40 protein-coding genes, 1 tRNA gene, 2 rRNA genes and 1 pseudogene (1 of these 44 only partly in view) are annotated in these 54533 nt (G+C 72.1%); 35 read left to right on the top strand and 9 right to left on the bottom strand.

Annotated elements, in window-relative coordinates; all coding sequences use genetic code 11:
- From NFU81_RS11020 to NFU81_RS11005, 4 genes are all read left to right on the top strand, one after another.
- Positions 1-80: ribosomal RNA gene (locus NFU81_RS11020) — 23S ribosomal RNA — on the top strand; the annotation flags it as partial.
- Positions 81-166: 86 nt separating this feature from the next.
- Positions 167-283: ribosomal RNA gene (gene rrf / locus NFU81_RS11015) — 5S ribosomal RNA — on the top strand.
- Between the two features lie 134 nt (positions 284-417).
- On the top strand, positions 418-1146 hold the full coding sequence (locus tag NFU81_RS11010) for a DegT/DnrJ/EryC1/StrS family aminotransferase (protein ID WP_251488148.1): 729 nt from the start codon (positions 418-420) through the stop codon (positions 1144-1146).
- 94 nt (positions 1147-1240) lie between these two features.
- Positions 1241-1313, top strand: a tRNA-Thr gene (locus NFU81_RS11005).
- Positions 1314-1381: 68 nt separating this feature from the next.
- On the opposite strand, the gene NFU81_RS11000 is transcribed toward NFU81_RS11005, so the two are convergent.
- Entirely contained in the window at positions 1382-4021 is a 2640-nt protein-coding gene (locus tag NFU81_RS11000) for a SpoIIE family protein phosphatase (RefSeq protein ID WP_251488174.1), read from the bottom strand.
- A 309-nt stretch (positions 4022-4330) separates the two neighbouring features.
- Between NFU81_RS11000 and NFU81_RS10995 the strand changes: the two genes are divergently transcribed.
- The 10 genes from NFU81_RS10995 to NFU81_RS10950 all read left to right on the top strand — a co-directional run bounded on the left by NFU81_RS10995 (position 4331) and on the right by NFU81_RS10950 (position 19061).
- Entirely contained in the window at positions 4331-9715 is a 5385-nt protein-coding gene (locus NFU81_RS10995; protein ID WP_251488145.1) for a HAMP domain-containing protein, read from the top strand.
- A gap of 234 nt (positions 9716-9949) precedes the next feature.
- Positions 9950-10636, top strand: coding sequence for a response regulator (locus tag NFU81_RS10990; RefSeq protein WP_251488142.1), 687 nt, complete (start codon positions 9950-9952; stop codon positions 10634-10636).
- A 156-nt stretch (positions 10637-10792) separates the two neighbouring features.
- Positions 10793-13498, top strand: a complete 2706-nt coding sequence (locus NFU81_RS10985) for a DNA translocase FtsK (protein ID WP_251488139.1) — start codon at positions 10793-10795, stop codon at positions 13496-13498.
- Between the two features lie 214 nt (positions 13499-13712).
- The gene (locus NFU81_RS10980; protein ID WP_251488135.1) at positions 13713-14522 is read left to right on the top strand and encodes a helix-turn-helix domain-containing protein; all 810 of its coding nucleotides are present in this window, start codon (positions 13713-13715) and stop codon (positions 14520-14522) included.
- A 92-nt stretch (positions 14523-14614) separates the two neighbouring features.
- Positions 14615-16210, top strand: coding sequence for a 30S ribosomal protein S12 methylthiotransferase RimO (gene rimO / locus NFU81_RS10975; RefSeq protein WP_251488132.1), 1596 nt, complete (start codon positions 14615-14617; stop codon positions 16208-16210).
- On the top strand, positions 16207-17025 hold the full coding sequence (pgsA, locus tag NFU81_RS10970; RefSeq protein ID WP_251488130.1) for a CDP-diacylglycerol--glycerol-3-phosphate 3-phosphatidyltransferase: 819 nt from the start codon (positions 16207-16209) through the stop codon (positions 17023-17025). The genes rimO and pgsA overlap by 4 nt, the downstream gene beginning before the upstream one ends.
- Positions 17022-17507, top strand: a complete 486-nt coding sequence (locus NFU81_RS10965; RefSeq protein ID WP_251488128.1) for a CinA family protein — start codon at positions 17022-17024, stop codon at positions 17505-17507. The genes pgsA and NFU81_RS10965 overlap by 4 nt, the downstream gene beginning before the upstream one ends.
- A 164-nt stretch (positions 17508-17671) precedes the next feature.
- A complete protein-coding gene (locus tag NFU81_RS10960) occupies positions 17672-18064 on the top strand; it encodes a helix-turn-helix domain-containing protein (protein ID WP_251488126.1) in 393 nt (130 codons plus the stop codon).
- Between the two features lie 152 nt (positions 18065-18216).
- Entirely contained in the window at positions 18217-18687 is a 471-nt protein-coding gene (locus NFU81_RS10955) for a Dps family protein (RefSeq protein ID WP_251488124.1), read from the top strand.
- Between the two features lie 101 nt (positions 18688-18788).
- A complete protein-coding gene (locus NFU81_RS10950) occupies positions 18789-19061 on the top strand; it encodes a hypothetical protein (RefSeq protein ID WP_251488122.1) in 273 nt (90 codons plus the stop codon).
- 3 nt (positions 19062-19064) lie between these two features.
- Here NFU81_RS10950 and NFU81_RS10945 read toward each other — a convergent pair whose 3' ends face one another.
- Together NFU81_RS10945 and NFU81_RS10940 are read right to left on the bottom strand one after the other, a co-directional pair.
- Positions 19065-19865 carry a DNA-formamidopyrimidine glycosylase family protein gene (locus tag NFU81_RS10945; RefSeq protein ID WP_251488121.1) on the bottom strand — a complete coding sequence of 267 codons (801 nt, stop codon included), beginning with the start codon at positions 19863-19865 and terminating at the stop codon, positions 19065-19067.
- A 102-nt stretch (positions 19866-19967) separates the two neighbouring features.
- Entirely contained in the window at positions 19968-24623 is a 4656-nt protein-coding gene (locus tag NFU81_RS10940) for an ATP-dependent helicase (protein WP_251488118.1), read from the bottom strand.
- Positions 24624-24714: 91 nt separating this feature from the next.
- Here NFU81_RS10940 and NFU81_RS10935 point away from each other — a divergent pair, with 91 nt between their 5' ends.
- From NFU81_RS10935 to recX, 7 genes and pseudogenes are all read left to right on the top strand, one after another.
- Positions 24715-25563: an AraC family transcriptional regulator gene (locus NFU81_RS10935; protein WP_251488115.1), complete on the top strand. Its 849-nt coding sequence runs from the start codon at positions 24715-24717 to the stop codon at positions 25561-25563.
- 9 nt (positions 25564-25572) lie between these two features.
- Positions 25573-26337 (top strand): AzlC family ABC transporter permease, encoded by a 765-nt coding sequence (locus NFU81_RS10930; RefSeq protein ID WP_251488112.1) that lies wholly within the window; start codon positions 25573-25575, stop codon positions 26335-26337.
- Positions 26334-26660 carry an AzlD domain-containing protein gene (locus NFU81_RS10925; protein WP_251488109.1) on the top strand — a complete coding sequence of 109 codons (327 nt, stop codon included), beginning with the start codon at positions 26334-26336 and terminating at the stop codon, positions 26658-26660. The genes NFU81_RS10930 and NFU81_RS10925 overlap by 4 nt, the downstream gene beginning before the upstream one ends.
- Before the next feature lie 47 nt (positions 26661-26707).
- Positions 26708-26902: a DUF3046 domain-containing protein gene (locus NFU81_RS10920; RefSeq protein ID WP_251488106.1), complete on the top strand. Its 195-nt coding sequence runs from the start codon at positions 26708-26710 to the stop codon at positions 26900-26902.
- 126 nt (positions 26903-27028) lie between these two features.
- The gene (locus NFU81_RS10915; RefSeq protein ID WP_251488103.1) at positions 27029-28168 is read left to right on the top strand and encodes an AI-2E family transporter; all 1140 of its coding nucleotides are present in this window, start codon (positions 27029-27031) and stop codon (positions 28166-28168) included.
- Positions 28169-28386: 218 nt separating this feature from the next.
- Entirely contained in the window at positions 28387-29499 is a 1113-nt protein-coding gene (recA, locus tag NFU81_RS10910; protein WP_251488101.1) for a recombinase RecA, read from the top strand.
- Positions 29402-30094: pseudogene (gene recX / locus NFU81_RS10905) on the top strand (recombination regulator RecX); the annotation flags it as partial. The gene recA and the pseudogene recX, both read left to right, overlap by 98 nt.
- A gap of 48 nt (positions 30095-30142) precedes the next feature.
- Here recX and NFU81_RS10900 read toward each other — a convergent pair.
- Complete coding sequence (locus tag NFU81_RS10900) at positions 30143-31855, bottom strand: FAD-dependent monooxygenase (protein ID WP_251488098.1); 1713 nt, start codon at positions 31853-31855, stop codon at positions 30143-30145.
- Positions 31856-32147: 292 nt separating this feature from the next.
- Here NFU81_RS10900 and NFU81_RS10895 point away from each other — a divergent pair, with 292 nt between their 5' ends.
- Positions 32148-32903: a response regulator transcription factor gene (locus tag NFU81_RS10895; protein ID WP_251488094.1), complete on the top strand. Its 756-nt coding sequence runs from the start codon at positions 32148-32150 to the stop codon at positions 32901-32903.
- Positions 32904-32927: 24 nt separating this feature from the next.
- Positions 32928-34358 (top strand): sensor histidine kinase, encoded by a 1431-nt coding sequence (locus NFU81_RS10890; protein ID WP_251488087.1) that lies wholly within the window; start codon positions 32928-32930, stop codon positions 34356-34358.
- A 30-nt stretch (positions 34359-34388) separates the two neighbouring features.
- On the opposite strand, the gene NFU81_RS10885 is transcribed toward NFU81_RS10890, so the two are convergent.
- Positions 34389-35405, bottom strand: coding sequence for a TAXI family TRAP transporter solute-binding subunit (locus NFU81_RS10885; protein WP_251488084.1), 1017 nt, complete (start codon positions 35403-35405; stop codon positions 34389-34391).
- 128 nt (positions 35406-35533) lie between these two features.
- On the opposite strand from NFU81_RS10885, the gene miaB reads away from it, so the two are divergent.
- Together miaB and NFU81_RS10875 are read left to right on the top strand one after the other, a co-directional pair.
- Positions 35534-37033, top strand: coding sequence for a tRNA (N6-isopentenyl adenosine(37)-C2)-methylthiotransferase MiaB (gene miaB / locus NFU81_RS10880; RefSeq protein WP_251488083.1), 1500 nt, complete (start codon positions 35534-35536; stop codon positions 37031-37033).
- Positions 37034-37090: 57 nt separating this feature from the next.
- Entirely contained in the window at positions 37091-37819 is a 729-nt protein-coding gene (locus NFU81_RS10875) for a class III extradiol dioxygenase subunit B-like domain-containing protein (protein ID WP_251488082.1), read from the top strand.
- A 129-nt stretch (positions 37820-37948) separates the two neighbouring features.
- On the opposite strand, the gene NFU81_RS10870 is transcribed toward NFU81_RS10875, so the two are convergent.
- Positions 37949-38185, bottom strand: a complete 237-nt coding sequence (locus NFU81_RS10870) for an antitoxin (protein ID WP_251488080.1) — start codon at positions 38183-38185, stop codon at positions 37949-37951.
- A gap of 205 nt (positions 38186-38390) precedes the next feature.
- On the opposite strand from NFU81_RS10870, the gene miaA reads away from it, so the two are divergent.
- The 5 genes from miaA to hflX all read left to right on the top strand — a co-directional run bounded on the left by miaA (position 38391) and on the right by hflX (position 45114).
- Positions 38391-39314 (top strand): tRNA (adenosine(37)-N6)-dimethylallyltransferase MiaA, encoded by a 924-nt coding sequence (gene miaA / locus NFU81_RS10865; protein WP_251488079.1) that lies wholly within the window; start codon positions 38391-38393, stop codon positions 39312-39314.
- A gap of 105 nt (positions 39315-39419) precedes the next feature.
- A complete protein-coding gene (locus NFU81_RS10860; RefSeq protein WP_251488078.1) occupies positions 39420-39962 on the top strand; it encodes a hypothetical protein in 543 nt (180 codons plus the stop codon).
- 68 nt (positions 39963-40030) lie between these two features.
- Positions 40031-40939, top strand: coding sequence for a diaminopimelate epimerase (gene dapF / locus NFU81_RS10855; protein WP_251488077.1), 909 nt, complete (start codon positions 40031-40033; stop codon positions 40937-40939).
- 195 nt (positions 40940-41134) lie between these two features.
- Positions 41135-43342, top strand: coding sequence for a RelA/SpoT family protein (locus NFU81_RS10850; RefSeq protein ID WP_251488075.1), 2208 nt, complete (start codon positions 41135-41137; stop codon positions 43340-43342).
- A 275-nt stretch (positions 43343-43617) separates the two neighbouring features.
- Complete coding sequence (gene hflX, locus NFU81_RS10845) at positions 43618-45114, top strand: GTPase HflX (RefSeq protein WP_251488074.1); 1497 nt, start codon at positions 43618-43620, stop codon at positions 45112-45114.
- A gap of 124 nt (positions 45115-45238) precedes the next feature.
- Here the strand turns inward: hflX and NFU81_RS10840 are convergent, their stop codons facing one another.
- A complete protein-coding gene (locus tag NFU81_RS10840; protein WP_251488073.1) occupies positions 45239-46405 on the bottom strand; it encodes a trypsin-like serine peptidase in 1167 nt (388 codons plus the stop codon).
- Between the two features lie 284 nt (positions 46406-46689).
- Here NFU81_RS10840 and NFU81_RS10835 point away from each other — a divergent pair, with 284 nt between their 5' ends.
- From NFU81_RS10835 to NFU81_RS10815, 5 genes are all read left to right on the top strand, one after another.
- Positions 46690-48042, top strand: a complete 1353-nt coding sequence (locus tag NFU81_RS10835; protein WP_251488170.1) for a diaminobutyrate--2-oxoglutarate transaminase family protein — start codon at positions 46690-46692, stop codon at positions 48040-48042.
- Positions 48043-48097: 55 nt separating this feature from the next.
- On the top strand, positions 48098-49939 hold the full coding sequence (locus NFU81_RS10830; protein ID WP_251488071.1) for an IucA/IucC family protein: 1842 nt from the start codon (positions 48098-48100) through the stop codon (positions 49937-49939).
- A 33-nt stretch (positions 49940-49972) separates the two neighbouring features.
- Positions 49973-50683 carry a GNAT family N-acetyltransferase gene (locus tag NFU81_RS10825; RefSeq protein WP_251488069.1) on the top strand — a complete coding sequence of 237 codons (711 nt, stop codon included), beginning with the start codon at positions 49973-49975 and terminating at the stop codon, positions 50681-50683.
- A 130-nt stretch (positions 50684-50813) separates the two neighbouring features.
- Positions 50814-52508 carry an IucA/IucC family protein gene (locus NFU81_RS10820; protein ID WP_251488167.1) on the top strand — a complete coding sequence of 565 codons (1695 nt, stop codon included), beginning with the start codon at positions 50814-50816 and terminating at the stop codon, positions 52506-52508.
- A gap of 74 nt (positions 52509-52582) precedes the next feature.
- A complete protein-coding gene (locus tag NFU81_RS10815; RefSeq protein WP_251488068.1) occupies positions 52583-53224 on the top strand; it encodes an FHA domain-containing protein in 642 nt (213 codons plus the stop codon).
- Here the strand turns inward: NFU81_RS10815 and NFU81_RS10810 are convergent.
- On the bottom strand, positions 53208-54401 hold the full coding sequence (locus NFU81_RS10810; protein ID WP_251488067.1) for a serine/threonine-protein kinase: 1194 nt from the start codon (positions 54399-54401) through the stop codon (positions 53208-53210). The genes NFU81_RS10815 and NFU81_RS10810 overlap by 17 nt on opposite strands.
- An 11-nt stretch (positions 54402-54412) precedes the next feature.
- Positions 54413-54533, bottom strand: partial view of an FHA domain-containing protein gene (locus NFU81_RS10805; RefSeq protein ID WP_251488066.1) — the final stretch only. Its footprint extends 1043 nt past the window's final position; the window shows 121 of its 1164 coding nt (coding positions 1044-1164); its start codon lies beyond the right edge, outside the window; it ends in the stop codon at positions 54413-54415.

Raw genomic sequence — 54533 nt, 5'->3', positions numbered from 1 at the left:
CGACTGGGTTGATAGGCCGGATGTGGAAGCCCTGTAAGGGGTGGAGCTGACCGGTACTAATAGGCCGAGGGCTTGTCCTCAGTTGCTCGCGTCCACTGTGTGGTTCTGAAACAACCAGCCACCACAACCCCCCCATGTGTGGGGTGTGGTGTGTGTTTCATGGTGTTTCGGTGGTCATAGCGTTAGGGAAACGCCCGGTTACATTCCGAACCCGGAAGCTAAGCCTTTCAGCGCCGATGGTACTGCAGGGGGGACCCTGTGGGAGAGTAGGACGCCGCCGAACAATTATTAGAAGAAGCCCCGGCCCCCGAGCTTTGTCTCGGGGGCCGGGGCTTTTTTGCTGCCCGTTACCCGGTGTTCACGTCGTGCAGAGACTCTGGGCGCCCCGACAGGCGGAGGCGTGGAGACGTGCAGCAGATGACGATTGCCGGACGGCGGCACAGGATCGCTTCGGACACGACGGCCACCGCTCTGCGCGAGGCGCTGGTGAAGCTGGGGATAGGGGCAGGCGACGAGGTCATCGTGCCCTCGTTCGGGCCGGGTGCGCCCGCCGACGCCGTACGACTGGCCGGTGCCGTACCGGTCTTCGCTGACATAGACCCGCGGACGTTCTGCCTCGACCCGGAGGCGGTCGCGGCCGGCATCACTTCACGGACGGCGGCCATACTCCCGGTTCACGTGTTCGGGCACCCTGCACCCATGTCGCAGCTCAACGAGCTGGCCGATCGCCGTGCGCTGGCCGTGGTCGAGGAGGGTACGGAAGGCGGCTGCGCCGAGGACGAGGGGGCCGTCGCCAGGCGCCGTGCCCACGCACGCTTCCTGGACTCGGCGTTGAAGGGCGTCGTGGTGCCGTACACCGAGCCGGGGGCACATCACCTCTACCACCGCTACACCGTGCGGATACCGGGCAACGGGCGGCCCGACAGGGACGCCTTCGCGGCCGCCCTGGCCGCCCGTGGGGTGCGGGCGACGGTGAGCGTGCCCGTACCGGTGCACAGGATGCCCGCGCACCGTTCCGGGGCGGTCCTGCCGCAGACCGAGCTGGTGGCCGCGGACACGCTGTCGCTGCCGGTCCACCCGGGCATCACGCAGCGGGAGTTGACGCACATGGCGGACACCTGCAACGCGCTGGGCGGGCTGATCTGACGCCGGCCGACGGCGGTCGGCGGGTCCCGCTGACCAGCTGTTCGGCCGAGTTTCCCGCACGGCCGTTCATGGGCTACGATCTTCCCGTCGACGCGCCCCAATAGCTCAGTCGGTAGAGCGTCTCCATGGTAAGGAGAAGGTCTACGGTTCGATTCCGTATTGGGGCTCTGACAAGGAAAGGCCTCCCGCCACCGGCGGGAGGCCTTTCTGTATATGCGGGGTGGCCGGCGGGCAGTCAGCTCGCCGGGAGGGCCGGCACCCGCATGGCGAGGATGGCCATGTCGTCGGAGGGCGCGTCCGAGGCGAAGCGCTCGACGGCCCGCTGGATACGCGCCGCGACCGCGCCGGCCGTCAGGCCCGTACACGTGGCCAGGACGTCCGCCAGGCCGTCGTCGCCGAGCATCCTGCTGCCCTCACGGCGCTCGGTCACGCCGTCGGTGACGCAGAGCAGGACGTCGCCCGGGTCGAGGGTCACGGACTGCTCGACGAGTTCCAGGTCGTCCATGACGCCCAGCAGCGGCTGCGGGTCTGCCGCGGGTTCCACCGTGCCGTCGGGGCGCAGCCGCAGCGGCAGTGGATGGCCCGCGCAGACCATCCGCAGTACCGCGCTGCCGTCGTGCTGCGGCCACAACTCGCCGTAGAGCAGGGTCAGGAAGCGGCTGCGGGCGCCCTCGTCGAGGATGGCCGCGTTGAGGCGTTCCAGGACCGCGGGGCCGCCGAAGCCCTCGCGGGCCAGCAGGCGCAGGGCGTGCCGGGCCAGGCCGGTCACGGCGGCGGCCTCGGGACCCGTGCCGCAGACGTCGCCGATCGCGAAGCCCCAGCAGCCGTCGCGGATCGGGAAGAGGTCGTAGAAGTCGCCGCCGACCTCGTTGCCCTCGCCTGCGGCGCGGTAGACGACCTCGACCTCGACGCCGGGGACGTGCGGCAGCTCCGGCGGGAGCAGGCTGCGCTGGAGAGCCTGGCTGATGGCGGTGCGCTCGCTGTAGAGGCGGGCGTTGTCCAGGGCGAGGGCGGCACGTCGGGAGAGGTCCTCGGCCAGTTCCAGGATCTCCTGGCGGAAGCGCTCGTCCGACGGCTTGCCGAGGGTCAGCATCCCGATGACGCGGTTCCGGGCGACCAGCGGCAGGACGACCGTCTCGCCGCCCACCGCGGCGGCCGTGGCGAGGGCCACGCCGGGGGTGCTGGGCGCGCGGCCGGCGATCGTCCCCGAGCCGCTGGGGCCGACGCCCAGGCTGCGCAGGGAGGCGCGCAGCGCGCTGGAATGTGCCGCGTCGGAGGGTGCCGTCCAGGCGCGGGCGCCGGGGGTCGGGTCCGGCTCGGGGGCGCGGACCTGGGACAGCAGCGCCTTGATGCCGTCGATGCGGTCCTCGTCCTCGTGCAGGACGAAGGCGAGCTCCGGCTCCGACTGCTCGGCGATCGTGTAGACCGCGCACCAACTGGCCAGGGTGGGCACGGTCATCTGGGCCATCAGCGCCAGCGTCTGGTCGCGTTCCAGGGTGCCGGCCAGCAGGTCGGAGGCCTCGACGAGGAAGGACAGTGAGCCGCGGCGGAGCCTTTCCAGCTCGGTGAGCCTGGCGCTCTCCACGGCCAGCGCGATCCGGTCGGCCGCGAACTGGAGCCGCAGGGCCTCCTGGTTGGAGTAGCGGCCCGGTGCCTCGGCGGCGACCCCGAGGGAACCGGTGAGCCGGCCCTCGACCTTGAGCGGCACCGTGACGACCGAGCGCATCCCGGTGCCGGACAGCAGCGGCACCGCACCCGGCACCGCTGTCAGGTCCTCGTGCACGGCGGGCATGCGGGCGCTGCCGTACCGCCCGGTGCCGGCCTCGACGGGTACCCGGGCGAAGCGCTGGCGGGCGGACGGCAGTCCTGTGGAGGCGCGTACTTCGAGTTCGGTCTCGTCGTCGGTGGCCAGCAGCAGGTAGGCGGCGTCCCCGTCGAGCATGTCGCGGGCGCGTTCGACGGTGCGCTGGAGCAGGCTGTCGAGGTCGTCGGGTGCGGGCGAGCCGATGAAGACCTCGAAGGCGTCCGCGTTCTTGCCGCGCTGCACCAGGCCGGTGTCCGAGGGCGCGTTGCCGCGGGCCGGGGTCTGCAGGACGGCGCGCTCCTCGACGCGTACCAGCAGGCAGACGGTGGAGGGCTCGCCCGAGGTGTCGCGGACCCGGAGGTGGGAGCCGTAGACCGGCAGGACCCTCCCGTCGCCGTTGCGCAGCCCGTACGTGCCCTCCCAGCGGGACAGTTGGAGGGCCTCGGCCAGGCCGATGCCGGTGCCGGGGGTCTGCGGCCAGGCGGTGAGGTCGGCGAGCGACTTGCCGACGACGTCCTGCGCGGGGTGGCCGAACAGGTCGGCCGCGTCGTCGTTCCAGCGGGTGATGGCGCCGCGGCTGTCGACCTGGACGACGGCGACCCTGACCCGCTCGTCGGCGACCGGCAGGTCCGCGGCGGGGAGCAGCGGGCCGGCGGAGCGGGTGCCGGCGGGGCGCTCGGGCAGGTCGAGCTGGAACCAGACGTGCTTGCCGGCCGCGGTGTACTCGACGCCCCAGCGGCTGGCGAGCGCAGCGCACAGCAGCAGTCCGCGGCCGCCTTCGTGGTCGGGGTCGCGGTGCGCCCGGCCGCGGCCCTGCAGCGGCACCTCGCGCTCGGGGTAGTGGTCGGCGACCTCGACGCGTACGGCCGTCTCGTAGCGCATGCAGCGCACGTCGGCGGCGGTGCCCGCGTGCACCACGGCATTGGTGACCAGTTCGCTGGTCAGCACCACGGCGTCGTCCACGACATCGGCGAAGCCCCAGCCGTGCAGGGTGTCCCGCACGAAAGCTCTGGCCACGGCGACCGACCGCCCCACCGGTTCGAAGCTGGCCGATGCCCGAGCCGTGATCACGGATCTCCTCTTGACGGATTCGGTGGTGTCCCGCAGCAGGCGGCGGGTCGCGCCACGGTCGGTCTCCCGCCCGTGCACCGTGCGTCGTACTGCCATCAGGCAAGGCTAGTGCGTAGCGCCCCGGGCGTCAGTTGCGGCTGTCAAACCGGAACGTGCTGTGCCGTATGCGGTGTGTGCGCGCGTCTAGCGCCAACGACCTCGCTACGTACGGGTTACGCGGGATGTTGTCGGCCCGGTAGGTGGAGGTGGAACACTGGAGGCGCCTAACTCGGGTACATGCAGGTCGATCGACCCTCCAGGAGGGACACGGTGGAGTCTGGCGCATCGGCGCGGGGCGCAGTCACGCGTACGAAGAACGGGCGTTCCCGGGCCGGCGGGACCGTAGAGGTCGATTCTGCCGCGCTCACCAAGCTGCTTGCCGCGCTTGCCGCGATGCGGGACGGCAATTTCCGCCGCCGCCTGACGGTGACCGGCGACGGGGTGATGGCGGAGGTCGCGGCCGTCTTCAACGAGGTCGCCGACCGCAACCAGCACCTCACGGGGGAGCTGGCGCGGGTGCGCCGGGTCGTCGGCCGGGAGGGCAAGCTCACCGAGCGGCTGGAGACGGGAGCGTGCGAGGGCGCCTGGGCGGCCGCCATCGAGGCCTCGAACGCGCTGGTGGACGACCTGGTACGGCCGGTGTCCGAGGTGGGCCGGGTGCTGTCGGCGGTGGCCGAGGGCGACCTGGAGCAGCGCATGGACCTGCGCGCGCAGAACCCGGACGGGTCCGCGCACCCGCTGCGCGGCGAGTTCCTCAAGGTCGGCCGTACGGTCAACGGCCTGGTCGACCAGCTGTCCGCGTTCACCGACGAGGTGACCCGGGTGGCCAGCGAGGTCGGCACCGAGGGCAAGCTCGGCGGGCAGGCGAAGGTCCGGGGCATGGCGGGGTCCTGGAAGGACCTGACGGACTCCGTCAACACCATGGCGTACCGGCTGACCGCGCAGGTCCGCGACATCGCGATGGTGACGAACGCGGTACTCAAGGGCGACCTGTCACGCAAGGTCACCGTGCATGTCGCGGGCGAGATGCAGGAGCTGAAGAACACCGTCAACACGATGGTGGACCAGCTCTCCTCGTTCTCCTCCGAGGTGACCCGGGTCGCCCGGGAGGTCGGCACCGAGGGCGAGCTGGGCGGCCAGGCGCAGGTGCCGGGTGTGGCCGGGGTCTGGAAGGACCTCACCGACTCGGTGAACCTGATGGCCGGCAACCTGACGGCCCAGGTGCGGGACATCGCGCAGGTCACCACGGCGGTCGCGAACGGCGACCTGACGCAGAAGATCACCATCGGCGCGCGCGGCGAGGTCGCGCAGCTCGCCGAGACGATCAACGCGATGACCGAGACGCTGCGGACCTTCGCCGACGAGGTGACCAGGGTCGCCGGTGAGATCGGCGCCGAGGGCCAGCTCGGCGGGCAGGCGCAGGTGCCGGGTGCTGCGGGGACGTGGAAGGACCTCACCGACTCGGTGAACACCGCCTTCCGCAACCTGACGGCCCAGGTGCGGGACATCGCCCAGGTCACGACCGCGGTCGCGGGCGGCGACCTGTCGCAGAAGGTCACGGTGGACGTCTCCGGCGAGATGCTGGAGCTGAAGAACACCGTCAACACGATGGTCGACCAGCTGTCGGCCTTCGGCGCCGAGGTGACCCGGGTGGCCCGCGAGGTCGGCGTCGAGGGCATCCTCGGCGGGCAGGCGCAGGTCCCGGGTGCTGCGGGGACGTGGAAGGACCTCACCGACTCGGTGAACACCGCCTTCCGCAACCTGACCGGGCAGGTCCGCAACATCGCCCAGGTCACCACGGCGGTCGCCAACGGCGACCTGTCGCAGAAGGTCACGGTGGACGTCTCCGGCGAGATGCTGGAGCTGAAGAACACCGTCAACCGGATGGTCGACCAGCTCGGATCCTTCGCCGCCCAGGTGACCCGGATGGCCACCGACGTGGGCACGGAGGGCCGGCTCGGCGGTCAGGCCCGGGTGGACGGGGTCAGCGGCACCTGGAAGGACCTCACCGACTCCGTCAACTTCATGGCGGGCAACCTGACTTCGCAGGTGCGGCAGATCGCCCAGGTGACCACGGCGGTGGCCCGCGGCGACCTGTCGCAGAAGATCGACGTGGACGCGCGCGGCGAGATCCTGGAGCTGAAGAACACCATCAACACGATGGTGGACCAGCTGTCCTCGTTCGCGGAGCAGGTGACCCGGGTGGCCCGCGAGGTGGGCACCGACGGGCGGCTCGGCGGGCAGGCGCAGGTGCCGGGTGTCGCCGGTGTGTGGCGGGACCTGACCGACTCGGTGAACTTCATGGCCGGCAACTTGACCGGCCAGGTCCGCAACATCGCGCAGGTCGCCACGGCGGTCGCGCGCGGCGACCTGTCGCAGAAGATCGACGTCGATGCGCGCGGCGAGATCCTGGAGCTGAAGAACACCCTCAACACGATGGTGGACCAGCTGTCCTCGTTCGCCGAGCAGGTGACCCGGGTCGCGCGCGAGGTGGGCACCGAGGGCATCCTCGGCGGCCAGGCCGAGGTCAAGGGCGTCAGCGGCACCTGGAAGGACCTGACGCAGTCCGTCAACTTCATGGCCAACAACCTGACCAGCCAGGTCCGCAACATCGCTGACGTCACCAGCGCGGTCGCCCAGGGCGACCTGTCGCGGAAGATCACCGTCGACGCCAAGGGCGAGATCCTGGCGCTGGTCACCACCGTGAACACGATGGTCGACACGCTGTCGGCCTTCGGTGACGAGGTGACCCGGGTGGCCCGCGAGGTGGGCACCGAGGGCCAACTCGGCGGCCAGGCGCGGGTCCGTGACGCGTCGGGCATCTGGAAGGACCTCACCGACAACGTCAACCTGATGGCGAGCAACCTGACCAGCCAGGTGCGGTCGATCTCCTCGGTGGCCACCGCCGTCGCCAACGGCGACCTGACCAAGAAGATCAACGTGGACGCGCGCGGCGAGGTCGCGCAGCTCGCCGAGACCATCAACACGATGGTGGACACGCTGTCGGCCTTCGGTGACGAGGTGACCCGGGTGGCCCGCGAGGTGGGCACCGAGGGCATCCTCGGCGGCCAGGCGCGGGTGCCGGGCGTCAGCGGCACCTGGAAGGACCTCACGGAGTCCGTCAACGGCATGGCGTCCAACCTGACGGGCCAGGTGCGGCAGATCGCGCAGGTGACCACCGCGGTGGCCCGCGGAGACCTGTCCAAGAAGATCGACGTGGACGCGCGCGGCGAGATCCTGGAGCTGAAGACCACCATCAACACCATGGTGGGGCAGCTGTCCGCGTTCGGTGACGAGGTCACCAGGGTGGCGCGCGAGGTGGGTACGGAGGGCAGGCTCGGCGGCCAGGCCCGGGTGCCCGACGTCTCGGGCATCTGGAAGGACCTGACCGAGTCCGTCAACCTTATGGCCAACAACCTGACCAGCCAGGTGCGCAACATCGCGCAGGTCGCCACCGCGGTGACCCGTGGCGACCTCAACCTGCGGATCGACGTGGACGCCGCCGGCGAGATCCTGGAGCTGCAGGACTACATCAACACGATGATCGTCCGGCTCCGCGAGACCACGCTCGCCAACAAGGAGCAGGACTGGCTCAAGGGCAACCTGGCGCGTATCTCCGGCCTCATGCAGGGCCGCAGGGACCTCGGCGACGTGGCCGCGCTGATCATGAGCGAGCTGACCCCGGTGGTCTCCGCGCAGCACGGCGCCTTCTTCCTGGCCGAGGACACCACGGAGGTCGGCGAGGAGTACGAGCTGCGGCTGCGCGGCAGTTACGGCTTCTCCCGCAAGACCATGTCGACGGTCTTCCTGCCGGGCGAGGGGCTGATCGGGCAGGCCGCGGTGGAGAAGCGGTCGATCCTCATCGAGCATGTCCCGCCGGGTTATCTGAAGATCACCTCGGGGCTCGGCGACGCTCCGCCGTCGCACGTGATCGTGCTGCCGGTGCTGTTCGAGGGCCGGGTGCTGGGTGTCATCGAGCTGGCCGCCTTCCAGCCGTTCACCCAGATCCAGAAGGACTTCCTCAACCAGATCACCGACATCATCGCGATCAGTGTCAACACCATCAGCGTCAACACCAAGACCGAGGGCCTGCTCAAGCAGTCCCAGGAGCTGACCGAGCAGTTGCAGGAACGGTCGGCGGAGCTGGAGAACCGGCAGCGCGCCCTGCAGCTGTCGAACGCCGAGCTGGAGGAGAAGGCCGAGCTGCTGGCCCGGCAGAACCGCGACATCGAGGTCAAGAACACCGAGATCGAGGAGGCCAGGCAGGTCCTGGAGGAGCGCGCCGAGCAGCTCGCCGTCTCGATGCGCTACAAGTCGGAGTTCCTCGCCAACATGTCGCACGAGCTGCGCACCCCGCTCAACTCGCTGCTGATCCTTGCGAAGCTGTTGGCCGACAACGCCGACGGCAACCTCTCTCCCAAGCAGGTCGAGTTCGCCGAGACCATCCACGGCGCCGGTTCCGACCTGCTGCAGCTGATCAACGACATCCTGGACCTGTCCAAGGTCGAGGCGGGCAAGATGGACGTCTCGCCGACCCGTATCGCCCTGGTGCAGCTGGTCGACTACGTGGAGGCCACCTTCCGGCCGCTGACGGCGGAGAAGGGCCTGGACTTCTCCGTGCGGGTGTCGCCGGAACTCCCGGTCACCCTGCACACCGACGAGCAGCGGCTGCTGCAGGTGCTGCGCAATCTGCTGTCCAACGCGGTGAAGTTCACCGACAGCGGTTCGGTGGAGCTGGTGATCAGGCCGGCCGGCAACGAGGTGCCGCAGTCGATCCGCGAGCAGCTGCTGGAGGCCGGCACCCTGCGCGAGCCGGACCAGCCGCTGATCGCTTTCTCGGTGACGGACACGGGCATCGGCATCGCGGCCGGCAAGATGCGGGTGATCTTCGAGGCGTTCAAGCAGGCCGACGGCACCACCAGCCGCAAGTACGGCGGTACGGGCCTGGGCCTGTCGATCAGCCGGGAGATCGCGCGGCTGCTCGGCGGCGAGATCCACGCCGACAGCCAGCCGGGCCGCGGCTCGACGTTCACGCTGTACCTGCCGCTGAACCTCGGCGAGATCCCGCAGGTGATGCCGCAGCTGCCGGCCGGTACCAGCGACCGGGACACCGCGGCCGCGGGCCGTACCCGCAACCCAGGCAGCAGCCTGGCCAGGCTCCGCCGCCGCTCGGCCCAGCCGGCCCCGCTGCCCGCCGCGCACGGGCAGAACGGCGCCGCGCACGAGTCGTGGGCCGTGGAGAGCCAGCCGGCCGCCTACTCGGGCTTCTCCGGCGGTTTCAGCGGCGAGAAGGTGCTGATCGTGGACGACGACATCCGCAACGTCTTCGCCCTCACCAGCGTCCTGGAGCAGCACGGCCTGACCGTGTTGTACGCCGAGAACGGCCGTGAGGGCATCGAGGTGCTGGAGCAGTACGACGACATCGCGATCGTGCTGATGGACATCATGATGCCGGAGATGGACGGGTACGCGACGACGACGGCGATCCGCAAGATGCCGCAGTTCGCCGGGCTGCCGATCATCGCGCTGACCGCGAAGGCGATGAAGGGCGACCGGGAGAAGAGCATCGAGTCCGGCGCATCGGACTATGTCGCCAAACCGGTGGACACCGACCATCTGCTGACGCTGATGGAGGAGTGGATGCACGCCCGCTGAAGAAAAAAGTTGAAGTTTTGCCAACTCGCTCGTCTGACGGGGTGTGAGGGCGAGAGGATCAGGGAACCTTCTCGTCTCCGCCGGCGTTTTCGGTGTGTGGTGAGTGACGTGGCGGTGACAGGGTGTGGCGAACGGCGGGGTGCGGCTACCATGACCGGCACAAGGACGGGCGGCGCGACAGAGTCGTCCCCGGGGGCGGCGACCGGCGTGGTGCCGGGGCGAGGAGGGCGGGCCATGGTGCAGAAGGCCAAGATCCTCCTGGTCGATGACCGGCCGGAGAATCTGCTTGCGCTGGAGGCCATTCTCTCGGCGCTCGATCAGACTCTGGTCAGGGCATCGTCCGGGGAGGAAGCGCTCAAAGCGCTGCTCACCGACGATTTCGCGGTGATCCTGCTCGATGTCCAGATGCCGGGCATGGACGGGTTCGAGACCGCGGCGCACATCAAGCGGCGGGAGCGGACACGGGACATCCCGATCATCTTCCTGACCGCGATCAACCACGGCCCGCACCACACCTTCCGGGGTTACGCGGCGGGCGCGGTCGACTACATCTCCAAGCCGTTCGACCCGTGGGTGCTGCGGGCCAAGGTCTCGGTCTTCGTCGACCTGTACATGAAGAACTGTCAGCTGCGTGAGCAGGCGGGACTGCTGCGGCTGCAGCTGGAGCAGGGTCTGCCCTCCGGGGCGGAGTCCAACGGCTCCAAGGAGCCCGCGGGACTGCTGGCCGAGCTGTCCGCCCGGCTGGCGGCCGTAGAGGAGCAGGCCGAGGCGCTGAGCAAGCAGCTCGGCGAGTCCGCCGACGCGGCGGCCGTGGCGACCGCCGCCCACCTGGAGCGCAAGCTCACCGGCCTGCGCCGGGCGCTGGACGCGCTGGAACCGGGCAGCAGTGGGGGTATCGTGCGGCAGGCCACCGGGGACTGACCCCGCGGGGTGCGGTGAGTACGGGTCCGGTCCGCTGGGGGGCCGGACAACGCCGGTTGACGCCACGTCAACGCCGTGGCGGCGGCGGCCCGACACGAACGGGCGTATCCGCGAGCACGCGTGTTCCCCGATCACAAGGGCGGTAACCTCGGCACCATGGCCCCACGTACGTCCGGCACCGCCAAGAAAGCCCCGGCGAAGCCTGCGGCCAAGAAGCCCGCCGCGAAGAAGGCCGCGGCCAAACCGCCCGCCAAGAAGGCGGCAGCGGCGCCAAAACCCGCGCCCAAACCAGCCCCTTCGCCGACCAGCGGCATCTACCGGATGTTCCGTGCGCTGTGGCTCGGCCTGGCGCACACCGTGGGTGCCGTCTTCCGCGGCATAGGGCGCGGCGCCCGCGGCCTGGACCCCGCACACCGCAAGGACGGCCTCGGCCTGCTGCTGCTCGGCCTGACCCTGGTGGTCGCGGCCGGCACCTGGTCCAACCTTCGCGGCCCGGTCGGCGACCTGGTCGAGATGCTGGTCACCGGCGCCTTCGGCCGGCTCGACCTGCTGGTGCCGCTGCTGCTCGGCGCGGTCGCCGTGCGCCTGATGCGGCACCCGGAACAGCCCGAGGCAAACGGCCGGATCGTGATCGGCCTGTCCGCCCTGGCCATCGGCGCGCTCGGGCTGATCCACCTGGCCTGCGGCGCACCGACCCGCAGCGACGGTGCCACGGCCCTGCGGGACGCGGGCGGCCTGATCGGCTGGGCCGCCGCCTCACCGCTGGTCTACACCGTCGGCACGTTCCTGGCCGCACCGCTGCTGCTGCTCATCACCGCCTTCGGGCTGCTGGTGGTCACCGCCACCCCGGTCGCCGCCGTACCGCAGCGGCTGCGGGCGGCCGGCGCGCGGCTCGGCCTGTACGCCCCGCCGCCGGACCCCGACGCCGTACCGCTGGAGGAGTTCTTCGACGCGGACGAGCCGGACGCCCTGTCCGGCGCCTGGGACGACGAGGACGAGTCGCCGGTCCGCCGGCTGCCCACCAGGTTCGGCAAGGTGAAGGACGAGCCGTACGACGTCGACAGCGACCTCGGCGCCGACGGTCTCCCCGCCGGCGACGAGCCCAAGCCGCGTCGCAGGCCCCGCCGCCGCCCCGAGGCGCTGCCCGGAACGGCCCAGGCCTCCGACGCGGTGGACGTGGCGGCGGCCGCCGCGGCGGCACTGGACGGCGCGGTGCTGCACGGGCTGCAGCCCTCCCCGCTGGTCGCCGACCTGACCACCGGAATCAGGAAGCCGGTGCCCGCCGCCCGCGCGGAGGAGGACACCGGCTCCGGCGTCCCCGACCTCACCAAGCCGTCCGCCGACCCCGGCGAGCCGCTGCCGCCGCGCGCCGAGCAGCTGCAGCTGTCCGGCGACATCACCTACGCGCTGCCCTCGCTCGACCTGCTGGAGCGCGGCGGCCCGGGGCGCACCCGCAGCGCCGCCAACGACGCGGTGGTCGCCTCGCTGACCCAGGTCTTCAAGGAGTTCAAGGTCGACGCGGTCGTCACCGGCTTCACCCGCGGCCCGACCGTCACCCGCTACGAGGTGGAGCTGGGCGCCGCCGTCAAGGTCGAGCGGATCACAGCACTGGCCAAGAACATCGCCTACTCCGTCGCCAGCCCGGACGTCAGGATCATCAGCCCCATCCCCGGCAAGTCCGCAGTCGGCATCGAGATCCCCAACAGCGACCGCGAGATGGTCAACCTCGGCGACGTGCTGCGCTCCGCGGAGGCCGCGGGCGAGGACCACCCGATGACGGTGGCGCTCGGGAAGGACGTCGAGGGCGGCTACGTGATGGCCAACCTCGCCAAGATGCCGCACGTCCTGGTCGCGGGCGCCACCGGCTCCGGCAAGTCGTCCTGCATCAACTGCCTGATCACCTCCGTGATGGCCCGCGCCACCCCGGACGAGGTCCGCATGGTGCTGGTCGACCCCAAGCGCGTCGAGCTGACCGCGTACGAGGGCATCCCGCATCTGATCACGCCGATCATCACCAACCCCAAGCGGGCCGCGGAGGCCCTCCAGTGGGTGGTGCGCGAGATGGACCTGCGCTACGACGACCTGGCCGCGTACGGCTTCCGGCACATCGACGACTTCAACGCAGCGGTGCGCTCGGGCAAGGCCAGGACACCGGAGGGCAGCGAGCGTGAGCTGACGCCGTATCCGTACCTGCTGGTCATCGTCGACGAGCTGGCCGACCTGATGATGGTCGCGCCGCGCGACGTCGAGGACTCGATCGTCCGGATCACGCAGCTGGCCAGGGCTGCCGGCATCCACCTGGTGCTCGCCACCCAGCGGCCCAGCGTCGACGTGGTCACCGGCCTGATCAAGGCCAACGTGCCCTCCCGGCTGGCCTTCGCGACCTCCTCGCTCGCCGACAGCCGGGTCATCCTCGACCAGCCGGGTGCCGAGAAGCTCATCGGCAAGGGCGACGGCCTGTTCCTGCCGATGGGCGCGAACAAGCCGACCCGGATGCAGGGCGCCTTCGTCACCGAGGACGAGATCGCCAAGGTCGTCGACCACTGCAGGGCGCAGCTCACCCCGTCGTACCGCAGCGACGTCACCGTCGGCAGCGGTCCGAAGAAGGAGATCGACGAGGAGATCGGCGACGACCTGGACCTGTTGTGCCAGGCCGCGGAGCTGGTGGTCTCCACGCAGTTCGGCTCGACATCGATGCTCCAGCGCAAACTGCGTGTGGGATTCGCCAAGGCGGGCAGGCTGATGGACCTGATGGAGTCGCGCGGCATCGTCGGTCCCAGCGAGGGGTCCAAGGCGCGCGACGTGATGGTGAAGGCGGACGAGCTGGACGGCGTGCTGACCGAGATCCGCGGCGGGGCCTGACCGCGGCCGCGGCGGGTGCCGCAGCGACACGCGGTGGCGGCCGAAAAGCGGTCGTATTTTCCAGGCAACCGTTTGATCTGTTCGTACGTCAACTTCGGCAGGGAGGACGACATCCTGATGGCGGACAAAATCCGGCCGTCCGCTTGCCCCTCGTTTTCCTGCCCCCCCTAGACTGAACCTCCAGCAGGCGGCTGCACGCTCGAAAGGCGCCCTCGTGTCCCTCGGCAACACGCCCACCGAAGACCGGCCTTCGGTCGGCCACGCCCTCGCCCAGGCCCGCATCGCCGCCGGGCTCTCCATCGACGAGGTCAGCACCAGTACCCGGGTGCGCGTCCCCATCGTGCAGTCGATCGAGCAGGACGACTTCTCCCGCTGCGGCGGTGACGTCTACGCCCGCGGCCACATCCGTACGCTCGCCCGCGCCGTCGGCCTCGACCCCGAGCCGCTGATCGCACAATATGCGGCCGAGCACGGTACGGAGGTCGTGCCGGCACCCGTCGCGCCGATGTACTCGGCCGAGAAGATCCGCTCCGAGCCGCGCCGGCCCAACTGGACCGCGGCCATGGTCGCGGCGATCGTCGCGGTCATCGGCTTCGTCGGCTACACCGCCTTCACCGGCGACAGCGACGGGAACGGCGCGAAGGCCGACCCCGCACCGCCCACCCCGAGCAGCTCCGCCACCAAGCCGACCACGCAGACGACGAAGGGCACGCTGCCGCCCACCCCCGACCCGACGGGCAGCGCCATCGCGGCCGCCCCGCCCGGCAAGGTCACGGTCAAGATCAGCGCCGAGGGCGGCGTGAGCTGGGTCCAGGCCACCGACCACAACGGAAAGCGGCTCTTCCAGGGCTCGCTCAAGAAGGGCGACTCGGAGACCTTCACCGACGACAAGAAGATCAAACTGGTCGTCGGCAACGCGGGCGCGGTGCAGCTCTTCGTCAACGGCAAGGACCTGGGCGCGGCCGGCACCGACGGCCAGGTGGTCCGCCTGACGTACACCCCGGGCGACCCGGCCCAGGGCTAGTGCCCGAGGCTTCCCGCGGTCTTCCTGAGGTGTTCCGGCCATCGGCGGCCGAGGCGCGAAGGGTGCGAGAAGGCAGCGGGTAGTCTGAGTGCATGCCCGAAACCCGTACCGTCGCCCTTGTCACGCTCGGATGCGCCCGTAACGAAGTGGACTCGGAAGAGCTTGCCGGCCGGCTGGCGGCGGACGGCTGGCGGCTGGTCGAGGACGCGGCGGACGCCGACGTGGCGGTCGTCAACACCTGCGGCTTCGTGGAGGCGGCCAAGAAGGACTCGGTGGACGCCCTCCTCGAGGCCAACGACCTCAAGGACCACGGCCGCACCCAAGCCGTCGTCGCCGTCGGCTGCATGGCGGAGCGGTACGGCAAGGAACTGGCCGACGCTCTGCCGGAGGCCGACGGTGTGCTCGGCTTCGACGACTACGCCGACATCTCCGAGCGACTGCAGACGATCCTGGCCGGCGGCGTCCACGCCCCGCACACCCCGCGTGACCGGCGCAAGCTGCTGCCGATCAGCCCGGCGGAGCGCCAGGCGTCAACGGTCGCGCTGCCGGGTCACTCGCAGGGGGGTCACTCGAACGGGGCCTTGTCCGGGACGGATGCTTCCGCCACGGCGGATGGCGGACCGGCCGTGGACCTCGCCGACCTGCCCGAGGGCGTCGCACCCGCATCCGGCCCGCGCGCACCGCTGCGACGGCGGCTGGGATCGGGGCCTGTCGCCTCGGTGAAGCTCGCCTCCGGCTGCGACCGGCGCTGCACCTTCTGCGCGATCCCCTCCTTCCGCGGCTCCTTCATCTCGCGCCGCCCCTCCGACGTCCTCGGCGAGGCCCGCTGGCTGGCCACCCAGGGCGTCAGCGAAGTGATGCTGGTCAGCGAGAACAACACCTCCTACGGCAAGGACCTCGGCGACATCCGGCTGCTGGAGACGCTGCTGCCCGAGCTGGCGGCGGTGGAGGGCATCGAGCGGGTCAGGGTCAGCTATCTGCAGCCCGCCGAGATGCGCCCCGGGCTCATCGACGTGCTGACCTCCACGCCCGGTGTGGTGCCCTACTTCGACCTGTCCTTCCAGCACTCCGCCCCCGGCGTGCTGCGGGCCATGCGGCGCTTCGGCGACACCGACCGCTTCCTCGACCTACTCGGCGCGATCCGGGCGAAGGCGCCGGAGGCGGGCGTCCGCTCCAACTTCATCGTGGGCTTCCCCGGCGAGACCGAGGACGACCTGGCCGAGCTGGAGCGCTTCCTGAGCGCCGCCCGGCTCGACGCGATCGGGGTGTTCGGCTACTCCGACGAGGACGGCACCGAGGCGGCCGGCTTCGAGGGCAAGCTGGACGACGACGTGATCGCCGCCCGGCTGGCCCGGGTCTCCCGGCTCGCCGAGGAGCTGACGGCGCAGCGCGCCGAGGAACGCCTCGGGGACACCGTCCGGGTGCTGGTCGAGGCGGTGGACGAGGAGACCGGCGAGGTGACGGGCCGCGCCGACCACCAGGCGCCGGAGACGGACGGCCAGGTCGTGCTGGTGTCCGCCGGAGAGGCCTGGCAGCCGCAGCCGGGGACCTTCGTGACTGCGAAGGTGACCGGGGCGCAGGGCGTGGACCTGGTGGCCGAGCCGCTCGGCGGTGCTGCCTCGGTCGGTGCGCCCGCCGGGCCGGCCGCCGACGCGGCCACGGCAGGGCCGGCGGTGGTGGGCAGATGAGCGGAGCCCCCGCGCCGGCCGCGTCCCCTTCCCCCTCCTCGTCGTCCTCTTCTTCGTCCGCGGCTTCCACGCCGCCGGGCGCGTCGGCGGGCGGCGCTGGGTCGGGTGCCACGGTGGCGCCCGCCTCGCTGACCGACCCGGTGGCGGGCACCGATCACGCGGGTGACCCGGTGGCGGCCAAGGCCGGCCTGTGGAACATCGCCAACCTCCTGACGATGACCCGGCTGGTGCTGGTCCCCGGGTTCGTGCTGCTGCTCGTCCACGACGACGGGCACGACCCGAAGTGGCGCTCCTTCGCGTGGGCGGCCTTCGCCATCGCGATGATCACCGACCTCTTCGACGGCGAGCTGGCCAGGCGTTACGGGCTGGTCACCGACTTCGGCAAGATCGCCGACCCGATCGCGGACAAAGCGATCATGGGCGCTGCCCTGGTCGGGCTGTCCGCGCTGGGCGACCTGCCGTGGTGGGTCACGGCCGTGATCCTCTTTCGCGAGCTGGGCATCACGCTGCTGCGGTTCTGGGTGATCAGACACGGGGTGATCCCGGCCAGCCGGGGCGGCAAGCTCAAGACGCTCACGCAGGGCGTCGCGGTCGGCATGTACATCCTGGTGCTGACCGGGCCGCTGGCCAGCGCCCGCGCCTGGCTGATGGGCCTCGCGGTGCTGCTCACGGTGGTGACCGGGCTCGACTACGTACGGCAGGCCGTCGTGCTGCGGCGGGCCGGTCTGGCCGCCGAGCGGACGGCGGCGCGGGAGGCCGCCGCGTCTGCGGGCGCCGGGGCTGCCGAGGGCGACGAGCCGGAGCAGGGCGCATGACGGTCGGTGCCGCGGCCGAGGCGCTGAGGCTGCTGGAGCTGCGGGGCGGCACGCTGGCCGTCGCGGAGTCGCTGACCGGCGGACTGCTGGCCGCGGAGCTGACCGGGGTGCCCGGCGCGTCCCGCAGCTTCCGCGGGTCGGTCACGGCGTATGCCACCGCGCTCAAGCAGGAGCTGCTGGGCGTGGACGGGCTACTGCTGGCCGAGCGGGGCGCGGTGGATGCGCAGGTGGCGCGCGAGATGGCCGGGGGCGTACGCCGTCGGCTCGGCGCGGACTGGGGCGCCGCCACCACCGGGGTCGCGGGTCCTGACCCGCAGGACGGCCAGTCCGTGGGCACCGTCTTCGTGGCGGTGGCCGGTCCCGGCGGGGTCGACGAGGTCGCTGCGCTGCAGCTGAGCGGGGACCGTACGGCGATCCGCAGGGCATCGGTCGCGGCCGTGCTCGATCTGCTCGTCGAACAACTTCTGAAGGTCTCCGAATAACCGGCCCGGTGTGCGTTCAGCGGCGGAGTACAGGGAAGAACACCGAGGGGCGGGATGTTTGCAGCCCTGAGTGAACACGTCTTTGCTCCCCGCACGGCCGGTGCCCGAGGCGGTACGGTGGGGCGAGAAGGATGCGGTACCGCGATCCGAGGAGGGAGCCACCGATGATTCTGCTCCGTCGCCTGCTGGGTGACGTGCTGCGTCGGCAGCGCCAGCGACAGGGCCGCACCCTGCGCGAGGTCTCCTCGTCCGCCCGGGTTTCGCTCGGCTATCTCTCGGAGGTCGAGAGGGGGCAGAAGGAGGCGTCCTCCGAACTGCTCTCGGCGATCTGCGACGCCCTGGACGTACCGATGTCCGAGGTGATGCGTGAGGTCAGCGACGATCTGTCGCTCGCCGAGCTGGCACAGTCCGCGGCGTCCGAGGCCACTGCCGCACCGATGCGGCCGCTGCTCGGCACAGTCACATCGGTCACGTCCGTCACGTCCACCCCGGACGAACGGATCACCATCAAGGCACCGAAGAAGTCCGCGGAAGCCGTGGACGTCGTCGCCGCCTGATTTTCCGGCTGTTTCCCCGCGTGGACGGCGTGCGGCGGCGGTTCTGCCTTTGCCGTGTTCGGAACGGCGAGGCAGGGTAGGCGGAGAAGGTCCGATTGCGGTCGTAAGCGGCCAAATCGGATCCGAACGCGTCGATCCGCTGGGAGAACCGCATGAGTGTCGTGAAGAGCCCTCTGTCCGAGCAGGACCGCAAGGCCGTGGGAGACGCCCTCCAGGGCGCTCTCGTGGACCTTCTCGACCTGTCGTTGCTGGCCAAGCAGGTGCACTGGAATGTCGTGGGACCGCGCTTCCGGTCCATCCACCTCCAGCTCGACGAGGTCGTCGACAGCGCGCGGACCCACGCGGACACCGTCGCCGAGCGCGCCTCGGCCATCGGCGTCTCGCCGGACGGCCGCGCCGGGACGGTCGCCAAGACGAGCGGCATCGACACGGTGACCGACGGCTGGGTCAAGGACACCGAAGTCGTCGAGATCATGGTCGCCGCGCTGGGCGCCGTCATCACCCGTTTGCGCGACCGCATCGAGCTGACGGACAAGCCGGACCCGGTCAGCCAGGACATCCTGATCGGCGTCTCGCGCGACCTGGAAAAGGCGCACTGGATGTTCCAGGCGGAGAACGTCTGACCGCCCCGTCCCGTCGCTCGCCTCGGTACGGGAGGCCAAGGGCAGTACGGGGGCCGCCGCGTGCGGCCCCCGCCGCGAACTCGGGGTCTGAGGAGGCGGCCATGCATGCGCTCCAGGAACTCCCGACAGTCCCTTCCCGGCCCGCTGCAGCGGCGTCGCACCTGTCGTGGCGGCGGATGCTGCGCTGCGTCATCGGTGCGATCGGCGGGGTGCTGTGGTGGGGCGCGCTGCTGCGGCTCGCGATACGCCCCGAGGCGGGCGGCCCCTGGCAGAGCGCGCTGGCCGCGGGCGGCTGGAGCCTCGGCCTGATACCCCTGCACGCGGTGCCCGCACGTATCCGGCGCCCACACAGGGGCGACGCCACGGCCACCTGAGGCCTACCGTCCGGGTACGGGACCGCGCTGGCAGCGCGGGCACCAGTAAGCCACCCGCTCCCGCCCCGCCGGGCCGTGCTCGCCCGCCATGACGGAGGTGCCGCAGCGCAGGCACGGCCGGTGTGCCCGGTCGTACACCCAGTGCGTACGCCCGCGTCGCAAGTCCCCGGTCGTCACATGGCCCGGGCGGGCCTTGTTCGCCTCCAGCAGCCGCTTGGCCAGCAGCACCAGCTTCTCCGGCGCCGCGACCTCGCCGAACGGCGTCCACGGGGTCACTCCGCGCAGGAAGCACAGCTCGGCGACGTAGACGTTGCCGATCCCCGCGAGATTGCGCTGGTCGAGCAGCGCCTCACCCACCGGCCGCTCCGGGCCTGCGGCCAGCCTGGCCAGCGCCGCCGCCGGGTCCCAATCCGGCCCGAGCAGATCGGGGCCGAGGTGGCCGACCACCTGCGACTCGTCCGCTGTGGGCAGCAGTTCGAGCACCGGCAGCCGGTAGCCGACGGCGGTCCTCGCCTCGTTCCCCAGCACTGCCCGCACCTGGTGCTCGGCCCCGCCCCGCCAGCGCTCCCCGGGCGCGTAGAGGTGCCAGGCACCGTCCATCCGCAGATGCGAGTGCAGCGTCCAGCCGTCGTCCAGCCGCGTGAGCAGGTGCTTGCCCCGAGGGGCGACCTCCAGCACCCGTCGTCCCTCCAGCCGCACCGTGGGCATCTGCGGCACCCGCAGCTCAGCCCGCACCAGCGGACGCCCCGCCAGCGCCGCGTCCAGCCGCTGAGCGGTCAGCCACACCGTGTCTCCTTCAGGCACCCCTCCATCATGCCCCTCGCATCCGCGAGCCTTCCTCCCGCACCCGCGGCTGGGCGCCGCGGGGGCGGGCACTTGGGTCCTGCGGAGGCACCCCGCCGAGGATCAGTGGGAGTCGCGGAGGCGCAGGCCACGGGGGGTGGCGTGGAAGCCTGCTGCTTCCAGCGCGCGGCCGAGCGGTGAGGTCAACGCGGACTCGCCGTTCGTCCGCTCGACCGTCAGCTTGCCCAGGGCGCCTTCCCGGACGGCCAGGGCCAGCGCATCCGCCGCGGCCTGCATCCGTATCTCGTCGGTGGGCCAGGCCAGGAGCGTCTTGCCGCCGCGCTCCACGTAGAGGGCGACCTCGCCGTCGGTGAGCACGACGAGCGCGCCCGCCTTGCGGCCGGGGCGGTGCCCGACGCCTGCCGGCTGCTCCGGCCACGGCAAGGCGGCGCCGTAAGGGTTGGCCGGGTCCGCCGCGGCAAGCACCACCGTCCTGGCGCGGCCCGGCTGTTCCTCCTCCCGCTCCCGGGCCGTACTCAGCGCACGCAGCCGGTCCACCGCCCCGTCCATGGCGAACTGCGCCGCGCCCAGGCCTTCGATCACATAACCGCGCCGCGCCTGGCCGGTCTCCTCCAACGCCGCCAGCACCCGGTAGGCCGCGGAGAAGCCGCCCTCGACCCCCTCCGCCGCCACCGCGCCCCTGGTGACGACCCCGTGCCGGTCGAGCAGGGCGTGGGTGAGGGCATGGGCGCGCAGCGTTGGGTCCTGCTCGGCCACCGGTACCAGCGACCAGCGCCCGGCGGTGGTCGGCGGACCGTTGCGGGAGGCCGTGGCGCGAGGTACGGCCCGGGCGGCGAGCGAGCTGTACCGGCCGCGCGGTACCGACCGGGGTGCCCGATGCGCGGTCGCCCCCGCGGTGCGGCCGGAACCGAGCAGCGCCCGCAGTGGTGCGAGCGTGTCGTTGGTCAGCCGGCCCGACCACGCCAGATCCCAGAGGGCGTCGGCAAGTTGCGGCTCCGTGACCTCCAGGCCGCCCGCCCGCACCTGGTCGGCGATCTGCCGGAAGAACAGCCCGTACCCGCCGGACAGCGCGGACAGCACCGCCTGGTGAAGCGGGGTCGTCTCCAGCGGTTGCGGCGCGGGGAGCAGCAGCGGCGCGGTGTCGGCGAGGTAGAGGGAGATCCAGCCGTCCTTGCCGGGCAGCGCACCGGCTCCCGCCCAGAGGATCTCGCCGGACGCGGTCAGCTCGTCCAGCATCGCCGGGTTGTAGCCGGTGACCCGGGACGGCAGGACCAGCTTCTCCAGGGCCGACGCGGGCACCGACGCTCCCTGCAACTGCTCCACCGCCCGCGCCAGACCGTCCATTCCGCGCAGGCTGTGGGTGCCGATGTGCTGCCACTGCGGCAGGAAAACGCCCAGTGTCGCCGGCGGCACCGGCTCCAGCTCCTGCCGGAGCGCCGCCAGGGACCGTCGCCGCAGCCGGCGGAGCACTGCCGCGTCGCACCACTCCTGACCCGCACCGCCGGGCCTGAACTCGCCCTGAACCACCCGCCCGGCGGCCCCGAGCCGGTGCAGCACGCCGTCCGCAACCGCCGCCCCGAGCCCGAATCGGGCCGCCGCCTCCCCAGTCGTGAACGGACCGTGCGTACGCGCGTAGCGGGCCAGCAGATCCCCCAGCGGGTCCTTCACCGGTTCGGTGAAGGCCACCGGCACCCCCACCGGGAGCGCGGTGCCCAACGCGTCCCGCAGCCGTCCCGCGTCCTCGACCGCCGCCCAGCGCTCGGCGCCGGCGATGCGCACCCGGATCGCCCGCCGGGCGGACTCCAGCTCAGCGGCCCAGGCCGGCTCGGCACCCCTGGCGGACAGCTCCGCGTCGGTCAGCGGTCCGAGCAGCCGCAGCAGGTCCGCGACGCCCTCCGCGCTCCTGGCCCTGCGGTCCTCGGTCAGCCACTGCAGTTCGCGGTCCAGCTCCGCCAGCACGTCGGCGTCGAGCAGTTCGCGCAGCTCCGCCTGCCCCAGCAGTTCGGCCAGCAACCGCGAGTCCAGGGACAGCGCGGCCGCCCGCCGCTCCGCCAGCGGCGAATCCCCTTCGTAGAGGAACTGGGCGACATAGCCGAACAGCAATGACCTTGCGAAGGGCGACGGCTCGGCCGTGGTCACCTCGACCAGCCGCACCTTGCGGGCCTCGATGTCGCCCATCAGCTCCACCAGCCCCGGCACGTCGAAGACGTCCTGGAGGCACTCGCGCACCGCCTCCAGCACGATCGGGAACGAGCCGTACTCGGAGGCGACCTCCAGCAGTTGTGAGGCGCGCTGGCGCTGCTGCCACAGCGGGGTGCGCTTGCCGGGGCTGCGGCGCGGCAGCAGCAGCGCGCGGGCCGCACACTCGCGGAACCGGGAGGCGAACAGTGCGGAGCCGCCCACCTGGTCGGTGACCAGCTGCTCGACCTCGCCCTTGTCGAAGGCGACGTCCGCGGCTCCGACCGGCGACTGCTCGGGATCGAACTCCGCCCCCCGCGCTGTCGGGGTGACATCCAGCAGGTCGAGCCCCATCAGGTCGGCGTCCGGCAGCCGCAGCACGATGCCGTCGTCGGCATGCATCGCCTGCACGTCCAGGCCGTACTTCTCCTGGAGCCGCGCGCCGAGTGCCAGCGCCCAGGGCGCGTGCACCTGCGCGCCGAACGGCGAGTGGATGACGACCCGCCAGTCGCCCAGCTCGTCACGGAAGCGCTCGACCACGATCGTCCGATCGTCCGGGATGTGGCCGCAGGCCTGCCGCTGCTCGGCGAGGTAGGCCAGCACGTTGTCGGCGGCCCAGGTGTCGAGCCCCGCGGCCGACAGCCGCTCCCTGGCCGGCCCCTCGGCCAGCGCACCCACCTCGCGCAGCCACGCCCCCAGCGCCCGGCCCAGCTCCAGCGGCCGGCCGAGCTGGTCGCCCTTCCAGAAGGGCAGCCGCCCCGGCACACCCGGCGCGGGTGAGACCAGCACCCGGTCCCTGGTGATGTCCTCGATCCGCCAGGACGTCGTGCCCAGAGTGAAGACGTCGCCGACCCGGGACTCGTAGACCATCTCCTCGTCCAGCTCGCCGACCCGCCCACCGCCCTTCTTCGGGTCGGCTCCGGCCAGGAACACCCCGAACAGGCCCCGATCCGGAATGGTGCCGCCGGAGGTGACGGCGAGCCGCTGGGCTCCCGGCCGCCCGGTCAGGGTGTTCGCCACCCGGTCCCACACCAGCCGCGGCCGCAGTTCCGCGAAGGCGTCGGAGGGATAGCGTCCGGCGAGCATGTCGAGCACCGCCGTGTAGGCCGAGTGCGGCAGGGACGCGAAGGGCGCCGCACGGCGCACCACCGCCAGGAGCTCGTCGACGTCCCAGCTGTCCAGCGCGGTCATGGCGACGATCTGCTGGGCCAGCACGTCGAGCGGGTTGGCGGGGACCCGCAGCGACTCGATCGACCCTGCCCGCATCCGCTCGGTGACCACCGCGGACTGCACCAGGTCACCGCGGTACTTGGGGAAGACCACGCCGGTGGAGACCGCGCCGACCTGGTGCCCCGCGCGGCCGACGCGCTGCAGCCCCGAGGCGACCGAGGGCGGTGACTCCACCTGGACGACCAGGTCGACGGCACCCATGTCGATCCCCAGCTCCAGGCTGGAGGTGGCGACGACGGCGGGCAGCCGCCCGGCCTTGAGGTCCTCCTCGACCAGTGCCCGCTGCTCCTTGGACACCGAGCCGTGGTGGGCGCGGGCGAGCACCGAAGGGGCACCGCGGGCCGCTCCGGACTGGGCCATGAGCTGGGCGGGGGAGTGGGCCTCCGGCAGCGGCTCGCCCTCCGCCCGCTCATGGCCGATCTCGTTGAGCCGGTTGCACAGCCGCTCGGCCAGCCGCCGCGAATTGGCGAAGACGATCGTCGAGCGGTGCGCCTGCACGAGGTCGGCGATCCGCTCCTCCACATGCGGCCAGATCGAGGGCCGCTCGGCCGGACCCGCGGCGGGGCCGCTGTGCTCGGCCTGGTCGGCAACCGGCGAGCCGCCCAGCTCGGCCAGATCCTCCACCGGCACCACCACCGACAGCCGGAACTCCTTCTGCGACGGTGGCTGGACGACGGTCACCCTGCGCTGCGGGGACAGATAGCGGGCGATCTCGTCCACGGGACGTACGGTGGCCGACAGCCCGATCCGGCGGGCGGGCCGGTCCAGCAGGTGGTCGAGGCGTTCCAGCGACAGGGCCAGGTGGGCGCCCCGCTTGGTGCCCGCCACCGCGTGCACCTCGTCCAGGATCACCGTCTCCACCCCGCTCAGCGCCTCACGGGCGGCGGAGGTGAGCATGAGGAAGAGCGATTCGGGGGTCGTGATGAGGATGTCGGGCGGCCGGGTGACCAGCGCGCGCCGCTCCGCCGGCGGGGTGTCGCCCGAGCGGATTCCGACGCGTACCTCGGGCTCGGGCAGCCCGAGGCGTACCGATTCCTGGCGCAGGCCCGCGAGGGGGCTGCGCAGATTGCGCTCCACGTCGACCGCCAGGGCTTTCAACGGTGAGACGTACAGCACCCGGCACCGCTTGCGGGCCTCGGCCGGCGGCGGGGTGGCGGCCAGCCGGTCGAGGGCGGCCAGGAAGGCGGCGAGTGTCTTGCCGGAGCCGGTGGGTGCGACGACCAGCACGTCGGAGTCCTCGGCGATGGCCGTCCACGCCCCGGCCTGGGCGGGTGTGGGCTCGCTGAACGCCCCCGTGAACCACGCGCGGGTGGCGGGGGAGAAAGCGTCGAGGCTGCTGCGACTGGACATGCCACCATCCTGCCTCGCCGCACCGACAGCGCGCTGAGCCGGATTCGCCGCCTGTGGATAACTCCTGGCGCGGTCACGCCACAATGGCCTCATGGCGGCCCGCGAGCAGGCAAGACACTGGGAGCACCCCGCGCTGCCGGGGGTGGACCTGCTGCGGGCGCGCTACGTCCGCCACACCTTCCCCCGGCATGCTCATGATGGCTACGTGATCGCCGCGGTCACCGGGGGAGTGGAGGGCATCGGCCTGCCGGACGGGGCCGAGCGGGCCGGCCCAGGCGGTGTCGTGCTGATCAACCCCGAGACCCCGCACTCGGCGTACGCGGGCACCGAGGAGGGCTGGGCCTACCACGTCCTCTATCCCGCACGGCAGGTCGTCGCCGCGGTGGCCGCCGAGCTCTCCGCGCCGCGCGGCACCCCCGCCTTCGACACCACCGTCGTGGTCGACCCGGTCACCGCCCGGATGATCGCCGACGTCCACGCCGCCGCGGAGAGCGACAACGCGCTGGCGGCCGACACCTGCCTGCGGCTCCTGCTGGCCCGCGTGCTCGCCCGGCACGGCACCGGACCCGTCGCCGCACGCGGCCTCTCCGGCGGGCAGGCCGTTGCCGCCCGCGCACGAGATCTGCTGACGGCCCGGCTCGCGGAGCCACCGAGCCTGGAACAGCTCGCCGCCGAGTTCGGCACCAGCCCTTTCGCCCTTCTGCGGGCGTTCAAGTCCGCCTACGGGTTGCCCCCGCACGCCTGGCTGACCGGCGAGCGCGTCAAGGAGGCCCGCAGGCTGCTGGACGCCGGGGTCGCGCCCGCGAGCGCGGCGACAGCCGTCGGCTTCACCGACCAGTCGCACCTCAACCGCCACTTCACCCGGATCGTCGGCGTCCCACCCGGGGCGTACCAGCGCGAACGCAAGAACGTACAAGACGTGCTGCTGAGGCCTTCCTAGCCTGGGCGAATGACCGCACCGCCGATATCCGGCAGGGCCGCAGACCGGCCGCCGCCCCCGTACCCGTCCCGCTCACGCGTGGTCCGCGACGCCCTCGGCGTCGGTGTGGCCGTGGGCCTGTCCGGTTTCGCCTTCGGCGTGACCTCAGCCGGAGCCGGGCTCACGGTGCTGCAGAGCTGCCTGCTGTCCCTGCTGGTCTTCACCGGGGCTTCGCAGTTCGCCCTGGTCAGCGCGCTCGGTACGGGAGGCAATCCCTTCGCGGCCGCGGCCGGCGCCTTCTTCCTGGGCGCCCGCAACGCCTTCTACGGGCTGCGGCTGTCCCAACTGCTGCGGCTGCCGGCGGCGCTGCGGCCGCTGGCCGCGCAATGGGTCATCGACGAGACGTCCGCGGTGGCGCTCGCCCAGCCGGACCGGGCCAGTGCCAGGCTCGGCTTCACGGTGACCGGCGCGAGCCTGTATGCGCTCTGGAATCTCACGACCCTGGTCGGAGCGCTGGGCGCCTCCGCACTCGGCGATCCCGCGGCCTGGGGCCTGGACGCGGCCGGCCCTGCCGTCTTCCTCGCCCTGCTGGCCCCCATGCTCAAGGGCCGTACCGAGCGGGCCGTGGCCGGGCTCGCCGTGCTGCTCGCGCTGGGCGGGCTGTCGCTGCTGCCGGCCGGAGTGCCGGTACTGGCCGCCGCTCTGGCCGCGCCACTGGTGCTGGCCGCCGGCCGTCGGAACCGCGGCGACGGCGCCGCGCCGGCCGGCCCGGCAGCACAGGAGGCGCGGCAATGAGCGCGGCCGTCAACACGTGGACGGCGATCGCCGTCACCGCGGCAGGCTGCTACGCGGTGAAACTGCTCGGCCTGTCGGTACCGGCGGGGCTGCTGGAGAAGCCGCTGGTCAAGCGGCTCGCGGCGCTGGTGCCGATCGCGCTGCTCGCCGCGCTCACCGCACTGCAGACCTTCGGGACCGACCAGCTGCGGCTCACCGTCGACGCGCGCGCCGCCGGGCTCGCCGCCGCCTGGATCGCGGTGCTGCTGCGGGCGCCCTTCCTGGTGGTCATCGCCGCGGCGGTGCTCGTCACCGCGGCGGTACGCGCGCTGTCCGGCATGTGACGGCGGCCTGGCCGGACCCGCGCCGCGGGCGCGCGATACTGGCAGCCATGCGGTTGACGATTTTCTGGGAACGAATGCGCGCCCACTTCGGTGACGCCTACGCCGACTCCTTCGCACGTGACCATGTGATGGCCGAACTGGGCGGGCGTACGGTCCACCAGGCGCTGGACGACGGCTGGGAGACCAAGGCCGTCTGGCGTGCGGTGTGCGTCGCGATGGACGTACCCGCAGCCCTTCGCTGACCCGACGCCGGGCGGACACCACGCGGTTTCCGCCCGGCGGCACCACCCCGTCGATGCCCGGCGTGCCCGCTGCGCCGAATGAGTCGAAATCAGGACTTTCCCCACCCCCGAGGTGACACTGGGCGCGTGGCAGGAAGCGACGACACCCCCGATCCGGCCACGCCTCCTGCCCCGCCGCCCGGCGGACCCGGCCCGCACGACACGCCCGGTACACCGCGCGCCCGCATGCCGCGCTGGCTGCCGCGCGCTCTGGTGCTCGCCCTCGCGCTCTTCGCTTGCTACCAGCTCGCGCACTGGGCCTTCGACCGGCTGCTCGGGCTGCTCGTCAACGTCGTGATCTCCTTCTTCTGTGCCGTCGCGATCGAGCCCGCGGTGGACTGGATGGCCGCCCGCGGGGTCCGCCGCGGGTTGGCCACCGGCCTCGTCATCCTCGTGGTGCTGGCCGCCGCGGCGGGTTTCCTGCTGGCGCTCGGCTCGCTGCTGGTCGGCCAGATCGGCACCATCGTGCGCAACCTGCCGCGGTACGTGGACGACGTCGTCATGTGGATCAACAGGACCTTCCACTCCCATCTCGACACCGGCAAGCTCCGGGACAACGTCCTGCACTCCGACTGGGTGCGCACCTATCTCGCGAACGGCGCGAGCAGCGTGTGGGGGCTGTCCGCGACCGTCATCGGCACGGTGTTCCAGCTCCTCACCGTGCTGCTCTTCACCTACTACTTCGCCGCCGACGGACCCCGGCTGCGGCGTGCGCTGTGCTCCGTCCTGCCGCCCGCCCGCCAGGCCGAGGTGCTGCGGGCCTGGGAGATCGCGGTCGCCAAGACCGGCGGGTACCTCTACTCCCGAGCGCTGATGGCCCTGATCTCCGGGGTCGCGCACTACGTCCTGCTCCAGGTGCTCGGGGTGCCCTATGCTCCCGCGCTCGCCGTCTGGGTCGGCCTGGTCTCGCAGTTCATCCCGACCGTCGGCACGTATCTGGCGGGCGCCCTGCCGGTCCTGATCGCGTTCACCGAGGATCCGTGGGACGCGCTGTGGGTGCTGTGTTTCGTCGTGGTCTACCAGCAGTTCGAGAACTACCTGCTCCAGCCGCGGATCACCGCGCGGACGGTGGACATCCACCCGGCGGTCGCCTTCGGCTCGGTCATCGCGGGCACGGCCCTGCTCGGTGCGGTCGGCGCCCTCATCGCGATCCCCGTGACCGCCACCCTGCAGGGCTTCTTCGCGGCCTACGTGCGGCGCTACGAGGTGACCGATCCCCGGGCGTGACGGCCGCGGCGGGTCGCTTGACACCAAATTCGAACATCCATTCTTATGGAATGCGCCGGGCGGATTCTCCGGGTCGGCGGCATGGATTTCGGCCGGAACCGCCGGCCGGAACCGCCCGAGTTATCCACAGGCCGGAGCGACGTCCGGGCGCATTGTCAGTGGCAGGCGCTAGCGTCGTGGACGTGAAGCGATCGAACCAGACATCCCGGGTGGAACCCATGGCAGGAAACGACCGCGACAAGGCGCTCGACGCCGCGCTCGCGCAGATTGAACGGCAGTTCGGCAAAGGCGCGGTCATGCGCCTCGGCGACCGGCCGAATGAACCCATCGAGGTCATCTCCACCGGGTCGACCGCCCTGGACGTGGCTCTCGGCGTCGGCGGACTGCCGCGCGGCCGGGTGGTGGAGGTCTACGGACCGGAGTCCTCGGGCAAGACCACGCTGACCCTGCACGCGGTGGCCAACGCGCAGAAGGCCGGCGGCACGGTGGCGTTCGTGGACGCCGAGCACGCCCTCGACCCCGACTACGCCAAGGCCCTCGGCGTCGACACCGACAACCTCCTGCTGTCCCAGCCGGACACTGGTGAGCAGGCGCTGGAAATCGTGGACATGCTGGTCCGCTCCGGAGCCATCGACCTCATCGTGATCGACTCCGTGGCAGCCCTCGTGCCGCGGGCCGAGATCGAGGGCGAGATGGGCGACTCGCACGTGGGCCTCCAGGCCCGGCTGATGAGCCAGGCCCTCCGCAAGATCACCAGTGCGCTCAACCAGTCGAAGACCACCGCGATCTTCATCAACCAGCTCCGCGAGAAGATCGGTGTGATGTTCGGCTCGCCGGAGACCACCACCGGTGGCCGCGCGCTGAAGTTCTACGCCTCCGTCCGGCTCGACATCCGCCGGATCGAGACGCTCAAGGACGGAACCGACGCAGTCGGCAACCGCACCCGCGTCAAGGTCGTCAAGAACAAGGTCGCGCCGCCCTTCAAGCAGGCCGAATTCGACATCCTCTACGGCCAGGGCATCAGCCGCGAGGGCGGTCTGATCGACATGGGCGTCGAGCACGGCTTCGTCCGCAAGTCCGGCGCCTGGTACACGTACGAGGGCGACCAGCTCGGACAGGGCAAGGAGAACGTCCGCAACTTCCTCAAGGACAACCCGGACCTGGCGGACGAGATCGAGAAGCGGATCAAGGAGAAGCTGGGCGTCGGCGTGCCGAAGCCCGAGGCTCCGGCAGCCCAGCCGGGCGCCGACGCGGCAGGTGCCGCGGTACCGGCCAAGGCAGAGGTCCCGGCGCCGAAGAAGGCGGCCAAGGCCACCGCTGCCAAGGCCTGACGCCGTGGCGCGCAGGTCCCAGGAGCGCGGCGGCTCTTCCGAGTCGAGGGCCTCGCGAGAGCCGCCGCTCGATCCCGAGGAGCAGGCGCGGGCGCTGTGCCTGCGTCTGCTCACCGGGACCCCTCGCACCCGGCGGCAGCTCGCGGACGCCATGCGCAAGCAGGAGATCCCCGACGAGGTCGCGGAACACGTCCTGGAGCGCTTCCAGGACGTAGGGCTGATCGACGACCAGGCGTTCGCCAACGCCTGGGTGGAGTCACGCCACCGCGGCCGCGGCTTGGCCCGCCGGGCGCTCGCCCGGGAGCTGCGGCATCGCGGGGTGGAGGCCGAGCTGGTGACCGAGGCCGTCGGCCTGCTCGACCCCGAGCAGGAGGAGGAGACCGCACGGGTACTCGTCCAGCGCCGGCTGCCCGGCACCCGAGGCCTGGACCGGGACCGGAGGATCCGACGGCTGGCCGGAATGCTCGCCCGCAAGGGCTACAGCGAGGGGCTGGCCCTCAAAGTGGTGCGCGACGCCCTCGCACAGGAGAAGGAGACCGACCCCGACGGCGCCGAGTCGTGGTCCGGCGCAGAGGGGTTGGACCCATGGGAATAGCCGAGCGGCCGGGTCGGCGGGCGTCACGCAGCCCGCACCGGCTGCGGCCTACCGCGTAGGCCCGCTGACGCGTGTGCCCGCGGCGTCGCTCTCCGGCGCCCCGCGGGCGTCGTCGTGCTGACCGCCGCCCTGGCCGTCGTCCTCGTCGCCGCCGACCGCGGCCGGCGGACCGCCGCGGGCGAGGTCGGCGTAGGAGTACAGCTCGGCGGGACGGCAGCCGACCATGGCCGTGACCAGATGCCCGTCCGGCCGGATCAGCAGCACGCTGTGCGCCGTCGCCCCCGGGTAGGTCTCGGCCACCAGCAGTTCCGCGGGAGTGGGCAATGCGGCGACCGCCGACGCCAGCCGCGGCATCAGCCCGGCCGTCAGCCAGTGCCGGCTCTCCCACACGCCAGTCCCGGGCGCGACCAGGACCACGACCAGACCCTGCCCCAGCCGGTCCCGCAAGCGGCCGACCGTACCGTCGAGCGCCGTCACCTGTACGTCGGCGACCTGCCCGCCCGGCGGTGTGTCACACCCCGCCACCAGCGGCGACGCAGCGGACTTGCCCCCGCCCGACCGCGGCGCGGGCAGGGCGAGCGGCGAGCGCCCGTAGACCCGGGAGACGGCCGCCGCACCTCGCCCGAGGTGGCTGTCGGTCAGCAGTTCCGCCTGCCCGCGCGCCGACCCCGACAGCAGCGACTGCCGTACGGTCTGCCAGGTACCGCTCGCCCGGAGCAGCGGGAGCACCTGGTCGGTGGCCCGCAGCCGCGCGCCGACCGCGCCGCGCCGCTCGGCCTCATAGCTGTTGAGCAGCAGCTTGGACCCCCCGTCGTGCCAGGCGAGTGCCAGCTTCCAGGACAGGTTCTCGGCGTCCCGCAGCCCCTCCTCGACGCTCTGCGCCCCCAGCGCGCCCATCAGATGCGCGGCGTCCCCGGCCAGGAAGGCCCGGCCCGACCGCCAGCGCCTGGCCAGCCGCTGGTGGACGGAGTAGTCGGCGGAACCCACGACCTCGTAGGGCACGACGCTGCCGCACCATGCGGTGAGGGTGCCGCGCAGCCGCTCCACCAGGGCGTCGGGGGTCAGCGGACGGGCCTGCACCGGCAACAGCCAGTCCAGCCGCCACAGTCCTTCGGGAAGCGGCCGTGCCGTCACCTCCTGCCCGGCGGGTGCGCCCGGCGGGTCCCGGTGCAGCAGGGCGACGCCCGGCTCCGGCAGGTCGGCCCGCACCACCGCCACGGCGTGCCGGTCCACCGCGGTGCGCCCGGGGAAGCGCACCCCCAGCAGCTTGCGCACCGTCGACCGGGGGCCGTCGCAGCCCACCAGGTAGCTGCCCCGCCACCACGTCTCGTGCGAGCCGGTGGTGTGCACGGTGATCCCGCGCGCGTCCTGCTCCAGCGCGTCCACCCGGCAGCCCGCGACGATCCGCACCGAGCCGCAGCCGAGCAGCGCCTGCCGCAGGCCGTTCTCCAGCCGGTGCTGGGCGATGTGCACCGGTGCGTCGTCCGCCCCGAAGTCGATCCGCGCCACCTCGGCACGCCGGCGTACGGTGCGCCATCCGGTCCAGGTGGCGCCGTCGTCGCGGACGGCAGGGAAGCCCAGCCGCTCGACCAGCGCCACTGCCGCCGGTCCCAGCACCGCGGTGCGCGAGCGCCGCAGCCCCTCGGCGTCGGCGATCACCTCCGCCTCGTCCAGGAGGATGACGGGGACGTCACGGCGGGCCAGCGCGAGGGCGAGGGTCAGGCCCACAGGGCCGGCCCCCGCGACGATCACCGGGTCCACAGTGCGGTCCCCGGAAGAAGTGCGGTCACAAAGCGTATGCAACCCACTGCGCCTGCCCGCGTCAAGCGACAGTCGCACGTCGGCGCGGTGCGCCGACGGCACGCCCGGCGCATACCGGATGCATCGAACGGCGTTCGGGACGCGTACCGGCTCGGTAACGGTCGGCACCGTAAGCCGGTACACCCTTGACGCACCCCCGGCCGATCGGCGTGGATTCGGTCACAGGGGCCGGGCACGACCCGGGACGGACGGATGTGGCCGGCGTGGGCCGGGCCGAAGAAGGAGACCGCAGATGCGGCTGCTGCTGGTGGAGGACGACGACCGGGTCGCCGCGGCCGTCTCCGCACTCCTCGGCAAGCACGGATTCGACGTCAGGCACGCCCGCAGTGGCGAGGAGGCGATCCAGGCCCTGCTGCCCGACGGCGGCCCGGCCTTCGACTGCGTCCTGCTCGATCTGGGCCTGCCCGACCAGGACGGGTTCGAGGTGTGCAGCCGGATCAGGCGCAGGACGGCCACACCGGTGATCATGGTCACCGCCCGCGCCGACGTCAGGTCCCGCATCCACGGCCTCAACCTGGGCGCCGACGACTACATCGTGAAGCCGTACGACACCGGGGAACTGCTCGCCCGCATCCACGCAGTCAGCCGCCGTGCGCCGCTCAACCCGGCAGGCCTCGTAGCGCCCGAGCCGCTGCTCGGCGACGGGCCGCCCGCGGCCGCGCAGGCCGCCGTGCCCGCCGCGCAGCGCACCTGCCTGCTGCTCGGCCGGATCGCCATCGAGCTGACCACCCGCCGGGTCACCGTGGACGGCGAGTCGATCGTGCTGACCCGCAAGGAGTTCGACCTGCTGGCGCTGCTAGCCGGGCGGCCCGGAGTCGTCTTCCGGCGGGAGCAGATCATCAGCGAGGTGTGGCGGACGGCGTGGGAGGGTACGGGCCGAACCCTGGAGGTCCATGTGGCGTCGTTGCGTTCCAAGCTGCGTACCCCGGCCATGATCGAGACGGTGCGCGGCGTCGGCTACCGGCTCGTCGTGCCGTCCGCCGGCTGACCCCGACAGCCCAGGTCCCCCGCCGTGCGCTCCCGACTGCTTCCGCTGCTGATCGTGCTGATGGCGGGCGTTCTGCTGGCCCTCGGTATCCCGCTGGCCGCGAGCCTGGCCGCCGCACAGCAGCAGCGCGTCGTCGTCGACCGGATCGACGACACCACGCGTTTCGCCGCGCTCGCGCAGTTCGTCACCGCGCGCGACGAGCAGAAGTCCGTGGTGGACAGCGTGGACGGCGAAAGGCTGCACACATTGCGCACGGAGCTCGCCCGCTACCAGCAGCTCTACGGCATCGGTGCGGGCGTCTTCTACCGTGACAGCGCGCCCATGGCCGCCGCCCCCAAGAGCTGGCAACTGCCCGCGGAGGGCGAGCTCTACGACGCCTACGAGTCAGCACTGCTGGGCCGCCGGGCCCACGATCCGGCGCAGGTGTGGCCCTGGCAGCACCGCAGGCTGGCCATCGCGTCGCCCATCGTGCGGGACGGCGACGTGGTGGCGGTGGTCGTCACCGACTCTCCGACCGGCGCCTTGCGCTCGCGCATCCTGCACCAGTGGATGCTGCTGGCGGCCGGCGAACTCGCGGCAATGGTCATCGCCATGCTGTGCGCGGTGCGGCTCACCGGCTGGGTGCTGCTGCCGGTCGCCACCCTCGACCGGGTCGCCCACGACATCGCCACCGGCCGGATGAAGTCCCGGGGCAGGGCGGCCAGCGGGCCGCCGGAACTGCGGCGCCTGATCCAGTCGTTCAACGAGATGGCCGACAACGTCGAGGCCGTGCTCGACCAGCAGCGCGCCTTCGTCGCCGACGCCTCCCACCAGTTGCGCAACCCGCTGTCCGCACTGCTGCTGCGGATCGAACTGCTCGGCCTGGAGCTGCCCGAGGGCCACACCGAGGCCGAGTCGGTCAAGGAGGAGGGGCACCGGCTTGCCCAGGTGCTCGACGACCTGCTCGGCCTGGCACTGGCCGAGAGTTCCGGCAGCCAGTTGGAGGCGATGGATATCGCGGCCATGGCCCGCACGCGTACGGCGGCCTGGCGCCCGTACGCCGACCGGGCCGGCGTCGGACTGGACCTCAGGACACCGCAGGACGACGCGGTGGTGGCCGGGTGGGCTGACCCCGTCGCCCTGTCCAGTGCACTGGACGCGGTGTTGGACAACGCCATCAAATTCACCCCCGCAGGCAAGGCCGTCACGGTCGTGGTGGCGGTGGACGGCGACAGCGCCACCGTCGTCGTCGCCGACAGCGGCCCGGGGCTGGCGGACGAGGAGCTGTGCAGGATCGGCGACCGCTTCTGGCGCAGCGCCCGGCATCAGAATGTGCAGGGTTCCGGTCTCGGCCTGTCCATTGCCAAGGCTCTGCTCAGCCAGGGCGGCGGCGCCATCGCGTACAGCCACCGCGATCCCTCCGGCCTCGAGGTCACCCTCCGCGTGCCGCGCACGGCACCGGCGGTGGCGACGTAGGGCCTGTCGTCCGGGTCACGGCTGCGGCCGCTACGGCTTGACCGAGCGGTAGTAGCGTTCCGCGCCCACGTGCAGCGGCAGCGGGTCGGTGAAGACGGCGGTCCGCAGGTCCACGAGTTGGGCCGCGTGGACGACGGTGCCGATCGCATCCCTGCTGTCGATCACCGCCCGGGTCAGCCGCTCGACGAGCCCGTCGTCGGCACGGTCCGTGGTGACAAGCAGGTTCGCCACCGCGACGGTCGGCACGGCCTTGCCGCCCTGCGCCGCCGGATAGGCGTCCGCCGGCATCACCGCCTGCCGGTAGTAGGCCATGTCGGCGCCCATCGCGTGCAGCGGGGCCACCAGGTCCCCGAGCTGCACCAGCTTGATCCTCGCCACCGGGGTGGCCATCGCGGACACCGCTGCCGTCGGCAGCCCGCCGGACCAGAAGAAGGCGTCGAGCCGGCCGCCGAGCAGCATCGCCGGCGCCTGGTCGATGCCGACCGGCTCCGCCGTCACGTCCTTGCTCATGTCCATGCCCGCGGCGGCGAACAGCCGGCGGGTGATCAGATTGACGCCGGAGTCGGCCTGCCCCACCCCGACCGTCATATGGCGCAGGTCCTTGATGGAGCGGACGGGGGAGTCGATCGGCACGACCAGCTGCATGTAGTCGTCGTAGAGCCGCGCGACCGCCCGCAGCCGCTCCCTTCCCGGGCCGTCGTAACTTGCCACGGCGTCGGCAGCCGCAATGGTGAAGTCGTCCCGCCCCGAGGCGACCCGCTTGATGTTGTCGACGGACCCCTCGGTGTGCTCCAGCGTGACCTTGACCCCGGGCAGCGCCGTCCGCAGGTCGCTCTGCAGAAGCATCCCGTATTTCTCGTACACCCCGTTGGCGACGCCCGTGGCAAAGGACAACGGGGCACGGGGGTAGCCGGGGCCGCCGGACGGGAGCAGCCACCACAGCAGCAGGGCCAGTGCGGACGCGCCGGCCAGCGCGGTCTGCAGCGCCCGCCGCCACCGGGCACGGCGGCCCTGCGGCCACAGTGTGCGGAGGCGGTGGAGGTCCATGCCCCGCGATCCTGCCAGGCTGCGCTGATACGCGGAAGTGCCGGCGGACACGCAGCGGGGCCGGCGGCCGTGAGCGTCGCAAGACGGGGGCGGCGCAGCCCGGGAACCACGTACTCTGGGGGATTGTTATGAGCGCGCGTACTTACGAGGTCCGCACCTACGGGTGCCAGATGAACGTCCACGACTCCGAGCGGCTGTCCGGCCTGCTGGAGGGCGCCGGCTATGTGCGGGCGCCGGAGGGCGCCGACGGCGCGGACGTCGTCGTCTTCAACACCTGCGCGGTGCGGGAGAACGCCGACAACCGGCTGTACGGCAACCTCGGCCAGCTGGTGCCGAAGAAGGCGGCCCGGCCGGGCATGCAGATCGCCGTGGGCGGCTGCCTGGCGCAGAAGGACCGCGACACGATCGTGAAGCGGGCACCCTGGGTCGACGTGGTGTTCGGCACGCACAACATCGGGCAGCTGCCGGTCCTGCTGGAGCGGGCCAGGATCGCGGAAGAGGCCCAGGTCGAGATCGTCGAGTCGCTGGAGACCTTCCCCTCGACGCTGCCGTCGCGCCGCGAGTCCGCGTATGCCGCCTGGGTCGCCATCTCCGTGGGCTGCAACAACACCTGCACCTTCTGCATCGTGCCGGCGCTGCGCGGCAAGGAGAAGGATCGGCGTCCGGGCGACGTGCTGGCCGAGGTCGAGGCACTGGTCGCCGAGGGCGTCGTCGAGGTCACCCTGCTCGGCCAGAACGTCAACGCCTACGGCTCCGACATCGGCGACCGCGAGGCGTTCGGCAAGCTGTTGCGCGCCACCGGCGCGGTCGAGGGCCTGGAGCGGATCCGCTTCACCTCGCCGCACCCGCGCGACTTCACCGACGACGTGATCGCCGCGATGGCGGAGACGCCGACCGTGATGCACCAGCTGCACATGCCGCTGCAGTCGGGCTCCGACCGGGTGCTCAAGGAGATGCGCCGGTCGTACCGGCAGGACCGCTACCTCGGCATCATCGAGAAGGTGCGCGCCGCGATGCCGGACGCCGCCATCACCACCGACATCATCGTGGGCTTCCCCGGCGAGACCGAGGAGGACTTCGAGCAGACGCTGCACGTGGTCCGCGAGGCGCGCTTCGCCCAGGCCTTCACGTTCCAGTACAGCAAGCGGCCCGGCACCCCGGCCGCGGAGATGGACGGCCAGATCCCCAAAGCCGTCGTCCAGGAGCGCTACGAGCGGCTCGTCGCGCTCCAGGAGGAGATCTCCTGGGAGCAGAACAGGACGCAGGTGGGCCGCACCATCGAGGTGCTGGTCGCCGAGGGAGAAGGCCGCAAGGACGACGCCACCCGGCGGCTGTCGGGCCGCGCGCCCGACAACCGGCTGGTGCACTTCGAGCGTCCCGAGGGACAGCAGGTCAGGCCGGGCGACATGGTGACCGTCGAGATCACCTACGCGGCGCCCCACCACCTGCTCGCCGAGCGGCCGCCGCTGTCCGTACGCCGTACGCGCGCTGGCGACGCCTGGGAGCGGCGGACCGCCGCCCCGGCGCCGCAGCCCGCCGGTGTGATGCTCGGGCTGCCGACGATCGGGGTGCCCGCGCCCGCACCGGCGGGGCCGATGGCCGCCGCGGGCGGTTGCTCGGTCGACTGAGCACGGGCTGCGCAAGGCGGCGGCCGGCTGTCCTGAGCCGGCGGTAGGGTGGCGATCATGCTGGTCGCCGCTGCCGTCTGCCCCTGCCCGCTGCTGCTGGTGCCCGAGGTGGCGGCCGGAGCCGCGCCGGAGCTGGACGCACTGCGGGAGGCCTGCGCGGACGCCGTCGGCCTGCTGGCCGCGTCCCGGCCCGACCTGCTGGTCGCCGTGGGGCCGGCCGACTCACCGGGCCGCAGTGCCTTCCCCACGGGCGCCTACGGCTCCTTCCGCCCCTTCGGCGTCGCGCTCGACGTACGGCTCGGCAAGGTGTCGGCGGCAGACGGTGAGCACGCCTCGGCCGGCGGCGCACCGCCCCTGCCGTCCTCGCTGGCCGTCGCCGCCTGGCTGCTGCGCGGCTGGAACGCCGGCCCGGTGGAGGGCCTGGGCGTGGGGGAGGAGCTGGCACCCGACTTGTGTGCCGCCGCCGGGCGGGAGGTCGTCGCAGCGGCAGGGCGGGTCGCCCTGCTCGTCATGGGCGACGGCAGCGCATGCCGCACGGTCAAGGCGCCGGGCTACCTGGACGAGCGCGCCGAGGGCTACGACGCGGCCGTCGCCGCTGCCCTGGCCGCCGCCGACGTCCGTACGCTGGCCGGACTCGACCCGGAGTCCGGGGCGCAGCTTCGTGCGGCCGGCCGGGCGCCCTGGCAACTGCTGGCCGGCGCCGCCGAGGGTGCGGGCCTCGGTGGGCAGTTGCTCTACGAGGACGCGCCCTACGGCGTCGGGTACTTCGTGGCCGGCTGGACGTAACCAGCCGGCACATTGCCGTCGGAAGCGGACATGGACAGGCCGCGGAAGGTGGAGTTCCGCGGCCGTCCGGCATCTTCAGCCGTTCGCCTGGCGCCGTGCGACAGGAACGGCCTCATCCGGCGCGGGTGTTCAGGTCGTACCGCCGGTGTCCTGGCCGCCCTTGTCGCCGAGGTTGCCCATGGTGTCCTTCGCCTTGTCGGCTCCGGTGTCGATCTTGTCGGAGTGTTTGCCGCCGGTCTTCGAGTCCGCGGTCTGCGCCGCCTTGTCGATTCCGGAGTCGACCTTGTCAGGGTGCTGCCGGGCCGTGTCGCCCGCCTTGTCCTTGGCCAGGCCGAGCTTGTCCTTGAGCGTGTCCATGAAGCTCATCTGGCACCTTCCCTCGAAGATGACGCGACCAGGGCGGGCGACTGCGGCCGCTTTGCGACAAGATGCCCGCAAAGCGGTACAAGCATCGCAAAATGCCCCTCACGTCAGACAATACTCGCGCCGCCGTGAATGCGCCCCGCCAACCCCGGACCGCCGGTGTCCCGGCCGATCGAGGTCGGCACCGGATGTTTGGGAGACTGGCACCGTGAAGAACCGTGTGATCGCCGTCGTCGGCCCCACCGCGGCAGGAAAGTCGGATCTCGGTGTCGCTCTGGCCCGGATGGTGGGCGGCGAGGTGATCAACGCCGACTCCATGCAGCTCTACCGAGGTATGGACATCGGCACCGCCAAACTCCCACCCGACGAGCGGCAGGGTGTGCCGCACCACCTGCTGGACATCTGGGACGTGACGCAGGCCGCCAACGTCGCCGACTACCAGCGGCTGGCCCGTGCCGAGATCGCCCGGCTGCACGCGGCGGGCCGCGTCCCGGTGCTGGTCGGCGGCTCCGGGCTGTACGTCCGGGCCGCGATCGACCCGCTGGAGTTCCCCGGCACCGACGCCGCCGTCCGGGCCAGGCTGGAGGCCGAACTCGACATGCGCGGCCCCGGCGCCCTGCATGCCCGGCTGGCCGCCGTCGACCCTGCCGCCGCCCAGGCGATCCTGCCGAGCAACGGACGCCGGATCGTCCGCGCCCTGGAGGTGGTCGAGATCACCGGTCGGCCCTTCACGGCCAACCTGCCCCAGGTGGAGGCGCAGGAGTCCGTCTACGACACCGTGCAGATCGGACTGGACATCCCCCGGCCGCTGCTCGACGAGCGCATCGCACTTCGGGTGGACCGCATGTGGGCCGCCGGCCTGGTCGCCGAGGTCCGTGCCCTGGAAACCGTCGGACTGCGCGAGGGCCGCACCGCCTCCCGCGCCCTCGGCTACCAGCAGGTGCTCGCCGCACTGGCCGGTGACTGCACCGAGGAGCAGGCGCGCGAGGACACCGTGCGGGCCACGAAACGTTTCGCGCGGCGACAGGATTCGTGGTTCAGACGTGACCGCCGTGTGCACTGGCTCACTGCCGGGGACGCGGAACTCACCGACCATGCGCTGAGGTTGCTCGAAGAAGCGGTCACAGCCTGATCACGTGATGGCATCGGGACGCTCCGGCGTCCGGGAGCAGCCCTCCGACCGTGCCATCATCGAGCATCTAGCTACGGTGTCGGAGACTCGGGAGGGCGCGTGGCGATGGCAGTCGGCCCACGCGACACCCCTCAGGGGCGCGACCCAGCAGCGGACTCCTACGAGTCCCATGCGTCACAGGAGATCCACGGCGTCCCGGCCAACGGTGCGGAACGCCTCGACGAACTGGCGCACTTGGAACCGCTGGACGCCCTCGGCGACCCGCTCGACCCGCTGGGCTCCATCGACGCGGTGCTGCCGCTCGACGGCGGCCAGTCCTTCCGCGAGCTGCGACCGCAACGGCGGCTGCGGATATGGCAGCTGGCCCCGATCATCGCGCTCGCGGTGGGCGGGTCGCTCATGTTCGCGTTTCCTCTCGCCTTCGAATCCGGCGACGCCGGCCCGGTCGTCGCCATGCTCGGCCTGCTGCTGTGCTGCTGCTCCGCGGGCTGGGGCCTGATGGCGGCCCGCCGGGTCGGCTACACCTGGCCCGGCCTGCCCGCCCGCGGGTCGGGCGCCCGGGTCGACTGGCGCTTCGTCGCTGGCTACGCGGCCGTGACCGTGCTGCTCGCCGCGCTGGCCGTCTGGCGCGTCGCGCGGCTGCGCTGACGCCTCGCGGCGCCTTCCGGCCGCCTGCCCGCGTACGGCAGGACAGCCCGTCCGCGTACGATCGACATGTGACTGACGCACACCACGGCACCGCCCCTTCGACCTTCCTCAAGGGCCACGGCACCGAGAACGACTTCGTGATCGTCCCCGACCCGGACGGCCTGCTCGACCTGTCCGCCGCCCAGGTGGCGCGGCTGTGCGACCGCCGCGCCGGCATCGGCGGCGACGGCCTGCTGCGCGTCGTCCGCTCCGCGGCCCACCCCGAGGCCGCCGCTCTCGCCGACCGGGCCGAGTGGTTCATGGACTACCGCAACAGCGACGGCAGTATCGCCGAGATGTGCGGCAACGGCGTCCGTGTCTTCGCCCGCTACCTCCAGCAGGCCGGCCTGGCCGAGGCGGGCGATTTGGCCGTGGCCACCCGCGCCGGCGTGCGCCAGGTGCACATCGCCAAGGACGGCGACGACGGCACCCCCGGCGGGATCACCGTGGGCATGGGCCGCGCGGCTCTTCCCGGCGGCTCCGTCACCGTCTCGGTCGGTGACCGCAGCTGGCCCGCGCTGAACGTCAACATGGGCAACCCGCACGCCGTCGTCTTCGTCGAGGGCCTCGACGACGCCGGGGACCTCTTCCGCGCCCCCGCAGTCGCCCCCGCCGAGGCCTACCCCGCCGGCACCAACGTCGAATTCGTCGTGGACCGCGGACCCCGCCATGTGGCCATGCGCGTCCACGAGCGCGGCTCGGGGGAGACCCGCTCCTGCGGTACCGGCGCCTGTGCCGTCATGGTCGCCGCCGCCCGGCGCGACGGCCTCGACCCCGCGGAGACGGGCCGCCCCGTCACCTATACGGTCGACCTCCCCGGAGGCCGGCTGGTGATCACCGAGAACGTCGACGGCCTGATCGAGATGACCGGTCCCGCGGTCATCGTCGCCGAAGGAGTGCTCGACCCCGCGTTCTCGGCCGTCCACCCGGTCCGCTGACACCGCCGCTCCGTTCTGCCGCCGTGCGCATTCCGCCAGGAACCCCCGTACACCGTCCCTCGAACGGGTGATGGGGATCACTCTCGGCGAGAGCGTGACAGCCGCACGTGGTGGGCTCGGTAGCATCAATCACCGGCGCGGCCCCGCGGGTCGTGCGAGGGCTCCCGCCGCCGGTTCATGCTGCCGGAGGTGCCGATGAGCGCAGACAACGCGATGGAGATCCAGCGCGCCGCCGAGGCCCGCCGACGCGGTCTGCGGCGCATCGATCTGCGTCGGCTCGGCCGGGCAGCCCTGCTCGGCCCCGGCACCCGGGCTCGGCTGCCCGGCGCCATCGAACACCTCATCAAGGTCCACCGCGCCCGGCACCCGCAGGCCGGACCCGACGCCGTAGAGACGCTGCGCCGCGCTTATGTGCTCGCCGAGTCCTCGCACCGCGGGCAGACCCGCAAGAGTGGCGATCCGTACATCACCCACCCCCTGGCCGTCACCCTGATCCTCGCCGAACTCGGCGCCGAAACGACCACGTTGACGGCCTCTCTGCTCCACGACACCGTCGAGGACACCGACGTGACGCTGGATCAGGTGCGCAACGAGTTCGGCTCCGAGGTGACCTACCTGGTCGACGGCGTCACCAAGCTGGAGAAGGTCGACCACGGCGCCGCCGCGGAACCGGAGACCTTCCGCAAGATGCTGGTGGCCACCGGCAGCGACGTACGCGTGATGTCGATCAAGCTCGCCGACCGGCTGCACAACGTCCGCACCCTCGGGGTGATGCGGCCCGACAAGCAGGCCAGAATCGCCAAGGTCACCCGGGACGTGCTGATCCCGCTGGCCGAGCGGCTGGGTGTGCAGGCGCTCAAGACCGAGCTGGAGGACCGGGTCTTCGCGATCCTCCACCCCGCCGAGTACGCCCGCACCCAGGCCATGATCGCTGCCAACGCGGAGCAGCCGGACCTGCTGGCGGCCATCGCGGAGGACCTGCGCAAGGTGCTGCGGGAAGCGGACATCGCGGCGGAGGTGGCCATCAGGCCGCGGCATGCGGTCTCCGTCCACCGGCTGCTGCTCAAGCGCGGGGGCGCGGAGCTCGGCGGCGGTGACTTCGGCAGGCTCCTCGTCCTGGTCGGGGAGGACGCGGACTGCTACGCCGTGCTCGGCGAGCTGCACACCTGCTTCACCCCGGTGATCGCCGAATTCAAGGATTTCATCGCCGCCCCCAAGTTCAATCTCTACCAGTCGCTGCACACCGCCGTCGCCGACGACCGGGGCCGGATCGCCGAAGTCCTCGTCCGCACCCGTCAGATGCACCGGGTGGCGGAGGCCGGGGTGATCGCGTTGGGCGACCCGCACACCGCCGCGGAGCACCTGCAGTCCGCCGACGGCACGCCGCCGCCCGCCACGAGCGGAGCGGGACGGACCGCTGCCGGCTCCGCGGCTGCCGAGGCCTGGGGAAAGGTGGACCCGACCCAGCCGGGCTGGCTCGCCCGGCTGCTCGAATGGCAGCGTGAGGCTCCCGACCCCGACACCTTCTGGTCCGCGTTGCGGGACGACCTCGCTCAGGACCGGGAGATCACCGTCTTCACCGCGGAGGGCGGCGACGCCTCCGGCACCATCCGGCTGCCCGCAGGTGCGAGCTGCGTCGACGCCGCTTACGCCGTGCACGGCGAGGGCGGCCGCCGCTGTATCGGCGTACGGGTCAACGGCAGGCTGGCGCCGCTGGGCACCCGGCTGCGCGATGGTGACAGCCTGCAACTGCTGCTGGACGATGCGGCGGCCTCCCGCCCGGCCGCGGAATGGCTCGAGCACGCCACCACCCCCGCTGCCCGGATCGCCATCACCCGATGGCTGGCGGAGCACCCCGCCCCGGTCGACGACGACCAGCCGGCCGCCGCCCCGGCCGCTCGGCCCACCCGGGCGGCCAGCAGCGCCCCGGCCGCCCAGCCGGTGGCCGTCGCCGACCTGCCCGGCGCCGCGGTGCGACTCGCCCGCTGCTGTACGCCCGTCCCGCCCGACGCGGTGACGGGCTTCGTCATTCGCGGCGGCGCCGTGACCGTCCACCGGGTCGAGTGCCCCAGCACCGCCCGGATGACCGCGGCCGGCCGCACCTCCGTACCTGTCGGGTGGCGGGACGTCACCCCGGCCGGCGGCTACCGCGCCACGGTGCTCGCCGAGGCGCTGAGCCGCCCGCGGCTGCTCGCCGACCTCACCGAGGTGATCGCCACCGAGGGCGTCGGTATCGTCTCGGCGGCGGTGGAACCACCGCAGGAGCACCGCGTGCGCCACACGTACACGGTGGAGCTGCCCGACCCCCAGGCCCTCGCCGCCCTGATGCGCGCCATGCGGGCGGTGCCCGGTGTCTACGACGTCTACCGCGCCAGGCCCGCGGTGACCGCCTGCCGCAGCTGAGCCCGCCTCGGCCGTCCTGCCCACTGCCGTCCTGCGCTCGCGCACCGCACTCACTCCTCAGGTCCGCCGCCGGGCCGGCTGGTCCGTTCTGGCGGTTACTCTGAGTGAACGGATGGCTGCGCAGGCCCGTTCCCGGCCCGCGTCACCCGTAGGAGTGGTCCTCACGTTGTGCGCAACCGCCGGGAAACCCGCGTGACCGCGACCGCCCGGCGTGCGACCATCGTAGTGACGGCACGAACGGGTGCCGGACCGTGACCGTACGACCTAAGGATCCGATGACCTCCTCCTCTTCTTCCTCTTCGAACGACCGCCAGCGCCTCCCCGAGAGCCTTCGGGCCGACGCCCTGATGGAAGAGGACGTCGCCTGGAGCACGCACATCGACGAAGACCGGGACGGCGATCAGCTCGACCGCTCCGAGCGGGCCTCGCTCCGCCGGGTCGTGGGACTGTCCACCGAACTGGAGGACGTCACCGAGGTCGAGTACCGGCAGCTGCGGCTGGAACGCGTGGTGCTCGTCGGTGTCTGGACCTCCGGGACCGTGGACGACGCCGAGAACTCGCTGGCAGAGCTGGCGGCACTCGCCGAGACCGCAGGCGCACTCGTCCTCGACGGCGTCATCCAGCGCCGTGACAAGCCGGACCCGGCCACGTACATCGGCTCGGGCAAGGCGCAGGAGCTGCGGGACATCGTCCTGGAGACCGGCGCCGACACCGTGGTCTGCGACGGTGAGCTGAGCCCAGGCCAGCTCATCCATCTCGAAGACGTGGTGAAGGTCAAGGTCGTCGACCGCACCGCGCTGATCCTGGACATCTTCGCCCAGCACGCAAAGTCCCGTGAGGGCAAGGCCCAGGTCTCGCTCGCCCAGATGCAGTACATGCTGCCGAGGCTGCGCGGCTGGGGCCAGTCGCTGTCCCGGCAGATGGGTGGTGGCGGTTCCGGCTCGTCCGGTGGCGGCATGGCCACCCGTGGTCCCGGTGAGACCAAGATCGAGACCGACCGGCGCCGCATCCGCGAGAAGATGGCCAAGATGCGCCGGGAGATCGCGGAGATGAAGACCAGCCGCGACCTCAAGCGCCAGGAGCGCAAGCGGCACAAGGTGCCGTCGGTGGCCATCGCCGGCTACACCAACGCGGGCAAGTCCTCGCTGCTCAACCGGCTCACCGGTGCCGGAGTCCTGGTGGAGAACGCACTGTTCGCCACCCTCGACCCGACCGTACGCAGGGCGGAGACGCCCGGCGGGCGGCTCTACACCCTCGCGGACACCGTCGGATTCGTCCGGCACCTGCCGCACCACCTGGTGGAGGCCTTCCGCTCCACGATGGAGGAGGTCGGCGACGCCGACCTGATCCTGCACGTGGTGGACGGCTCACATCCGGTGCCCGAGGAGCAGCTGGCTGCGGTTCGCGAGGTGTTCCGCGATGTCGGCGCGCTCGACGTGCCCGAGATCGTCGTGATCAACAAGGCGGACGCGGCCGACCCGCTGGTGCTCCAGCGCCTGCTGCGCAACGAGAAGCACGCCATCGCGGTGTCGGCGCGCACCGGCAAGGGCATCGATGTGCTGCTGGGGATGATCGACGACGAACTGCCGCGCCCGGACGTGGAGGTGGAGGCTCTGGTGCCCTACACCCACGGCGGCCTGGTGTCCCGGGTGCACGCCGGCGGTGAGGTCCTCTCCGAGGAGCACACCGGCGACGGCACACTGCTCAAGGTCCGGGTGCACGAGGAGCTGGCGGCGGAACTGGCCCCGTTCACCCTCGCCACGCACGGCTGACCGAGCAGGCCGGCGATCGGCCCGCCCACCGGTGGCGCGACCGTGATCGACGCGAAAGGGGTGAGGCCCCGTCTCCAGGAGACGGGGCCTCACCCCTTTCCTTATCGCTGTACAGCGGCCGTCCTCAGCTGAACTTCCTGCTCACCGCGTCGAAGACCTTCTTGGCGTCTGCGCCGAGCCGTGGACCGGCCAGCCAGGTCGCCGTCACCGGGCCGATCGAGGTGTTGCTGACCAGCGCCGTCGTACCGTCCGGCCGCTTGGCGAACCAGCCGCCGCCGGAGGAACCCGCGGTCATGGTGCAGCCGATGCGGTACTCCGTGGGCTGCCGGGCGTCGAGCGACAGCCGTCCCGGCTTGCCCGCGCAGTCGAACATCCGCTGGCCGTCGTAAGGCGGAGCCGCGGGGTACCCCCACGCGTCCAGGGCTCCGACCTGCGCCGTCGACGGTGCGTCGAACCACACCGGCATGGCGGAACCCACCGTCTCCTCCAGTGACTTGCCGCCCTTCTCGGGCACTACGTGCAGCACGGCGAAGTCGTACGGCGAGCCGCTGCCGCCGGACTCGGCCCCAGTGTCTATCCACTGCTGTGACGTGCTGGCCCCGTCGGCCCAGAACACCCCGTAGGGCGCGAGGACGTCGCGCTTGGCGTTCTTGAGGTCCGCCGCGCTCTTACCGGAGTCGTTGTACGCGGGCACGAAGGCGATGTTGCGGTACCAGCCGCCCTCCGCCCCCGCGTGCACGCAGTGGCCCGCCGTCCAGACCAGGTTGGACTTGCCCGGGTGCGCCGGATCCTGGATCACGGTCGCCGAGCAGACCATCGAGCCGTTGGGGCTGTCGAAGAACAGCTTCCCCACCGCAGGCGCACTCTGGTGGTACGGCGTCGCCACCGCACGTGCGACCACCGGGGCGGGCGCGCGGTCGGTCTGCCCCTGGTCGGCGGGGACGTCGACGGGGACGTTCTTGTCCTCGGGGTCCGCGCCCTTCATCCGGTCGTCGTTCCACAGGCCGTCGATCACCGGGTTGACGAAATCCGCCGCCTTACGCAGCCACTGGGACTTGTCCCAGTTCTTCCAGGCGCCGCGCTTGTACGCCTCTTCCCACTTCTTCAGGTCGGTGACGCTGGTCGGCAGCGCCGTGGGAAGAGAGAGGTCGAGCTTCGGCTTCGCCGTATCCGTCTGCGCCGATGTGGGCTTGGAGTCGCCCTCGGTGCCCGACGACTTGCACCCGCTTGCCGTGGCCACCAGGACCACAACGGCAGCAGCCGCCATCAACGACCGACGTTTCGATGACATGAACACGAGCCCCCTGCGAAGTCCGCATGCCGGTCGAGCAGTTGTGTCTCCGGCACCGACGGCACATGGTCGCGCCGTCGGTGTGATGGACGGTCACCGGCCGCTCACCGGTTCCGCCGGGAAAGTTCTGTGCGCGGCCCGTGATCGGTCCGTCACCACGTCGTTAGTACGGACGGGGGACGGATCGACTGCAGGCGACTCGGAGGAGACAGCACGTGGCGGCCATTTCGAGCGCGTCGGGACATCTCGCGGCGCCGGCCGACGGCTTCCGCGATCAGGACGGCCTGACGGCGGCGGAGGGGATCCTGCGCAGGCAGGCGCAGCGCGAATCGGCGGCCCGCACTTACGCGCGGTCACTGCCTGTGGTCCCGGTCCGCGCCCGGGGCATGACGGTCGAGGGCGCGGACGGCCGCCGCTACCTGGACTGCCTATCAGGAGCGGGGACCCTGGCGCTGGGCCACAACCACCCCGTCGTCCTCGAAGCCATCAGAGGCGTCCTCGACTCCGGTGCGCCGCTGCACGTCCTCGACCTGGCGACACCAGTCAAGGACGCCTTCACCACGGCTCTCTTCGAGACGCTGCCGCCCGCGCTCGCCGACCACGGCCGGATCCAGTTCTGCAGTCCGGCCGGCACCGACGCTGTCGAGGCGGCCATCAAACTCGCCACGACCGCCACCGGCCGCAACGGGCTGCTGGCCTTCTCCGGCGCCTACCACGGCATGACGGCCGCGGCCCTCGCCGCGACAGGTGACATCGCGGTGCGCGCGGCCGTGCGCGGCTCCGACGCCCAGGTCACCCGGCTGCCCTACCCGTACGACTACCGCTGCCCTTTCGGCGTCGGGGGCGAGCGGGGCGCCGAACTCGGCGCGCGCTGGACTGCGCACCTGCTGGACGACCCCAAGGGCGGAGTGCAGCCGCCCGCGGCGATGCTCCTCGAAGCGGTGCAGGGCGAAGGCGGCGTGATCCCCGCGCCCGACAGCTGGATGCGCAGGATGCGGACGATCACCGCGGACCGCGGGATCCCGCTGGTCATGGACGAGGTGCAGACCGGAGTCGGCAGGACCGGCACCTTCTGGGCCGTGGAGCGAAGCGGCATCGTGCCCGACGTCATGGTGCTGTCCAAGGCCGTCGGCGGCAGCCTGCCGCTCGCCGTCATCGTCTACCGCGAGGAATTGGACGGCTGGCTGCCGGGCGCGCACGCCGGGACCTTCCGCGGCAACCAGCTGGCCATGGCCGCGGGCGCCGCCACCCTGCACTTCGTCCGCCGCAACGCGCTGCACGAACGCGCCGAGACCGTCGGCTCCCGCATGCTGAGCCGGCTGCGGGGACTGGCCGCGCACCACTCCTGCATCGGCGACGTACGAGGCCGCGGTCTGATGATCGGCGTCGAGATCGTCGACGCCGACGCCGACGCGGACGACCACGGCGCCCTGCCGGCCGCACCGCACCTCGCCGCACGGGTCCAGCGCGAAGCCCTGCGCCGCGGCCTGATCATCGAACTCGGCGGCAGGCACGGCAGCGTTGTCCGGCTGCTGCCGCCGCTGACGATCACCGACGAGCAGGCCGAGGCCGTACTCGAACGCCTCGCGGGAGCCATCGAGGCTGCCCATGCCACCGCATCGGACGCCGCCGCATGACGCCCGCACCCGACATCCCCCGCAGCCCCTCGGCAATCACCAGTGGAGCCCCTGTATGACCGCCCCCGCAGAAGTCGCACCCGCCCCGGTCGTCGAACTGACCGGTGTGCCGCTCCAGCGCCCGCACATTGCGCAGCCGGCCGGGACCCCGCTAACGGGCGACGGCGCCGATCCGCTGCAGCATCCCGACGCATATTGCGTCGCCGACGCCGCGGCCACCGACAATCTGCTGCGGTGCTGGGTACGTGAAAGGGACCTGCCCCGACCCGCCGACGGTGTGCTGCGGATCGCCCTGCCGGCCAGCGGTATCGAAGCCCGGGCCGCCGTACGCCACTGGTCGCCCACCGGCCACCACCGCTTCGGCCCGGTCGGGCCGACCACCACCGGACCTGCGATGACCGCTGTCGAATTGTCCGCTCTGCTGGCCAGGGAGGGCGGCGGCGAGCCCGCCCAGGCCGCCGACCTGGTGTCCAGGGTGGCCGATTCGGTTCGCCGCACGGCCGCCTTCGTCACGGAGCGCCGCAGCCGTCCAGGTCCCGCCGACGCGGAACTGCCCTTCCTCGACTCGGAGCAGGCCCTCGTGCTCGGCCACCCCATGCACCCGGCTCCCAAGAGCCGCGAAGGGCTCAGCGACAGTGAGAGCGCGGCATACTCCCCCGAGGCGCGCGGTTCGTTCCCGCTGCACTGGCTCGCCGTGGACGAGGCGCTGCTCGCCACCGACTCCGCCTGGACCGAGCGGGGACGGCCGATCCCGGCGGTCGACCTGGTCAGCTCGTTCGCGGGATCCGGCCCGGCGCGGCCCGACGGCACCGCACTGCTGCCGCTGCACCCGTGGCAGGCCCGCGACATCCAGCACCGGCCCGGTGTGCGGGCGCTCTTCGACGCCGGCCTGCTGCACGACCTCGGCCCGCACGGCGAGGCATGGCACCCCACGTCCTCGGTGCGGACCGTCTACCGGCACGACGCCCCGGCGATGCTCAAGCTGTCGCTCGGCGTGCGCATCACCAACTCCCGCCGGGAGAACCTGCGCAAGGAACTGCTGCGCGGCACCGAGGTCCACCGGCTGCTGCGCAGTGGACTCGCCGCCGAGTGGCGCGCGGCCCACCCCGGCTTCGACATCGTGCGCGACCCCGCCTGGCTGGCCGTCGACACCGCGGACGGCGAGCCTGTCGCGGGCCTCGACGTCGTCCTCCGGCACAATCCCTTCGGCCCGGGCGACCAGGCGCACTGCGTCGCGGGACTGGCCTCGCCGCGGCCCTGGCCGGCCGAGGGCACGACGACCGTCCTGCGGTCCCGGCTGGCCGTGCTCGTCACCAGGCTCGCGGAAAGGACCGGGCGCCCCGGCCCGGCCGTCGCCACCGAGTGGTTCCTGCGCTACCTTGACGCAGTGGTCCGCCCGCTGCTGTGGCTGGACGCCGAGGCGGGCATCGCACTCGAAGCGCACCAGCAGAACACCCTGGTGCTGCTCGACGCCGACGGCTGGCCCTGCGGCGGGCGCTACCGGGACAACCAGGGCTACTACTACCGCGACTCGCACCGCTCCGATCTGGAGCAGCGTCTGCCTGGCCTCGGTGCCGAGAGCGACACCTTCGTCGCCGACCGGATCGCCGACGAACGCTTCGCCTACTACGTCGGCATCAACAACGTCCTCGGACTGATCGGCGCTCTCGGGTCACAGCAACTGGCCGACGAGCGGGTGCTGCTCGCCGCCTTCCGCCGCTTCCTCGCCCGGGAGGCGCAGACCGGCACCGGCGGCCTGCCCGGTCTGCTGCTGGACAGCACGCGCCTGCGCTGCAAGGCCAACCTGCTGACCCGGCTGCACGGCATGGACGAACTCGTCGGCCCCGTCGACACCCAGTCGGTGTACGTCACCATGCCCAACCCGCTGGCCGTCTGACCGGCGGCCCCGCGCGGGAGAGGAGGAGTCACCTTGCCATCTGCCGACTCCGGCACCGAGGACACCCTCGATCTGACGCTGCCGCCGGAATTCCTCGCGCTCTTCGCCGCCCCCGGCAATGTGCCACGCCCGGCGACGTCCGGCGCCCGCCCGGGCCGCGCCGTCGCCGACCCCGGTCTGATCGGCGACATCGCGCGCTGGGCCGCCGCCGACACGCCCGCCGGGCAGTTCCGCCTCGTGCCGGTCGACGGCGAACGCGACCTCGCCCTCGTCAGCATATGGATGAACGACCCGGTGACCGCGGAATTCTGGGAGCTGGCCGGCGGGCCGGAGGTGACGGGCCGGCACCTGGACGCCCAACTCGGCGGCGACGGCCGCAGCGTCCCCTGCCTCGGCCTGCTGGACGGCACCCCGATGAGCTACTGGGAGCTCTACCGCGCCGATATCGACCCGCTGGCCAGGTACTATCCGGCCAGGCCGCAGGACACCGGCATCCACCTGCTCATCGGCGGCTCCTCCGACCGCGGCCGCGGGCTCGGCAGCACCCTGATCAAGGCCGTCGCGGACCTCGTCCTGGACCACCGCCCCGGCTGCGGCCGGGTCGTCGCGGAACCGGATCTGCGCAACACTCCCTCCGTGGCGGCGTTCCTCGCGGCGGGCTTCCGGCTGTCCGCCGAGGCCGACGTCCCGGGCAAGCGCGCGGCCCTGATGATCCGCGACCGCTCCCTGCGCCATCTGCTCTGACCAGCAGCCCCGGTCACCCCTCCACCCGCCTGCACCCCTGGTACCCCCGCAGGAGTCCACCGTGATCACCACCTCCCCTTCCCCCCAACCAGCCGCCTGGCAGCGTGCGGCCCGGCGGCTGCTGGCGAAAATGCTGGCCGAATTCGCCTACGAGGAAGTCATCGTCCCCGAACCGGAGCCCGCGGCCGGCCCGGCGGCGTACCGCCTGAAGGTCAGCGACACGCTGACCTACCGCTTCCGCGCCGGCCGGGGCGCGTACGGCAGCTGGCAGGTGGACCCTGCGAGCATCGGCCCCGACGGCGACCCGCTGCACTTCATCAGCCAGGCGCACGACGGCGTACTCGGCCTGAGCGGGGACACCACCGGCCACCTCATCCGCGAACTCCTCGCCACGCTGCGCGCCGACCTGCGCCTGGACGCAGGCGCGCTGCCCGCCGCCGACCTGGCTGACCTGGACTACCCGGAGCTGGAAGGGCACCAGACCGGACACCCCTGGCTGGTCGCCAACAAGGGGCGTATCGGGTTCTCGGACGCCGACGCGGCCCGGTGGGCGCCCGAGGCACGCCGGCAGCACCGCCTGCCGTGGATCGCCGTGCACCACAGCCTCGCCCGATACCGCGGTGTCGACACGCTGGCCACCCCCGATCTGCTCTACGCGGACGAGATCCCGCCCGCCACGCTCGACGCCTTCCACCACACCATCGCCGACCTGGACCGCGACCCTGCCGACTACCTGCTGCTGCCGGTGCACCCTTGGCAGTGGGAGCACGTGGTCCTGCCGCTCTTCGCCCCCGCGGTCGCCGACGGGTCCATCATCGCCCTCGGTACCGACAACGACCTCAGGCTGCCCCAGCAGTCCATCAGGACCTTCCTCAACACCAGCCGCCCGCAGCGCCGTACGGTCAAGCTGCCGCTGTCGGTGCTCAACACCCTGGTCTGGCGCGGCCTGCCCACCGAACGCACCCTCGCCGCGCCGGCGGTCACCGCGTGGGTCCAGCGGCTGCGTGCGGAAGATCCGTTTCTGCGCGACGAGACCCGGGTGATCCTGCTCGGCGAGGTCGCCTCGGTGACCGTGGCGCACCCGCAGTACGACCGGCTGCCGACCGTTCCCTACCAGTACCGCGAACTGCTGGGCTGTATCTGGCGCGAGCCGCTGGCCGCGCACCTCGAACCGGGGGAGCGTGCGCGGACGCTGGCCGCGCTGCTGCACACCGACCCGGAAGGCCGCTCGTTCACCGCGGAGCTGGTCGCGCGCTCCGGTGTCGCCCCCGCGGTCTGGCTGCGGCACCTGTTCGGCGCGCTGCTGCCGCCGCTGCTGCACTTCCTCTACCGCTACGGGACGGTCTTCTCCCCGCACGGCGAGAACGCGATCGTGGTCTTCGACGAGCACGACCTCCCGGTGCGGCTCGCGGTCAAGGACTTCGTCGACGACGTCAACGTCAGCGCCGAGGCGCTGCCCGAGCACGACACGATGCCCGACGACGTCCGGGCGGTGCTGCTGACCGAGGCGCCCGGGTTCCTCACACAGTTCATCCACGCGGGCCTCTTCGTCGGCGTCATGCGGTACCTGGCGCCGCTGTGCGAGGACCAGCTCGACGTCCCTGCGGCCGACTTCTGGGCACTGGCACGCGGCGAGATCATCCGCTACCAGGAGCGCTTTCCCCACCTCAAGGAACGATTCGCCAGCTTCGACCTGCTTACCCCTCGCATCGCACGCCTGTGCCTCAACCGCAACCGGCTGCACCTCGACGGCTACCGCGACCGGGCAGAGCGACCGCACGCCGCTGTTCACGGCACCGTGCCCAACCCGTTGCACGCGGTCTGACCTCGGTCGCACCGTGCCGCCGCGGCAGCCGATACGATCGCGGCACCGGTCGTACCGCGGAGGGATGGGGGCGGATGAGCGAGGAAACGGGCGACGGATCGTGCCCGGAATGCGGTGTGCCCCGCTCCTTCGCCGGCCAACTGGTCTGCCAGGGCTGCTTCGTGCCGTTCGCACTGATGGCCGCGGCGCATGCCGCGGCGGCCCCGGAGTTCTCCCCGACGGCCCCGACCGAACGGCTGCCCCGCCCCGGTGTGCCCGCGCAGCCCGCGCCGGTGGCCGGCACGCCGGGCGCCGGGCCGGCCCCGAGCGGTCCGCCGCAGGACCGGGCCGGCACCGAGTACACCCGGGTCATCAACGTCATCCCCGGCGCCCTGCCCAGGTCCGCGCGGACCCGCAGGGACTTCCCCGTGGAGGCCCTGCGGCTGCACTTCCCCAGCGGCGACATCGTCGAGGTGGCACCCGGCTACTCGATCCGGCTCGGCCGCGACCCGCAGCTCTGCCCGGCGGTCACCTTCCTCGCCGAGCGGGACAACCTGTCACGGATCCACGCGCGCGTCGGCGTCGAGGTCGACGGCTCGGCATGGATCAGCGACGAGGGCTCCACCAACGGCACCTACGTACGCGGCTACCGGCTCGCGGCGAACGACAAGGCTGCACTGAGACCGGGGGACACCTTCCGGCTCGCAGCCGACGTCCACGTCAGTGTGCTGCCCTGACCGACGCATAGGCGGCGGTGCAGCGGGCGAGCGGATGGTCGCCGCCCAGCGCCTCCGCGGTGCTCGCGGCCAGCTCCTCGAACTGCCTGCGGGTCGCCTCGACGCCGTTGAGGCCTTCGAGCGCCCGCGCCCGGCCGAAAAGCGCGGCAAAGGACGCCGGCTCGCTGTCCGCGCCCTGGCGCAGGATCTGCTGCCGCGCCTGCCAGTAGCGGTCGTCGGCATCGTGGAACCGGCCGGCGGTGAGCAGCGCCTCGCCCTCCTCGATCAGCGTCCACACCAGATGCCGGGCACCGCGGTCCAGGGCCGTCGGTGTGCGCCGCAACGCCGTGGGCCGCATCATCGCGCGCAGCCGCGCGCCCACCTCCGCGGCACTGGCCGGACGGTCCCGCGGAGCCTTGGCCAGCAGCTGGTGCACCAGCTGCGCCAGCTCCTGCGGTACCTCGGGGCGCCGGTTCACGATCGGCTCGGGTTCCTCGTGGACGTGGAGATAGGCGTAGCCGATGTAATTCCCCGCGGTGAACGGCGGTCCCTCCGCGAGCATGGCGTAGAGGACGCAGCCGAGTGAGTACAGATCGGACTGCGCGGTGACCTCGCCGCCCTGCGCCTGCTCCGGCGTGAAATACGGCGGCGATCCCAGCAGCGACTGCGGCTCGGTATAGCGCGTCACGTTCGGGTCCTGCGGGGCGACCAGGCCGAAGTCGCAGATCTTGACGACGCCGTCCGGGAGCAGCATCAGATTCTCGGGTTTGATGTCGCGGTGCACCAGGCCGCGTTCATGGGCGTGCTGCAGCCCGGCGCAGATCTGCGCGCCATAGGCCAGCACGTCCGGAACCGGCAGTCCGCCGCGGTCCAGCAGGACATTGCGGAAGTCGGTGCCCTGCAGCAATTCCATGACGATGAAAGGCCGCCCGTCGTGCTCGCCCGCGTCATGGATCGTCGCCACATTCGGGTGGCTCAGCGCGGCCGCGGCGACCGCCTCGCGGCGGAAACGCCCCTGGCGCTCGCTGCGTTCCACGTCCGCCCACTCGGCGCGCAGCGTCAACACCTTCACCGCGACCCGCCGGCCGAGGCCCTGGTCGACCGCCGCGTAGACCTGCCCGAACCCGCCGCCGCCCAGCAACTGCTCCAGCCGGTAGCGGCCGCTCAGGACCGTACCGACACCGATTTCCCCTGGCACTGCGGCCCCTTTTACTCGACGTCGTGCAACGGCAGCTGCATCATCGTGGGTTCCGCGACCGCGCTGCCTTCCCGCGCTGTGACCGTACCGTCCGTCGGGTCGTCCTCGAAGACGAATTGGCGCCCGCTCGGC

Origin of the sequence: Actinacidiphila cocklensis, from assembly GCF_907177275.1 — a bacterium.
Lineage (GTDB): Bacteria > Actinomycetota > Actinomycetes > Streptomycetales > Streptomycetaceae > Actinacidiphila > Actinacidiphila cocklensis.
This window is presented reverse-complemented; position numbering and strand designations above follow the sequence as displayed.

Bases quoted from the DNA above. Each gene is read 5' to 3' on its own strand.
- pgsA (WP_251488130.1), top strand. From the start codon at position 16,207: ATGAGCGGAGCCCCCGCGCCGGCCGCGTCCCCTTCCCCCTCCTCGTCG.
- NFU81_RS10830 (WP_251488071.1), top strand. From the start codon at position 48,098: ATGACCGCCCCCGCAGAAGTCGCACCCGCCCCGGTCGTCGAACTGACC.
- miaB (WP_251488083.1), top strand. From the start codon at position 35,534: ATGAGCGCGCGTACTTACGAGGTCCGCACCTACGGGTGCCAGATGAAC.
- NFU81_RS10935 (WP_251488115.1), top strand. From the start codon at position 24,715: ATGGCGGCCCGCGAGCAGGCAAGACACTGGGAGCACCCCGCGCTGCCG.
- NFU81_RS10875 (WP_251488082.1), top strand. From the start codon at position 37,091: ATGCTGGTCGCCGCTGCCGTCTGCCCCTGCCCGCTGCTGCTGGTGCCC.
- NFU81_RS10950 (WP_251488122.1), top strand. From the start codon at position 18,789: ATGCATGCGCTCCAGGAACTCCCGACAGTCCCTTCCCGGCCCGCTGCA.
- NFU81_RS10930 (WP_251488112.1), top strand. From the start codon at position 25,573: ATGACCGCACCGCCGATATCCGGCAGGGCCGCAGACCGGCCGCCGCCC.
- NFU81_RS10965 (WP_251488128.1), top strand. From the start codon at position 17,022: ATGACGGTCGGTGCCGCGGCCGAGGCGCTGAGGCTGCTGGAGCTGCGG.
- NFU81_RS10955 (WP_251488124.1), top strand. From the start codon at position 18,217: ATGAGTGTCGTGAAGAGCCCTCTGTCCGAGCAGGACCGCAAGGCCGTG.
- NFU81_RS10840 (WP_251488073.1), bottom strand. From the start codon at position 46,405: ATGTCATCGAAACGTCGGTCGTTGATGGCGGCTGCTGCCGTTGTGGTC.
- NFU81_RS10870 (WP_251488080.1), bottom strand. From the start codon at position 38,185: ATGAGCTTCATGGACACGCTCAAGGACAAGCTCGGCCTGGCCAAGGAC.
- NFU81_RS10960 (WP_251488126.1), top strand. From the start codon at position 17,672: ATGATTCTGCTCCGTCGCCTGCTGGGTGACGTGCTGCGTCGGCAGCGC.
- NFU81_RS10925 (WP_251488109.1), top strand. From the start codon at position 26,334: ATGAGCGCGGCCGTCAACACGTGGACGGCGATCGCCGTCACCGCGGCA.
- NFU81_RS10985 (WP_251488139.1), top strand. From the start codon at position 10,793: ATGGCCCCACGTACGTCCGGCACCGCCAAGAAAGCCCCGGCGAAGCCT.
- recA (WP_251488101.1), top strand. From the start codon at position 28,387: ATGGCAGGAAACGACCGCGACAAGGCGCTCGACGCCGCGCTCGCGCAG.
- NFU81_RS10815 (WP_251488068.1), top strand. From the start codon at position 52,583: ATGAGCGAGGAAACGGGCGACGGATCGTGCCCGGAATGCGGTGTGCCC.
- hflX (WP_251488074.1), top strand. From the start codon at position 43,618: ATGACCTCCTCCTCTTCTTCCTCTTCGAACGACCGCCAGCGCCTCCCC.
- NFU81_RS11010 (WP_251488148.1), top strand. From the start codon at position 418: ATGACGATTGCCGGACGGCGGCACAGGATCGCTTCGGACACGACGGCC.
- NFU81_RS10885 (WP_251488084.1), bottom strand. From the start codon at position 35,405: ATGGACCTCCACCGCCTCCGCACACTGTGGCCGCAGGGCCGCCGTGCC.
- NFU81_RS10920 (WP_251488106.1), top strand. From the start codon at position 26,708: ATGCGGTTGACGATTTTCTGGGAACGAATGCGCGCCCACTTCGGTGAC.
- rimO (WP_251488132.1), top strand. From the start codon at position 14,615: ATGCCCGAAACCCGTACCGTCGCCCTTGTCACGCTCGGATGCGCCCGT.
- NFU81_RS10940 (WP_251488118.1), bottom strand. From the start codon at position 24,623: ATGTCCAGTCGCAGCAGCCTCGACGCTTTCTCCCCCGCCACCCGCGCG.
- NFU81_RS10850 (WP_251488075.1), top strand. From the start codon at position 41,135: ATGAGCGCAGACAACGCGATGGAGATCCAGCGCGCCGCCGAGGCCCGC.
- NFU81_RS10895 (WP_251488094.1), top strand. From the start codon at position 32,148: ATGCGGCTGCTGCTGGTGGAGGACGACGACCGGGTCGCCGCGGCCGTC.
- NFU81_RS10860 (WP_251488078.1), top strand. From the start codon at position 39,420: ATGGCAGTCGGCCCACGCGACACCCCTCAGGGGCGCGACCCAGCAGCG.
- NFU81_RS10990 (WP_251488142.1), top strand. From the start codon at position 9,950: ATGGTGCAGAAGGCCAAGATCCTCCTGGTCGATGACCGGCCGGAGAAT.
- NFU81_RS10820 (WP_251488167.1), top strand. From the start codon at position 50,814: ATGCTGGCCGAATTCGCCTACGAGGAAGTCATCGTCCCCGAACCGGAG.